Origin of the sequence: Iodobacter violaceini (assembly GCF_011601265.1) — a bacterium.
In the GTDB taxonomy this organism is placed as follows: domain Bacteria; phylum Pseudomonadota; class Gammaproteobacteria; order Burkholderiales; family Chitinibacteraceae; genus Iodobacter; species Iodobacter violaceini.
On record NZ_JAAOLX010000010.1, the window covers coordinates 57,672 to 115,342 of the forward strand.

52 protein-coding genes (2 of these 52 cut by a window edge) are annotated in these 57,671 nt (G+C 50.1%); 41 read left to right on the forward strand and 11 right to left on the reverse strand.

Annotated features, from left to right (window positions below; genetic code table 11):
* Positions 1–720 carry the end of an acetoacetate--CoA ligase gene (locus HA050_RS17510; RefSeq protein ID WP_166829021.1) on the forward strand. 1,239 nt of this gene lie to the left of the window's left edge, so only the last 720 of its 1,959 coding nucleotides appear in the window; its start codon lies beyond the left edge, outside the window; it ends in the stop codon at positions 718–720.
* Positions 721–763: 43 nt separating this feature from the next.
* Here the strand turns inward: HA050_RS17510 and HA050_RS17515 are convergent, their stop codons facing one another.
* A complete protein-coding gene (locus HA050_RS17515) occupies positions 764–1,885 on the reverse strand; it encodes an HAF repeat-containing PEP-CTERM protein (protein ID WP_166829024.1) in 1,122 nt (373 codons plus the stop codon).
* Positions 1,886–2,540: 655 nt separating this feature from the next.
* On the opposite strand from HA050_RS17515, the gene HA050_RS17520 reads away from it, so the two are divergent.
* From HA050_RS17520 to HA050_RS17540, 5 genes are all read left to right on the forward strand, one after another.
* A complete protein-coding gene (locus tag HA050_RS17520) occupies positions 2,541–4,151 on the forward strand; it encodes a methyl-accepting chemotaxis protein (protein WP_205836490.1) in 1,611 nt (536 codons plus the stop codon).
* 237 nt (positions 4,152–4,388) lie between these two features.
* On the forward strand, positions 4,389–4,898 hold the full coding sequence (locus tag HA050_RS17525; RefSeq protein ID WP_166829026.1) for a DUF1993 domain-containing protein: 510 nt from the start codon (positions 4,389–4,391) through the stop codon (positions 4,896–4,898).
* A 360-nt stretch (positions 4,899–5,258) separates the two neighbouring features.
* Complete coding sequence (locus HA050_RS17530) at positions 5,259–5,942, forward strand: iron-containing redox enzyme family protein (RefSeq protein ID WP_166829029.1); 684 nt, start codon at positions 5,259–5,261, stop codon at positions 5,940–5,942.
* Between the two features lie 184 nt (positions 5,943–6,126).
* Positions 6,127–7,512 (forward strand): glutamate--tRNA ligase, encoded by a 1,386-nt coding sequence (gltX, locus tag HA050_RS17535; RefSeq protein ID WP_166829032.1) that lies wholly within the window; start codon positions 6,127–6,129, stop codon positions 7,510–7,512.
* A gap of 698 nt (positions 7,513–8,210) precedes the next feature.
* Entirely contained in the window at positions 8,211–9,131 is a 921-nt protein-coding gene (locus HA050_RS17540) for a LysR family transcriptional regulator (protein ID WP_165928757.1), read from the forward strand.
* Between the two features lie 73 nt (positions 9,132–9,204).
* Here HA050_RS17540 and HA050_RS17545 read toward each other — a convergent pair whose 3' ends face one another.
* Both HA050_RS17545 and HA050_RS17550 read right to left on the reverse strand, forming a co-directional pair.
* Positions 9,205–10,713 carry a class I adenylate-forming enzyme family protein gene (locus tag HA050_RS17545; protein WP_166829035.1) on the reverse strand — a complete coding sequence of 503 codons (1,509 nt, stop codon included), beginning with the start codon at positions 10,711–10,713 and terminating at the stop codon, positions 9,205–9,207.
* 31 nt (positions 10,714–10,744) lie between these two features.
* Positions 10,745–12,145: an aminotransferase class I/II-fold pyridoxal phosphate-dependent enzyme gene (locus tag HA050_RS17550; protein WP_166829038.1), complete on the reverse strand. Its 1,401-nt coding sequence runs from the start codon at positions 12,143–12,145 to the stop codon at positions 10,745–10,747.
* A 414-nt stretch (positions 12,146–12,559) separates the two neighbouring features.
* Between HA050_RS17550 and HA050_RS17555 the strand changes: the two genes are divergently transcribed.
* From HA050_RS17555 to HA050_RS17600, 10 genes are all read left to right on the forward strand, one after another.
* Positions 12,560–13,546 (forward strand): DMT family transporter, encoded by a 987-nt coding sequence (locus HA050_RS17555; RefSeq protein WP_166829041.1) that lies wholly within the window; start codon positions 12,560–12,562, stop codon positions 13,544–13,546.
* Positions 13,547–14,005: 459 nt separating this feature from the next.
* A complete protein-coding gene (locus HA050_RS17560) occupies positions 14,006–14,869 on the forward strand; it encodes an EAL domain-containing protein (protein WP_166829044.1) in 864 nt (287 codons plus the stop codon).
* Between the two features lie 96 nt (positions 14,870–14,965).
* The gene (locus HA050_RS17565; protein WP_166829047.1) at positions 14,966–15,958 is read left to right on the forward strand and encodes a sulfate ABC transporter substrate-binding protein; all 993 of its coding nucleotides are present in this window, start codon (positions 14,966–14,968) and stop codon (positions 15,956–15,958) included.
* Positions 15,959–16,435: 477 nt separating this feature from the next.
* Positions 16,436–17,263: an EAL domain-containing protein gene (locus tag HA050_RS17570; RefSeq protein ID WP_166829050.1), complete on the forward strand. Its 828-nt coding sequence runs from the start codon at positions 16,436–16,438 to the stop codon at positions 17,261–17,263.
* A gap of 79 nt (positions 17,264–17,342) precedes the next feature.
* Positions 17,343–18,344 carry a sulfate ABC transporter substrate-binding protein gene (locus tag HA050_RS17575; protein ID WP_166829053.1) on the forward strand — a complete coding sequence of 334 codons (1,002 nt, stop codon included), beginning with the start codon at positions 17,343–17,345 and terminating at the stop codon, positions 18,342–18,344.
* A gap of 274 nt (positions 18,345–18,618) precedes the next feature.
* Positions 18,619–19,452, forward strand: a complete 834-nt coding sequence (cysT, locus tag HA050_RS17580) for a sulfate ABC transporter permease subunit CysT (RefSeq protein WP_166829056.1) — start codon at positions 18,619–18,621, stop codon at positions 19,450–19,452.
* On the forward strand, positions 19,452–20,321 hold the full coding sequence (gene cysW / locus HA050_RS17585; protein ID WP_166829059.1) for a sulfate ABC transporter permease subunit CysW: 870 nt from the start codon (positions 19,452–19,454) through the stop codon (positions 20,319–20,321). The genes cysT and cysW overlap by 1 nt, the downstream gene beginning before the upstream one ends.
* Positions 20,322–20,454: 133 nt before the next feature.
* Complete coding sequence (locus HA050_RS17590) at positions 20,455–21,504, forward strand: sulfate/molybdate ABC transporter ATP-binding protein (RefSeq protein ID WP_166829062.1); 1,050 nt, start codon at positions 20,455–20,457, stop codon at positions 21,502–21,504.
* 101 nt (positions 21,505–21,605) lie between these two features.
* Positions 21,606–22,601 (forward strand): HDOD domain-containing protein, encoded by a 996-nt coding sequence (locus tag HA050_RS17595; protein WP_166829065.1) that lies wholly within the window; start codon positions 21,606–21,608, stop codon positions 22,599–22,601.
* A complete protein-coding gene (locus HA050_RS17600) occupies positions 22,598–24,628 on the forward strand; it encodes a putative bifunctional diguanylate cyclase/phosphodiesterase (protein ID WP_166829068.1) in 2,031 nt (676 codons plus the stop codon). Before HA050_RS17595 ends, HA050_RS17600 begins: the two co-directional genes overlap by 4 nt.
* A 310-nt stretch (positions 24,629–24,938) precedes the next feature.
* On the opposite strand, the gene rsmD is transcribed toward HA050_RS17600, so the two are convergent.
* Positions 24,939–25,502, reverse strand: a complete 564-nt coding sequence (gene rsmD, locus HA050_RS17605) for a 16S rRNA (guanine(966)-N(2))-methyltransferase RsmD (protein ID WP_166829070.1) — start codon at positions 25,500–25,502, stop codon at positions 24,939–24,941.
* Positions 25,503–25,634: 132 nt separating this feature from the next.
* On the opposite strand from rsmD, the gene ftsY reads away from it, so the two are divergent.
* The 5 genes from ftsY (at position 25,635) to rpoH (ending at position 30,475) form a co-directional block, all read left to right on the forward strand.
* Positions 25,635–26,789 (forward strand): signal recognition particle-docking protein FtsY, encoded by a 1,155-nt coding sequence (gene ftsY / locus HA050_RS17610; RefSeq protein ID WP_166829072.1) that lies wholly within the window; start codon positions 25,635–25,637, stop codon positions 26,787–26,789.
* Between the two features lie 214 nt (positions 26,790–27,003).
* The gene (locus HA050_RS17615) at positions 27,004–27,507 is read left to right on the forward strand and encodes a GNAT family N-acetyltransferase (protein ID WP_166829075.1); all 504 of its coding nucleotides are present in this window, start codon (positions 27,004–27,006) and stop codon (positions 27,505–27,507) included.
* Positions 27,508–27,814: 307 nt separating this feature from the next.
* Positions 27,815–28,468 (forward strand): cell division ATP-binding protein FtsE, encoded by a 654-nt coding sequence (ftsE, locus tag HA050_RS17620; protein ID WP_099397507.1) that lies wholly within the window; start codon positions 27,815–27,817, stop codon positions 28,466–28,468.
* A gap of 6 nt (positions 28,469–28,474) precedes the next feature.
* Positions 28,475–29,377 carry a permease-like cell division protein FtsX gene (gene ftsX / locus HA050_RS17625; protein ID WP_166829078.1) on the forward strand — a complete coding sequence of 301 codons (903 nt, stop codon included), beginning with the start codon at positions 28,475–28,477 and terminating at the stop codon, positions 29,375–29,377.
* 246 nt (positions 29,378–29,623) lie between these two features.
* Positions 29,624–30,475 carry an RNA polymerase sigma factor RpoH gene (gene rpoH / locus HA050_RS17630; RefSeq protein ID WP_099397509.1) on the forward strand — a complete coding sequence of 284 codons (852 nt, stop codon included), beginning with the start codon at positions 29,624–29,626 and terminating at the stop codon, positions 30,473–30,475.
* 204 nt (positions 30,476–30,679) lie between these two features.
* On the opposite strand, the gene msrP is transcribed toward rpoH, so the two are convergent.
* Positions 30,680–31,603, reverse strand: coding sequence for a protein-methionine-sulfoxide reductase catalytic subunit MsrP (gene msrP / locus HA050_RS17635; RefSeq protein ID WP_166829081.1), 924 nt, complete (start codon positions 31,601–31,603; stop codon positions 30,680–30,682).
* Between the two features lie 144 nt (positions 31,604–31,747).
* On the reverse strand, positions 31,748–31,912 hold the full coding sequence (locus HA050_RS22675; RefSeq protein ID WP_439898222.1) for a protein MIGRI: 165 nt from the start codon (positions 31,910–31,912) through the stop codon (positions 31,748–31,750).
* Positions 31,913–32,182: 270 nt separating this feature from the next.
* Here HA050_RS22675 and mraZ point away from each other — a divergent pair, with 270 nt between their 5' ends.
* The 17 genes from mraZ to HA050_RS17720 all read left to right on the forward strand — a co-directional run bounded on the left by mraZ (position 32,183) and on the right by HA050_RS17720 (position 51,031).
* Entirely contained in the window at positions 32,183–32,620 is a 438-nt protein-coding gene (gene mraZ, locus HA050_RS17640) for a division/cell wall cluster transcriptional repressor MraZ (protein WP_166829084.1), read from the forward strand.
* The gene (gene rsmH / locus HA050_RS17645; protein ID WP_099397513.1) at positions 32,617–33,549 is read left to right on the forward strand and encodes a 16S rRNA (cytosine(1402)-N(4))-methyltransferase RsmH; all 933 of its coding nucleotides are present in this window, start codon (positions 32,617–32,619) and stop codon (positions 33,547–33,549) included. The genes mraZ and rsmH overlap by 4 nt, the downstream gene beginning before the upstream one ends.
* On the forward strand, positions 33,546–33,839 hold the full coding sequence (ftsL, locus tag HA050_RS17650; RefSeq protein WP_166829087.1) for a cell division protein FtsL: 294 nt from the start codon (positions 33,546–33,548) through the stop codon (positions 33,837–33,839). Before rsmH ends, ftsL begins: the two co-directional genes overlap by 4 nt.
* The gene (locus tag HA050_RS17655) at positions 33,836–35,707 is read left to right on the forward strand and encodes a peptidoglycan D,D-transpeptidase FtsI family protein (RefSeq protein ID WP_166829090.1); all 1,872 of its coding nucleotides are present in this window, start codon (positions 33,836–33,838) and stop codon (positions 35,705–35,707) included. Before ftsL ends, HA050_RS17655 begins: the two co-directional genes overlap by 4 nt.
* A 90-nt stretch (positions 35,708–35,797) precedes the next feature.
* Positions 35,798–37,279, forward strand: coding sequence for a UDP-N-acetylmuramoyl-L-alanyl-D-glutamate--2,6-diaminopimelate ligase (locus HA050_RS17660; RefSeq protein WP_166829093.1), 1,482 nt, complete (start codon positions 35,798–35,800; stop codon positions 37,277–37,279).
* A complete protein-coding gene (locus tag HA050_RS17665) occupies positions 37,279–38,646 on the forward strand; it encodes a UDP-N-acetylmuramoyl-tripeptide--D-alanyl-D-alanine ligase (protein ID WP_166829096.1) in 1,368 nt (455 codons plus the stop codon). The genes HA050_RS17660 and HA050_RS17665 overlap by 1 nt, the downstream gene beginning before the upstream one ends.
* A complete protein-coding gene (gene mraY, locus HA050_RS17670) occupies positions 38,647–39,735 on the forward strand; it encodes a phospho-N-acetylmuramoyl-pentapeptide-transferase (protein WP_099397517.1) in 1,089 nt (362 codons plus the stop codon).
* A gap of 67 nt (positions 39,736–39,802) precedes the next feature.
* Positions 39,803–41,188: a UDP-N-acetylmuramoyl-L-alanine--D-glutamate ligase gene (gene murD / locus HA050_RS17675; RefSeq protein ID WP_166829099.1), complete on the forward strand. Its 1,386-nt coding sequence runs from the start codon at positions 39,803–39,805 to the stop codon at positions 41,186–41,188.
* 90 nt (positions 41,189–41,278) lie between these two features.
* Complete coding sequence (gene ftsW, locus HA050_RS17680; RefSeq protein WP_099397519.1) at positions 41,279–42,466, forward strand: putative lipid II flippase FtsW; 1,188 nt, start codon at positions 41,279–41,281, stop codon at positions 42,464–42,466.
* Positions 42,463–43,530, forward strand: coding sequence for an undecaprenyldiphospho-muramoylpentapeptide beta-N-acetylglucosaminyltransferase (gene murG / locus HA050_RS17685; protein ID WP_166829102.1), 1,068 nt, complete (start codon positions 42,463–42,465; stop codon positions 43,528–43,530). Before ftsW ends, murG begins: the two co-directional genes overlap by 4 nt.
* An 8-nt stretch (positions 43,531–43,538) precedes the next feature.
* Complete coding sequence (gene murC, locus HA050_RS17690; protein ID WP_166829230.1) at positions 43,539–44,927, forward strand: UDP-N-acetylmuramate--L-alanine ligase; 1,389 nt, start codon at positions 43,539–43,541, stop codon at positions 44,925–44,927.
* A gap of 168 nt (positions 44,928–45,095) precedes the next feature.
* Positions 45,096–46,004, forward strand: a complete 909-nt coding sequence (locus HA050_RS17695) for a D-alanine--D-alanine ligase (protein ID WP_166829105.1) — start codon at positions 45,096–45,098, stop codon at positions 46,002–46,004.
* A 58-nt stretch (positions 46,005–46,062) separates the two neighbouring features.
* On the forward strand, positions 46,063–46,830 hold the full coding sequence (locus tag HA050_RS17700) for a cell division protein FtsQ/DivIB (RefSeq protein WP_166829108.1): 768 nt from the start codon (positions 46,063–46,065) through the stop codon (positions 46,828–46,830).
* A gap of 383 nt (positions 46,831–47,213) precedes the next feature.
* The gene (gene ftsA, locus HA050_RS17705; protein ID WP_166829111.1) at positions 47,214–48,446 is read left to right on the forward strand and encodes a cell division protein FtsA; all 1,233 of its coding nucleotides are present in this window, start codon (positions 47,214–47,216) and stop codon (positions 48,444–48,446) included.
* Positions 48,447–48,588: 142 nt separating this feature from the next.
* Positions 48,589–49,767, forward strand: a complete 1,179-nt coding sequence (ftsZ, locus tag HA050_RS17710; RefSeq protein ID WP_166829114.1) for a cell division protein FtsZ — start codon at positions 48,589–48,591, stop codon at positions 49,765–49,767.
* 164 nt (positions 49,768–49,931) lie between these two features.
* A complete protein-coding gene (gene lpxC, locus HA050_RS17715; protein WP_166829117.1) occupies positions 49,932–50,846 on the forward strand; it encodes a UDP-3-O-acyl-N-acetylglucosamine deacetylase in 915 nt (304 codons plus the stop codon).
* Positions 50,846–51,031: a hypothetical protein gene (locus tag HA050_RS17720; protein WP_166829119.1), complete on the forward strand. Its 186-nt coding sequence runs from the start codon at positions 50,846–50,848 to the stop codon at positions 51,029–51,031. The genes lpxC and HA050_RS17720 overlap by 1 nt, the downstream gene beginning before the upstream one ends.
* A gap of 78 nt (positions 51,032–51,109) precedes the next feature.
* Here HA050_RS17720 and HA050_RS17725 read toward each other — a convergent pair whose 3' ends face one another.
* Positions 51,110–51,610 (reverse strand): MarR family winged helix-turn-helix transcriptional regulator, encoded by a 501-nt coding sequence (locus tag HA050_RS17725; protein ID WP_166829122.1) that lies wholly within the window; start codon positions 51,608–51,610, stop codon positions 51,110–51,112.
* Between the two features lie 206 nt (positions 51,611–51,816).
* Here HA050_RS17725 and HA050_RS17730 point away from each other — a divergent pair, with 206 nt between their 5' ends.
* Positions 51,817–52,728 carry an EamA family transporter gene (locus tag HA050_RS17730; protein WP_166829125.1) on the forward strand — a complete coding sequence of 304 codons (912 nt, stop codon included), beginning with the start codon at positions 51,817–51,819 and terminating at the stop codon, positions 52,726–52,728.
* On the forward strand, positions 52,725–53,342 hold the full coding sequence (locus tag HA050_RS17735) for a nitroreductase family protein (protein ID WP_166829128.1): 618 nt from the start codon (positions 52,725–52,727) through the stop codon (positions 53,340–53,342). Before HA050_RS17730 ends, HA050_RS17735 begins: the two co-directional genes overlap by 4 nt.
* 39 nt (positions 53,343–53,381) lie before the next feature.
* On the opposite strand, the gene HA050_RS17740 is transcribed toward HA050_RS17735, so the two are convergent.
* The gene (locus tag HA050_RS17740; protein ID WP_240929141.1) at positions 53,382–54,035 is read right to left on the reverse strand and encodes an AraC family transcriptional regulator; all 654 of its coding nucleotides are present in this window, start codon (positions 54,033–54,035) and stop codon (positions 53,382–53,384) included.
* Positions 54,036–54,059: 24 nt separating this feature from the next.
* On the opposite strand from HA050_RS17740, the gene HA050_RS17745 reads away from it, so the two are divergent.
* Complete coding sequence (locus HA050_RS17745; RefSeq protein ID WP_240929142.1) at positions 54,060–55,376, forward strand: multidrug effflux MFS transporter; 1,317 nt, start codon at positions 54,060–54,062, stop codon at positions 55,374–55,376.
* A 40-nt stretch (positions 55,377–55,416) separates the two neighbouring features.
* Here HA050_RS17745 and HA050_RS17750 read toward each other — a convergent pair whose 3' ends face one another.
* From HA050_RS17750 to HA050_RS17760, 3 genes are all read right to left on the reverse strand, one after another.
* Positions 55,417–56,580 (reverse strand): ABC transporter permease, encoded by a 1,164-nt coding sequence (locus HA050_RS17750; protein ID WP_166829136.1) that lies wholly within the window; start codon positions 56,578–56,580, stop codon positions 55,417–55,419.
* 181 nt (positions 56,581–56,761) lie between these two features.
* Positions 56,762–57,523, reverse strand: coding sequence for an ABC transporter ATP-binding protein (locus tag HA050_RS17755; RefSeq protein WP_166829139.1), 762 nt, complete (start codon positions 57,521–57,523; stop codon positions 56,762–56,764).
* Between the two features lie 144 nt (positions 57,524–57,667).
* On the reverse strand, positions 57,668–57,671 hold the final stretch of the coding sequence (locus tag HA050_RS17760; RefSeq protein ID WP_205836491.1) for an alpha/beta hydrolase. It continues 1,385 nt past the right edge of the window; 4 of the gene's 1,389 nt are visible here — the last part of the coding sequence; its start codon lies off the right edge, out of view — the gene reads right to left on this strand; its stop codon occupies positions 57,668–57,670.

Sequence of the window (57,671 nt, forward strand, 5' to 3'; positions counted from 1 at the left end):
TGCCTGTCTTCTATTTCAGGCGGCACCGATATTATTTCCTGCTTTGCACTTGGCAACCCGGCCCTGCCAGTCTGGAGCGGCGAGCTGCAATGCAAGGGTTTGGGCATGGCGGTAGAAGTCTGGAATGACGCAGGCCAGGCTGTGGTTGGCGAAAAAGGCGAGCTGGTATGCACCCGCCACTTTACGGCCATGCCAGTCAGCTTTTGGAATGATCCTGATGGTGAGAAGCTGAAAGCCGCTTACTTCAGCCAATACCCCGGCGTATGGGCGCAGGGGGATTATGCAGAAGAAACCATCCACGGCGGCATCATTATTCATGGCCGTTCCGATGCCGTACTTAACCCGGGCGGTGTGCGCATCGGCACGGCAGAGATCTATCGCCAGGTAGAAAAGCTGCCCGAGATTTTAGAATCTATCGCCATCGGCCAGGATTGGGACAACGATGTGCGCGTGGTGCTGTTTGTGCGCTTACGTGAGGGAGCTGAACTGAGTGAGGACTTGCAAAACAGCATCCGCCAGGTGATACGCAGCAACACCACCCCGCGTCATGTACCCGCCAAAATTATTCAGGTGCGGGACATCCCCCGCACCATCAGCGGCAAAATCGTCGAGCTGGCCGTGCGCAATGTGGTGCACGACCGGCCAGTAAAAAACACCGATGCACTGGCTAATCCGGAGGCTTTGGAGGAGTTCAGAAATCGCGTGGAATTAGCCTCTTAAAATAACCGCCGCATGATCAATGCGGCGGCTATTTAATACAGGCTTAAGCCTGCGTGCGGCCTTTAGTTCGGCGCACCGCCAATAAGGCCAATAAACCCATGCCCATCAGTGCATAGGTTTCAGGCTCGGGTACCGGCATCGCAGGCGTGCTCATCATATAAGCGTGCGATTCACCCGTTTTGCTATTTAAAGCATCACCAACAACCCAGCCTGAATTGTTAATACTATTAGCACTTGTTAACTGCCAGCCTGCCGCAATTTCTTCGCTGGATAAATAGCTGTTTAAATCAATGATCTGCTGGCCAGCCCACAATGCCGCGCGATAAGTACCATTGGCCAGGCTGGAAACTCCAACAACCTGACCCGCGTTATTAACTGCACGTGCAAAACTGGTATCTCCGCCAAGACCAGCCAGCTCCAGTAAAGAATCCCCCTGCCATAAAGCCGCACGCGACACTTTATTCATATTATCCAAACCGACAGTACCAGCGATCAAACCATGATCATTTACTGCATTGGCATAACTCATAAAACCATAATCTTTCAATTGTGTGCCCGTTCCTCCATTCCATACTGCAGCATGCCCTATGCCTTTATCTGTTGTATAACCAACCACCTGGCCCGGATTATTAACGCCGATTGCCACGCTGCCCATGGCGCCCAAAATACCCAGGTCTGAGGGCTTTGCTGTATTTTCCCAAACAGCCGCATGAAATAATGAATTAGCAACTAAATCAGAAGAGCCAGCCATTTTCCCTGAATTATTTATGCTGTTAATGGCTCCATTAGGACCGCCTAAGGTCGATAATTCGCTTGCCTGAGTCCCTTGCCACTGTAAAGGGCGAGAAACAGAAAAGCCGCCCCAAGGGCCTGGCAAATTCTTAGACCCCACCACAGTGCCAGAATCGTTGATATCCGTCGCGTAGCTTGGCACATTAAATGCCCCGCCCAGATTAGTAATTTTGTTGTTTTCCCAGAGCGTTGCGCGGCTTAATGTTGAATTTACCTCATAGGAAAAGCCAACCACCTGACCCAGATTATTAATACTGATGGCGCTGCTTTTCGTGCCGCCCAAGGTGCCTAAATCCGTAAATGCCGCCTGTGTTTGAGTACTGGCAATCAGCAAAATAGCCGTAGTTAAAATCCCCTGCCTGAACATCCGCATATAAAATCCTGTTGGGTTAATTAAATGTTACAAAAATGCTGTAACTGCAGACAGTTAACCCAATAAAAATTACTACAAAATTACAATACAAAAAAAATACAAAACTATTTCTTACACAACAATCAATAAACTTCAAATTTAAGTACGCAGCTACGCAAAAATACCAGCCAGCTCTTTATTTCTGAAAAAATATCTGCACAAAAATTAGCAGCACAATATTGAGCAATAAACAGGGTTCTGCGGAATGGCCCGCCACACCATCAGCGGCTAAATCATCGGGCTGGGCCGTGCGCATTGTGCGTGTATGACAAGCCGGTAAAAAACACGGATGCGCTTGCCAGTCCAGAGGTGCAGAAGGAATTCAGAAACCGGGCATAGCTGACGACTTAACCCCCGGTATGCATTTGAAGCGCTGCCAGCGCTGAAGGCGCTTGAAAACCAGGCAGAGCCGGCGAATCATTCAAAGCGGCAGTGTGCCGCCTTTTTCATGCCCCGCAATCCTGTTGATTGCATACAAAATAGCCAGCACCTCAGCCTGACAAATAATGAAAATAAGCATTCAATCAGGCCGTTTAGCAATTTTCTACACTATTACCATCTAATAGCACTAGGCTGACCCGAGCCTAAGCTTCACTGGGTGTTTAAGGTGAATGAAATGTCGCTTAAAAATATGGCGGTTAAACAACAGCTGAGTATTTTACTTGGCAGTGTTTTACTTTGCATTTTGCTGCTGGCCTGCTACTCCTACCAGTCGCTTACCACGGTGATGATAAATGGCCATCTTTATAAGCAAATCACCGAAACAAACAGCTTAACGGCAGATATCCTGCCGCCCCCGCAATATATTATTGAATCATTTCTGATCATCAACCAATTAAGCAACTCGCCGGTTCAGATGCATGATCCGCTGCTCAAACGCTTTAAAGAAACTAAAGAGGCGTTTTACAAAGGACAGGAAAACTGGAAAACCCAAACACTGCCTTCACAGCTGCTGCAAGGGCTTACACAACCCGTTTTTAAACCCGCCCACGCCTTTTATCAGGAAGCAGAAAACCATTTTCTGCCTGCACTGCAAGCAGGCAATACCGATGAAGCCACTCAATCGAAGATAAAACTGGATCAGCTTTACCAAGCTCATCGCCAGGCCGTTGAGGCACTGCTTCCGCTTGCCGGAGCAGAGCAAAAGCGGCTTGAAACAGAAGCGGGCAATGTGGTGAGTCAGGCGCTGACATGGCTCATTGCCGTCACCTCAGTCTTGATTGCCATCATCATTACCCTCGCCTTCTGGATAATACGATCCATATATGCCCGGCTTGGCGGAGAGCCAGTCTATGCGGCCGAAATTGTGCAGCAAATTGCCAATGGAAATTTAACAACAACTATCAAACTCAGCCCTGATGATCACTGCAGCCTGCTCTTTCACATGCAGCAAATGAGTAATAATCTTTCTCAGGTATTAAGCCAGGTCAGCGGCGTTGCCAGCACACTGGCCTCAACATCGGTTGAGCTATCTGCATCTGCACACGCCATCAGCCTGAATGCAGCCGAGCAGGCGGCAAGCGTAGAGGAAACCAGCGCTTCAGTAGAAGAAATCACCTCCATCGTGGCACAAAGCGCAGATAATTCCCGAATCTGCGATGGCATCGCCAGCAAGTCATCGCTGGATACCATTGAAGGCGCAAAGGCCGTCAAACTCACCGCCACAGCCATGTATCAGATTGCTAAAAAAATCAGCATTATTGATGACATCGCTTATCAGACCAATTTATTAGCGCTTAATGCTGCCATCGAAGCTGCCCGCGCTGGGGAGTATGGCAAGGGCTTTGCCGTAGTTGCTGCTGAAGTACGAAAGCTCGCCGAACGCAGCCAGGTTGCCGCACAGGAAATCAGCGAGATTGCCGACAACAGCGTGCTTCTGTCAGAAAGAGCGGGGCAATTACTCGATCAAATGCTGCCCGCAATCACCCAAACCGCCAACCTGGTGCAGGAAATCAGTGCCGCCGGCAATGAACAAACGATAGGCCTTGATCAGATCAATCTGGCAGTCAGCCAGCTGGCCAGATCAACGCAGCTGAATGCAGAATCTTCAGAAGAGCTTTCCTCTGCTTCAGAAGAAATGAGCACCAGGGCCAGCCAGCTTGAAGAAATGATTAGTTTTTTTCAGCTGGATCAGCTGGCTCACAACCTTCAGCCTGCACCACCCCATGACATTAAATTTTCCGCGTTTTCTGAACCATCACATTTGGCGCTGCAGGGAGCCAAATAAGCCCGTTAGGCTGTTTGCCGGTTAAAGTGTGAAATAAATAATTTTTATGCTCAGAGGCAGATGCTGCACATTTTTTTCCAGCCCTGTTTCCCGCCAGAACCTTTGCATCGCAAGCAGATTCGCGGCCTCTGTAAAACAATAATAAAAGGCGAAATAAACCAGCTGCCATTGATTAATATCCCACTGCCCCCATCTATGGCTACGCGGATCTGCCGCTAAAACTGATCAAGGAACATTATGTCCATTTCTATGTACACCGCCAGCGTTCCCGTTTTTAAACAATTACTTACCGCTCTTTCCGATGTTTTAGCCAAGGCAGAAACCCACGCCGAAGCACATAAAATCGACCCGACCGTTTTGCTGCAGACCCGCTTATATCCGGATATGTTTCCGCTGGTACGCCAGGTGCAGATCGCATGTGATTTTGCCAAAAGCGTCCCTGCCCGCTTAGCGAATGTTGAAGTACCGGCATACGAAGACAATGAACAAACCTTTGCCGAGCTACAGGCGCGTATTTCTAAAACCCTGGCCTTTATCAATGGCCTGAGTGCCGCGCAAATTGATGGCAGTGAAGCCTTAGAAATCGTACTGCGCCCCGGAACGCCTAAGGAGAAAAAACTCAGCGGTCAGACCTATCTGCTCTCTTACGGCTTGCCGCAATTTTTCTTCCATGTCACCACCACTTACGCACTGCTGCGCCACAACGGTGTAGAAATTGGTAAACGCGATTTTATGGGCGCATTCTAAGCGGCCAGCCCTGCATCTGAAGATGCAGGGCTTTTAATCAGCGCAATCAATTCCTCATGCCCGCAAAGGGCATTTTTTATATCAGCACACCGCCACTCAATCATGTTCAGCCCCTTTCTGCCGCGCTCAGGCAGCAGCCATCAGGCACGCCATAAATACGCATTAAATATGCTCCCTATTGATCAGCTATCCGCTTTTTCTGATAGCTGACATTTAAAAATGTGAATAGACGATATAAATATTTTTAATTAAAGTTCACTCACTGAATCAGCACACAAAAACCAGCCAATTCATACAACAAAAAAATTATTAAAATAAAACCACACAAACCATTTATTCTTTACCACACCGGAGCAAGCCATGAATCTGCCACAAGATCTGAAGAATTTTGTCGAAAACTCCATTGATGAATTAAATCTGAGAGAACACACTTACTTTAGTAATTTACTAAGTGGCCAATACTCTAAAGAGCAATTTATTCAATCACAGAATCAATTCTCTTATTTAGTTAAACACTTTTCCCGCTCTATGGCATCGGTTATTGCCAATATCCCAAGTGATTTAACACGCACAGCAATTGTGGGCAATTTGTGGGAAGAACATGGCCATGGAGACCCGGCCAAAGTGCACGGCAAAGCTATTCTTACCCTGATTGACCGCTTAGGCGGAGATTCAAATCAATTAAATGAAAAGCACGCATCAGAATCAATCCGAATTTTCAATATTGCCTTACGCGGTATTTCTGTTTTTGAAGACTACAGAATCTCTACCGCCGTATTTGGTGCAATTGAAAGAGTATTCGTCAATATTTCTTCATTAATTTGTGAAGGGATTATTGAGCAAGGCTGGCTGACAGAAGACCGCGTGATTCACTATGCCTTGCATAAAGAAATTGATACCAAACATGCCGAAGAGTTTTTAGAAGTCGTCGTTGACGACTGGAATCATGATGAAGAAAGTAAAGAATTAGTTAAAGTGGGCATACGCCTGGGCCTGCGCTTATTTACCAATGTATACAGCGATTTTGCCCGTGAATTAAATTAAAGGCGAAGGGCGCTCTGATTTTCATTCTGGAATGGATTAAGCGGGAACCGGTACAAAACTGGCTTCCCGCTAATGCATAAATGGAAATAAATCAGAGCATCCCCAACTATTGGGGGATAACGGTGAGGCGCTCTGATGCCTCCCATATATGGCCTTTCAGCCGTCATCTTTCCGGATCGATTTTATGACTGTACGTACTCGTTTTGCCCCTAGTCCTACGGGCTTATTACATATTGGTGGTGTACGCACCGCGCTGTTTTCATGGGCGCATGCCCGCAAAAATGGCGGTGCATTTGTGCTGCGCATTGAAGACACCGATTTAGAGCGCTCCACACCAGAATCTGTGAAAGCCATCATGGATGGCATGCATTGGGCAGGCATCGATTACGATGAAGGCCCGTTTTACCAAATGCAACGCATGGATCGCTACCGCGAAGCCGTTAAGCAACTCTTAGCCAGTGGCCACGCCTACCCTTGTTATATGTCCAAAGAAGAGCTCGATGCCATGCGCGCCGAGCAGGAAGCTTTGGGCTTAAAAGCCAAATACGACCGCCGCTGGAGACCAGAGGAAGGCAAGGTTTTGCCTGAGCCTCCGGCGGGTGTGCAGCCCGTGCTGCGCTTCAGAACGCCACTGGATGGCGTGGTAGCATGGGATGATCTGGTGAAAGGCCGGATCGAGATTGGCAATATCGAGCTGGACGATCTGATCATCGCCCGCCCGGACGGCACACCAACCTATAACTTCTGCGTAGTGGTGGATGACTGGGATATGGGCATCACCCAGGTGATTCGTGGTGATGATCATGTGAATAACACCCCCCGCCAGATTCATATTTTTAACGCGCTGGGTGCGGCGGTGCCGCAATTTGCCCATCTGCCCATGATTCATAACGACCAGGGCCAGAAATTATCCAAGCGCCGCGATGCCGTCAGTGTGGTGGATTACGACCGCGCAGGTTATTTGCCGGAAGCCCTGCTCAACTACCTGGCCCGTTTAGGCTGGGGCCACGGTGACGACGAATGCTTCACCATGGCGCAGTTTGTAGAATGGTTTGATCTGAAAGACGTATCAGCCAGCCCAAGCCGCTTTGATAAAGAAAAACTGCTGTGGCTGAATGCCCAGCATATCAAGGCTGCGGATACGGCCCGCCTGGCTGATCTGGCTAAGCGTTTCCTGGATGAAAAAGGTCTTGATCTGAGCCAGGGGCCTGCCCTTGCTGATGTGGTTGCTCTGTTAAAAGAGCGCGTGCAAACCATCGTTGAGCTGGCTGCCGAAGCAGAATACTTTTACCAACCGCTAACCCCTTCGGACGAGATGGTGGCCAAGCATTTAACGAGCGACGATCTGGCCCGCCTGAGTGCCTTTGCCAGCGAAGCTGCCGCTTTAGAAGTGTGGGATACCGCCAGTATCTCGGCCTTTATTAAAGAATTCTGCAAATCTCAGGGCGTAAAAATGGGCCAGGCAGGCATGCCACTGCGTGCCAAAGTCTGCGGCACCACACATACGCCTTCGGTAGATGCGGTGCTGGCTTTGCTGGGTAAGGAAGAAGTATTAAAACGCCTGGCTTAAACATTGGGCGAATAAAAAAACCGGGCTGCATGGCCCGGTTTTTTTATGCCCGGAACACAAGCAGTAAGGAGCGGCATAGTGCTTTATCTCTTTAAACATCAGCAGCGGCAGGCTTAAACAATGCAAAGTGCTGATGCGCCCGGCATGCAAACTGGCTTTATCGCGTACGCCAAACGCCAGGATCAGCGTGCAAATCGCAACTATTTATCATTTTTTGTACATTCAGACACGCCGAAAGTACAAATTACAAAACAAGCAATTGATTGCTGATCAGCCAAAGAAAACAGACACATCAAAGGCAAAAATAGCGCCTTTCACCTTATAGCGCGCAAAAATGCCAAAGAAGCCGCTGCACACGGCTCTATTCCCCTTAACAAAGCCCTCAAACACTTACATCACTCGCAAATTATTCCAGCAATATATTCTGATATACATGCATTATGCATATAATGCGCTTTCTTGATAATTTTGCTCAACTTGCGAATGTTTGATAAATTTTGTCAGAATAAACAATTCAAGACGATCTGTTCAGATCAGGCTATGCCGGACAGCAGCAGAAAATATGAGCAAAACCAATCCGTTCTATTCAAATAGATCATCACGCTATCTTATGTAATAGTCTTGAACTGCAATGGCTTACTGGCGCAACGCACTGCGTTGTATATTTTCTCTTGCTTATGGACGTTAGCCCAATATTCATGGACCTTACCCAGTTAAAAACATTTGTTACCGTTGCTGAAGAAGCAAGCCTTACACGTGCCTCTGAAGTTTTGTTTTTAAGTCAGCCAGCCGTGAGTGCTCAGATCAAAGCATTAGAAGCCGAACTGGGCGTTACCCTTTTTCAGAGAACCGCGCGTGGCATGACGCTGACCATGGCGGGGAATGTTTTAAAACAAGACGCCATGCGTGCACTTGATGCTGCAAAACATGTCTTTTCCCGCGCACTTTCTTTTCGTGATGGTTTAAGCGGCGAATGCAATATAGGCACCATTTCTGAGCCTGTAATGCTGCGTTTAAGTGAGCTGCTCTCATCACTGATGGATCTGCACCCGGGCTTATCACTCCGCCTTTCACAAAGTATTTCCGGCACGGTCATTGATCAGCTGTTAGAAGGTAAATTGCATGGCGGCTATGTGATTGGCCATATTGATGATGCCCGTATTGCCTCTATTCCGGTACGCCCTATTACCTTACGTATCGTCGCTCCCTTTAACTGGCTGGATAAAATAAGCGGCGCAAAATGGGAAGACATTGCCAGGCTGCCATGGATTTCCATGCCAAAAAAATGCTCATTCCACCAAATTACCGCCAATATGTTTGCAAGGCATGGTTTATCTCCCAGCAGCGTAGTTGCCGTGGATCAGGAAACAACCCTGCGTAAATTAGTGGCCTCAGGAATAGGCCTGGCACTGATGCGGGAAGATGTGGCGCTTGATGCAGAAGCCAAGCAAGAGTTGGTCATCTGGCCTCAGGGCACCGAAACCAGCCAGTTGCATTTTATTTATCTGCGCTCCGAAGCCCAATCCCCCATTGTCCAGGCACTGAGCCAGAGCGTACAAACAGTTTGGCAATTAGCAGAACAGCATGCTGATTCAACGCTTAGCTTAAAAGCATCATAAAAAAACCCCCAAGTCTGGCGAAAATGCCAGCATGGGGGTTACAGGGGTTACTGATAATATTGATGAATCAGGCTTAGCTGTTTGCAATTAATTTCTGCAAATCACTCACCCTCACTTTTCCGCTGGGCGTATAGGGAATATGCGGAATCTGTTTGCATGGCCCGAGCAAAACAGAAGCATCATTAGCCACTTGTTTAATTTTCTCAAGTAAACGCTGCGAATTGCTGCTTTTATTTTTCAGGCTGTAAATACATTGCACTTTATCGCCGGATGAATCATCAACCATCATCATGGCTACATCATCAATGCAGGGCAATTCCCGGATAGCATTTTCTAATTGATATAAATGCGCCACCTGCCGGTTTCCCCCCGAGCGGTTTAATAAAAACAAGCGGCCAAAATCATCCAGATATCCCTGATCAGGGCTGATAAAATACCGGAGGCCGTCATTTAAAATAATAAATTGCCCGCCGCCCTCAACATAATCATCCATGGTCATATAACTGGCAATAGCCACTGTGCCTGTTTGCCCCGCAGGCAATACATCACCATTATTTGAAAGAATAACGATATGATTACCATCATATGCACGGCCAACGCTTTGAGGATGTCTTAACAGATCTTCAGGCTCCGCAATTGCATTAACCCCTGATTCAGTTGTGCCATAATACTCATAAATGACAGGGCCTAAATGATCGAGTGCCCGTTTTTTCTCTACCTCAGTAAAATTACGCCCGCCTACCAAAACCCATTTAAGCGCCTCAGGTTTAGCCCGCTGATTTTGTTGTCTGCAGTTGATTACACTTGCTAACAAAACAGGGCTAAATACGGTTGCCGTAATATTGTAGCGATCCAGATATAAAGCCATCATTTCAGTATCGCTGCTGTCCACTAAATAGAGCGTAGCCCCTAATGACATAAACAATCGGGCCCAGCCATTTCCGGCCGCATGGTACATCGGCATGCTAACCATAAAACGATCACTGCGGTTAAAGCCATAACGCTCTGAGAAATATTGAAAACGCCGCTGATCAAAAGACTTGCTGCGTAATACCGCTTTAGGAAGCCCGGATGTACCCGAGGTAAAACCAATCGCCCGAAAAGCCCGGTCAGAAGGAGGAATCACACAACCCAATTGGTGCTGATTTTCACCAATAGAATCAAGCATAGCCATACTTGGTGAATCTAAATCAAATAATACACTGCCCATTTCATGGCTTTCCCCCATTACGGGCATTTCACCATGCAAATTTAACTGAACGGATGACAGCAATATAATATCAACACCAATTTTTCTGGCCATTTCCTGGATGGTTGTTAATGGCAATGTGTAATCAATCCCCACTACAGGAACAGATAATGTTGCAAATGCGGCTAACCATGGAAATAAATCAATCCGGTTATTACATATATAGCATGCCTGCTTTGGCATACTCCCGCCATAGCGGTTAATTAAATAGGCAACCCGGCGCTCTGTCTGGCTCTTTAGCTGGTTCCAGGTAAGCTGCTCATCATAATGCACAATCGATACCTGATCGCCCTGCTGTTCTGCAATTTCATTAATTTTATTAAGCGTTAACATGATTATTCCTTTAGCAATATGAAGTCAGTTTTTAAATAGTCAGAATGGCAATGCCTGTTTTTTTTATTTCTTCCATCTTTTTAAATATTTCATCTGTAATTTGCTCGCCTGGAACAACTAATGGCACGCCTGGTGGATATGGAATAATGAAACGGTCGGATATTATTTTCTGCACGGATTGAGAAACCTGCTTACGCTGTAAAGCAGCCAGCCCGGCCAGAATGGCAGAAACAGCAGCCGGCTGAATACCGATGTGAAAGTTAAGTAAAATTGAATTCTTGGTAATTCTGTTTACATAAACACCATGTTCATTAAACAAATAGGCCTGAACCTCTGCAGCAGGCATGCCAAGGCCATTAATATCAATGGATACTTTGCAAGGATCTTGCTGGACAAACGCATTCATATCGCCCATATCCGGCATGGCGCACAAATGGTAGCAAGACCATTCAATATTATTTTTCAGCTGCTCTTTAAAGTACTCAGCTAATTGCAGGGCATTGGCCACACATTGCTCACCTTCCCCTTCCATCTGTGCCCGTGCCATATCAAGCGAGGCTAAAATTGGGTAGCTGGGCGAGGTGCTGTGAATGCGGAATTTGGCAATATTTAATCGCTCTCGCAATGCTTCCGGCCCCCGGAAATGAATCATCGAAGCCTGGCGCAAGGTGCTCAGCGATTTATGTGATGACTGGGTGCAAATCACTTCCAGATCAGGATATTCATTCATTAAATCGCTGATATTCATGGCCGTAATTTCTTTTAACTCAGGATTAAAATAATTAGCAGCACCCCATGCCTCATCAATCAGGAACTTGCGGGTACGAATACCGGATTTGAGCAATAAACTCAGAATTTTTGGCACATTGTAAATAACGCCCTCGTAGGACTGAGCGGTTAATACAATCACTTCATAGCTGCGGCCTGATTGCTCCATATTTGCAACTGTTTGCAAGAGTGAATCGATATTCCAGGCGCTGCGCTCACTTTTTTCGCAATGAAACTCTGATCTGATGTAATCAAGAGGCGCGCCCAGCGTATCAAAAATAAAGTGAATAGACTGATGGCAGCTCTTATCAATCAGCACAGGCCCCTGATGCTGATATAAAGCCGTGGCGGCAATTTGATTGCTTGTGGTTGTACCCGTTGTGACATACAGCGTGCCATCCGCACCAAATAAGCGGGCGGCCATATCTTCTGATTCTCTGATCACAGAGCTGGAGAAGAAAAAGCTATCGAACAGTTTTCCTGTTGTTGTCAGCTCACATCCAAGGAAGCGATCGCCATAAATAGATTTATATTTTTCGTTTAATTCACTATTAACAATCGAATTACCATTAAAAACAGGCAGCGCATGAAATGAGTGCTTAGTTTTTTCTCTTAAAGCGAGCAAAGCATCAGCAATCGGTGTTTTGTATTTATCAGCAAACATTTTAAAAATCCCCAGTTAATAAATTATTGTAAGAAAATAGTTACTAATTATTTAACAAGAAAGCAATAAATATTAAGGTGTTAATTGGTTCAGCGCCTGGCGCCGATGTGTGTACTTTATGCCTAAGTGAATTAAAGGACTATTCGTATGTTTTGAGGGCATCTATCAGCTTAACTGATGGGGCAGTAATCAATGATCTGCCCTACTAATCATTAATACAGAGAAAAAAATCATGACGAAAAACAAGCAAGTCATTGTTTTATAAAGACAAACCAAAAACAGACTCAAATGTAAGCAGCTATCAGCACAGGTGATGGCTGCCCTCATAAAATGTGAATAGATTTAAACCAGTTATTTAATTAAAGTTCATCCGTCCTCTGGTGAAACACAAAACAAACTAATTGGAGTTAAATCATGCAAAAGAATAAATACGCAACAGGAATTATGTGCTGCCTGGGTGCAACCCTTTCGTGGGGGGCCATGTTCCCGGTAATGAACGATGCTTTAAAATATATGGATCCATTTACCTTTACGGCATTACGTTATTCAATTGCCGCAATTGCCTTTATTGCCTTGCTTGTTTTTCGTGAAGGGAAACAATCATTATCTTTAAAGGGAGAGCGCTGGGGCTTAGCCTGGTTATTTGGCTCAGCCGGTTTTGCAGGTTTTGGATTTTTAGTCTTTCTGGGGCAGCAGCTGGCGGGTGAAGGCGGTGCACTTACCGCGTCGATTATGATGGCGACCATGCCCATGCTTGGCTTATTTGTAATCTGGGGCTTGCGTAAAGTTCGCCCGCCCTTGTTTTCATTCGGTTTTATTCTGATGTCATTTATTGGCGTACTGCTGGTCATTACCAAGGGTGATATTCATTCGGTATTAGCCGCACCATCCAGCTATAAAGCCAATGTGCCTTTGATCTTGGGTGCTTTATGCTGGGTCTTTTACACTGTTGGCGCTTCTTATTTTCCAAAATGGAGCCCATATCGTTACACCGCAATCACAACCATTCTTGGCCTGACTACTGTTTTTGCTGTGGATATTGTTCTGATGTCGCTGGGTATGATTCCAGCTCCAACCCTTGCCGCAACTTTTAAAGTCGCTCCTCATCTGATCTATATGGCTTTAATTGCTGGTTTTGTAGGCGTGCTGTGCTGGAATATCGGCAACAAGATTATTACCCCGGTAAACGGCGTACTGTTTATGGATGTTGTGCCTATCACCGCATTTACGATCTCTACCATCAGCGGTGTGATTCCTGATTCGATGCAAGTGGCTGGAGCATGCATCACTGCAGTTGCCTTACTCCTGAATAATTTGTATCAGCGCCGGATGTTAAAAAAACAAGCTGCTGCTGCATCATTTACCCCTCAGGCAGGCCTTGCTGCACAAGCTGCACGATAGTTATGTCTGACCATAAAAAAGGCGGCTCCAGCAGGAGCCGCCTTTTTTTATTTTATTTTCAACCATGAAATGGTCCGGCTGTAAGTTTTTATTTTTCAAGCTGATTTTGTAAGAATCTTTTATTTATAAATGGTAAATAAAAGTACAAACCGCACGGAACTTAATCCTCCTTCCCTCCTCAAAACGCAGAGACGCCGATCCTTCTGCCGCGATTTAATTGCTTACTGACAAACAAGACATAAAACATTTAGCAAGGTTACGTTTTGCTTAATATAAAGCACATTTCAATTGAAAAGATGACGTTGTACTTTTAAAAAAACTGAAATAACTATTTTTTTTAAAAATTGTAAGCAAGGCAGCAAAAGCGGTATTAATTTTTACCGCCTTCATATTCAAGAAGTAAATTATTCATAAAATACCACGCCCCCCCCTTGGCTATTTTATTAATGGAGAATTCATATGCCTCCTTTAGTTGCATTAAAACACCGTGATGGCGTAATCAATGTTCCTCAAGGCACATTAAATGACTGGCCAATGGCACAATTTGCCAGCACAAAAGACCGGGGGATCGTTGTTAAAGCCTTGGGTCTGGAGCTGACCAGCGCTTTTCTGGCTGTGTTTGATGCCCACACCCGGCAAATTATTGGTGAAGAGGCATTATTACGGGCCAGTATTCGCCGTAAAGCACTGTCTGCCGCAGATGTATTTAAAAGCGCACAGGGAGGCGATTGCCTGGTTGAATTTGACCGGCTCTGCCGCAGCCTGCACTTAATGAACCACCTGGCAGGCAGCAATACACAGCGCACGCTGTTTTTAAATGTTTACCCGGAGCTGCTGATGTCTTCCGGCACACCGCATATCGAGGCGTTTGAGCGCATTCTGCAAGATCAGGGCTTAAGCCCCGCCGATATTGTGCTGGAGGTATTTGAATCAACGATTCCGCCAGGGCAAACCACCCAGCTGGCGCATGCGATTAAAAACTATCGTGCGCGCGGTTATAAAATTGCGATCGATGACTATGGCTTTTTAAACAGTAATTTAAACCGCCTGCTGACACTCAGCCCGGAAATTGTAAAACTTGATCGCGTGGTGATGGATACCGTCAGTAAAGAAGCCGCTCCCAAAGCACAACAATTGCTATGCCAGTTTGTGGAACGCTTGCACGGTATGGGCAGCCAGGTTGTTATCGAAGGGATTAATAATGCAGAGCAACTGGCACTTGCACAAGATAGCGGAGCCGATATGCTGCAAGGCTATTTTTTAAGCGAACCCCGTTATTTAAATAATGAAAACTTTGTAAATGTTGTGACAGCTCAAAGCTGACAACATAAAAATGGAATATAAAAACAACAAATAATTCTTTTTAAATATATAAAGTCCACCATTAGACTGAGCCTCAACTACTACAGGGGCTCAACCATGAAAATCATCGCCAGCTTAATTCTTAGCCTTGCTGCCAGCAGCGTTTTCGCAGCTTCAGTTGAAATCCTTAATGTTTCCTACGATCCGACCCGAGAGCTTTATCAGGATTACAACAAGGCCTTTGCCAGCTACTGGAAGAAAAAAACTGGCGATGACGTCACTGTACGTCAATCACACGGAGGCTCGGGCAAGCAGGCCCGCTCTGTGATCGATGGTTTACAAGCCGATGTTGTAACTTTGGCCCTGGCTTACGATATTGATGAGCTCAACAGCCAAGGACAATTACTTGCGCCCAACTGGCAGAAAAAATTACCAGACAATGCCTCGCCTTACACTTCAACCATTGTGTTTCTGGTGAAAAAAGGCAACCCAAAGGGCATTAAAGACTGGGCAGATCTGATCAAAGCCGATGTAAAAGTCATCACACCTAACCCTAAAACCAGTGGCGGCGCTCGCTGGAATTACCTGGCCGCATGGGGCTGGGCCAAGAAAACCTACGGCTCGGACGATAAAGCCCGCGACTACGTGCAAAAATTATTCAAAAACGTTCCGGTACTGGATACCGGCGCACGCGGCTCCACCACCACCTTTACCCAGCGCGGTATTGGCGATGTGCTGATTGCATGGGAAAACGAAGCCGAACTCGTTGTAAAAGAAGTGGGCAAAGATAAATTTGAAATCGTAGCCCCAAGCTACTCAATCAAAGCCGAACCACCTGTGGCCGTAGTAGATAAAGTGGTGGATAAAAAAGGCACGCGCAAAGTGGCCGAGGAATATCTGAAATACCTCTACTCCAAAGAGGGGCAGGAAATCATCGCACAAAACTACTACCGTCCTATCGACCCGGCAACCGCAGCCAAATACGCCCATCAGTTCCCGAAAGTAACGCAATTTGATATTGACGATGTATTTGGCGGCTGGACCAAAGCGCAAAAAACCCATTTTAGCGACGGCGGTACGTTTGACCAGATTTATCAGCCGGGTAAGTAAGTACAAGCACGCCAGAGTGGTGCATCTTTTGTCGGGCGGGTGAAACTCCATACCCGCTTAGCAAATTGTTTTTTATTAGCAAATTGCGAAAAGCGCAGTAACCGCGTTCTCTGCATAGGGCTTTTTATACCCCCTTGAAACACGCCGGAGCGAGGAACAAGCGGGGTGGGGTAGTGTCGTCAATTCGTGTTTGAGCGAAGCGAGTCGACACAACGCCGCTGTCCGCAGCGCTGAGGCCTTCGTGTTTCGTGGGGTGGCCTTCTTTCGCTTCCTTTCTTGGCCACACATGAAAGGAAGGTCCAGCGGGACGCCCGCACCTAAATTAATGCGCCGAAGGCACTAACATTGCTTTTAGGTTTGCTTAGCACACACAGGGTTTCACCCGCTCTAAGATGATTCAAAACTTGCAAGCGCACGGTCATTTCCATAACACGCCTCACATTGATATGCATAAGCCCCACTAGAAAAGAGCACACCATGCCAGTCCCAGTCCATCATGCCAGCGGCACTTTGCATGTGCCGGAAGATACCCTCGCCGATTGGCCAAGTGCCCAGTTTGCCTGCACTCAGGAACGCGGCATCGTGGTGAAGGCGCTGGGGCTGGAGCTTACCAGCGTATTTCAGCCTATTTTTTCAGCAGACGCTGAAACCATCATCGGCGAAGAAGGCTTGCTGCGCGCCAGCATTCGCCGCAAAGCCATTTCGCCTGCCGATGTATTTAAAAGCGCCGCCCGTGGCGAATGCTTAGTCGCCTTTGATCGCCTGTGCCGCAGCCTGCATTTAATGAACCACCTGGCAGGGCCGCAAAAAAGCAAAACGTTATTTCTGAATGTTCACCCCGAGCTGCTGATTGCCGTTGAAAAACAGCACGGCGAAGCATTTGAGCGCATTTTGCAGGATCAGGGCTTAAAGCCTGCCGATGTGGTACTGGAAATACTTGAATCAGCCATTCCTGACGCGCAAGAATCCGATCTGACCCACGCAGTACAAAATTACCGCCAGCGTGGCTACCGGATTGCGATTGATGATTACGGCCAGAAAAATGCCAATCTCTGCCGCCTGCTGTCTTTATCGCCAGATATTGTAAAACTGGACAAAGTATTAATTCACGCCACAGATAACAATAGCAAGGCGCAGCGATTGCTTGGCCAGCTGGTTGAAATGCTGCATGGGCTGGATAGTCAGGTTGTAATCGAGGGCATAGAAAGCGCCGGGCAACTGGCCATCGCGCAAGAAAGCGGTGCTGATTTCTTTCAAGGATATTTTCTGGCAGAGCCCAGATATTTACACAGTTTAGTTATTTAAATAACACTCAATAGTCTTTGTGAAACTTAACAAAACCGGTAAAAATCGACGCTATCTGACACACAGCCTGGAAATAGTCATGCGTCTTAAGTCTCTGCTCGCCGCCATTGCCCTCAGCACCACCCTGCCCGCCTTTGCCGACAGCACACTCCTCAATGTGTCTTATGACGTGATGCGGGATTTTTACAAAGATTACAACCCGGCCTTCGCTAAATACTGGAAAGCAAAATCAGGCGAAGACATCACTCTGCAAATGTCACACGGCGGCTCCAGCAAACAAGCCCGCTCAGTGATCGACGGCCTGCAAGCGGATGTGGTGACGATGAATCAGCATAATGATATCGATGCTATCGCGGATAAAGCCAAGCTATTACCCGCCGACTGGGTCAAGCGCCTGCCTGATGACGCCGCACCTTTTACCAGCTTACAAGTGCTGATCGTTCGCAAGGGCAACCCTAAGGGCATTAAAGACTGGAATGATCTGACCAAACCCGGCGTTGGCGTGATCGTGCCTAATCCTAAAACCTCGGGCAATGGCCGCTACACCTATCTGGCCGCATGGGGCTATGCCGCTAAACTGCCGGGTGGAAACGATGCAAAAGCGCGTGAATTTGTAGCCAGCGTATTTAAAAACATTCCTGTACTGGATGCCGGTGGCCGCGCTGCCACCACCACCTTTATGCAGCGCCAGATTGGCGATGTGCTGGTGACCTTTGAAAACGAAGCCGAAATGATTGCCAAAGAGTTTGGCCGTGGCAATTTTGAAGTGGTTTACCCCAGCGTATCCATCGAAGCCGAGCCCCCAGTGGCCATCGTCGATAAAGTGGTGGATAAAAAAGGCACCCGCAAACAGGCAGAGGAATATCTGAAATACCTGTGGAGCCCGGTTGGCCAGGAAATTGCCGCGCAAAATTACCTGCGCCCAAGAGACAAAGCCATCGCCGCCAAATATGCCAAGCAACTCCCGGCCATTAAATTATTCGCCATCGAAGAATTCGGCGGCTGGCAAAAAGCCCAGAAAACTCACTTTGAAGACGGCGCAATTTACGACCAGATCGCAGCAGGCATTGCTAAGCGCTAAGTCATTTTTCAAAAAGATCTGCAGACACAGAGCTAGACGAGCACACAAAGAACACAGAGAAAACATTTTCTAAGGAAACGCTGATCCATTCAGCTTCGTCATTCCCGCTCAGACGGGAATCCGGCATAACCTCTGGATCCCCGATAAAAACATTCGGGGATGACGGTTGAATCAATTTTTTACCTTGGGTTTTCTCTGTGTGCTCTGAGTTCTTACCGCTCTCTGTGTCTGCAGAAGTTTTCTCCCGCTCCTAGCCAACCCCATCGGATTCACCATGCGCTTCAAACAGCCAAGCGTGCTGCCCGGTTTTAATTTAAGCCTTGGCTACACACTATTTTATTTATCGATCATCGTTCTGCTGCCGCTCTCGGCGCTGCTCATCAAAACCAGTGCGCTCAGTTGGGAGCACTTTTGGCAGATTATCAGTGAGCCACGCGTAGTGGCTTCTTATAAACTGACTTTTGGCGCATCCCTGCTGGCAGCACTGATTAATCTGCTTACCGGCCTGCTCGTTGCCTGGGTGCTGGTGCGCTATCATTTTTATGGCAAACGCTTTATTGATGCCATGGTCGATCTGCCTTTTGCCCTGCCAACCGCCGTGGCCGGGATTGCGCTGGCCACCATTTACGCGCCTAACGGCTGGATAGGCCAATATCTGGAGCCATTGGGTTTCAAGATTGCCTTCACCCCCATCGGCATCGTGATTGCGCTGACCTTTGTCACCCTGCCATTTGTGGTGCGCACCGTGCAGCCGGTGCTGCAAGACTTGGAACACGAGCTGGAAGAAGCCGCCTGCAGCCTGGGAGCCACACGCTGGCAGATTTTTTACAAAGTGATCTTTCCTACCATCCTGCCAGCCTTGTTAACCGGCTTTGCGCTGGCCTTTGCCAGGGCAATTGGCGAGTATGGCTCGGTGATTTTTATCGCTGGCAATATGCCTTATGTTTCGGAAATCACCCCGCTGATGATTATTTCCAAGCTGGAACAATACGATTATCTGGGTGCAACCGCGATTGCCGTGGTGATGCTGGTGGTGTCTTTTGCCCTGCTCTTATTAATTAACGGCCTGCAGTGGTGGGCAGCCAAACGACTGGGGAGACGCAAATAATGGCTTCAACAATTCAACGCTCCATTGTCACCACCGAAAGCCGCGCCGTGCGCTATCTGCTCACGGCTCTTGCCCTGCTGTTTATTGGCGTTTTTCTGGTGATTCCGCTGGCTTCGGTTTTTATCGAAGCGTTTCGCCAGGGCTGGCAGCTTTATCTGGCGGCACTTGTAGAGCCTGATGCGGTACAGGCCATTAAGCTCACGCTGATCGTGGCGGCGATTTCTCTGCCGGCCAATCTGATTTTTGGTATTGCGGCCGCATGGTCAATTGCCCGCTTTGATTTTCGCGGTAAAAGCATTTTAACCACGCTGATTGATCTGCCGTTTTCGGTATCCCCTGTTGTAGCTGGGCTAATTTATGTGCTGATGTTTGGAGCACAAGGCTGGTGGGGCCCCTGGCTGATTGAAAACGATTACAAAATTATCTTTGCCGTGCCGGGTATTGTGCTGGCCACGATCTTTGTCACTTTCCCCTTTGTCGCGCGCGAGCTGATTCCTCTGATGGAAGCGCAGGGCTCGGACGAAGAGCAGGCCGCCATCGTGCTGGGCGCATCCAGCTGGCAGATGTTCTGGCGGGTAACGCTGCCTAATATCAAATGGGGCCTGCTCTACGGCGTGATTCTGGCCAATGCCCGCGCCATGGGTGAGTTTGGCGCGGTCTCGGTGGTATCGGGCCATATTCGCGGCATGACCAATACTGTGCCGCTGCATGTAGAGATTCTTTACAACGAATACAACTTTGTCGGCGCATTCGCCTGCGCCTCGATCCTGGCTCTGCTGGCGCTGTTAACCCTTGCGGCAAAAAGCTATGTGGAATGGAAAAGCGAGCAGCAAGCTGCTACAGACCGTCGCCATGCGGTTGAGGAATAAATCGGGGAGTCGGGAGTCGGGAAAGCTTAGCTTCCTGTACCGTCAAGTTAGTCCTTAGGATTTCTCATTGAAACCCCGTGCCCTCAGTGTTTCAAGAGTGGGTTTTGCTACGCAATATCAAAAGGCATTCAATATGAGTATCGAAGTCAAAAACATCGCCAAGCGTTTCGGGGCATTTACCGCGCTGGATAATCTGAATTTAGAAGTGAACTCGGGCGAGCTATTGGCACTGCTTGGGCCTTCGGGCTGCGGTAAAACCACACTGCTGCGGGTGATTGCCGGCTTGGAAACCCCGGATCAGGGGCAGATTTTATTTCATGGTGAAGATGCTACGGATACCCATGTCAGAGAGCGCCAGGTTGGCTTTGTATTCCAGCACTACGCACTGTTCCGACATATGACGGTATTTGAAAATGTCGCCTTTGGCCTGCGTGTTCGCCCGAAGAAAACCCGCCCTTCCGAAGCCGTGATCAAAGAAAAAGTCCATGCCCTGCTCAATATGGTGCAACTGGACTGGCTGGCAGACCGCTTCCCGGCTCAGCTGTCTGGCGGGCAAAGACAACGGATTGCGCTGGCACGCGCGCTGGCGGTAGAGCCTAAAGTATTGCTGCTGGATGAGCCATTTGGCGCGCTGGATACCAAGGTACGCAAAGAGCTGCGCCGCTGGTTACGCCGCCTGCACGATGAGATGCATATCACCAGCGTGTTTGTGACCCACGATCAGGAAGAAGCGCTGGAAGTAGCCGATCGCGTAGTGGTGATGAATAAAGGCCAAATTGAGCAGATTGGCACCCCCGAGCAGGTTTATGACACCCCTGCCACGCCCTTTGTGTATCAGTTCTTAGGCGATGTAAATCTGTTCCACAGCCGTGTGCACGAAGGCTGGGCCGAGGTGGGCGGCGCGCGCTTTGCCGCACCGGATGCCAGCAATTCGGCGGCTACCGTTTATGTGCGCCCGCATGAAATTGATCTTTCCCGGCTGGAAAATTCATCTGCCATCGAAGGCAAAATAATCCATGTGCGCCTGCTGGGGGCAACAGTCAGGCTGGAAGTGGAAGTGGCCAATGCAGATATTGTAGAGGTAGAGCTTACACGGGAGCGGCAGCAAGAAGGACAATGGAAGACAGGTGAAACCGTATTCCTTACACCAAGAGAAGCCAGAGTCTATACACAGGCGGCATAGTTTCACGAGAATAAGCCATTAATTGGCTGACAAAGTAATGACTCCTTGCCCATGGCTTCTGACAGAGCTAGGGTAAAGAGTCATCATGCTTCGTTCAGATCATGCTACTCGAACCTGTTTGGAATACTGAAAATCACTGGGTTGCCCTGCGCGTCCATGCTGATGGCGCGCAGCTTGCTTTGCTGGCCCCTATGCTGGCTGACTCTTCGCTGGCAAAACTACCCTGCTTATGGGAAAGCGCCGATGGCTTACTCCCCCCTGACTTACCCGGGCACCACCCCTATGTGGTGCTCCTCAATAATAATGAGCTGCCACTGCCTTCCCCTCAGACAGGGCGCAGATTACTCACCGCCCCCAGCGAAGACCCAGGCCTGATTTGTGGCATCACCACGTTGCCCAGCCAATTACCCCCCAAAGTATGGCTAACTGGCACCTGGCTGCTTGCGCCACAAAAAACCGATGGTCGCCCCAACCCCAGCAAGCCGGTATTACTTGAATTACTGGGGCTGATCACCAGCGATGCCGATACCCCGGCCATTGAAAAGGTGATTGCCAAAGCACCTCAACTGGTTTTTAGCTTATTAAGGCTGGTAAATTCTGTGGCAGTGGGTGGGGGTGCTCATGCCGAAAGCTTGCGGCAAGCGATTGCTATTTTAGGCAGACGCCAGCTGCAACGCTGGTTGCAGCTTTTGCTCTATGCAGAGCAATTTGGCAGCGACAGCGGCACACCGCCGCTGCTGCTATTGGCCGCCTTGCGCGCCAAGCGGCTGGAAAGCTGGGCGGGCAGCGATGCACTGCCCAATATCAAGCCCGATGCCGCTTTTATGGCGGGAATGCTGTCTTTACTGGACCGCCTGTTTGGCCAGCCGCTTGCTGAGATTCTGAATCCGCTGCCGCTCAGTCCTGAGCTAAGCGCGGGCTTACTCGCTGCAGAAGGCCCCATCGGCAATGCCATTAAAGCCCTTGGCGCTATTGAGGCGGCAGACAACACACTGCTTGCCAGCCTGCTGCCAGATACCCACTCTGCCAACTGGCTGCAATCTGAAACCAACGCCTGCCACTGGGTCAGAAAATTACTGGCGTCAGGTGATGCATGAATAATGAGCTGGACAGCGACTCTGGCATTTATGCGGCGCTTGAAGCGTCGCTGATCACCATGGATCTGGAAGGCTATATCACTGGCTGGAACCATGGAGCCGCCTTGCTGTTTGGCTATAGCGCAGACGAAGTACTCGGTAAGCATATTCTGCTTTTATACGCCGATGCAGAAAGCGAAGGAGAAGAAGACTTCTTTAATGAAGTCATCGCCAATGGCCATGCCGAAATGGATGTGAAGCGGCGGCGCAAAGACGGCAGCGATTTTTGGGCCCATCTGCACCTCACTTTGGTGCGAAATAAAGTTGGCCAGCCAACAAGGCTGATCGGCTATGTGCGGGATATCAGCAGCCAGCTTGCCAATGAAGAACGCAGCCGGCTTTATACCCGCATCATCGAATACGCCCGCGAAGCCATTGTGATTACAGATAGTAATAAGCTGATTGTCAGCGTAAATAACGCTTATTTGAAGATTACCGGCCGCAGCAATGCGGAGGTGATTGGTACCGTTCCCAGCTTTTTAAAAAAGAAATACAGCACAAAAAGCATTGAAGCCACCCTTAAAGCAATGGGGCACTGGGAAGGTGAATTATGGGACAGCCGTGCAGATGGCGAAGTTTTCCCGGCATGGCTCACCATCAGTGCAGTACAAACCAATTACGGCACGGTAAGCCATTATTTTGTGGTTTTTTCTGATCTCACCGAAAAGCGCCTTGCCGAAGAAAAAATCCATAAGCTGGCCTATTACGACACGCTCACAAATCTGCCCAACCGCGCCATGCTGTTTTCCCTGCTCGCGCAATCTTTAGCAGAAGCCAAGCGCAAAAAAAAACACGGCTCTCTGCTCTGCTTTAACATCAATAGCTTTAAACATATTAATGATTCTTTCGGCCATTCTGAAGCCGATACACTGCTTGCAGAGCTGGCCAGAAGAATCAGAACCGCATTACGTGAAGAAGATGTTGTTTCCCGTTTCAGTGGTGATGAGTTTTATATCGCGCTTTTTGAAATAGAACAAAGAGAAGACGCCATCCTGGTGGCAAGGCGTATTTTGCAAGCGACGGCAGCACCTTTTTATTTAAAAAATCAGGAGATTGTTTTATTAAGCCATATTGGTATCAGCATCTATCCGGACGATGGCTATCATGCCGAAACACTCATTAATAATGCCACCGTAGCCATGCAGCGTGCCAAGAAAAGCAATCAGAATTATCTTTTTTATTCCAGTGAAATGAACCGCCGCTCACTGGACAGAATCAAGCTGGAAGCCGAGCTGCACCACGCACTGGATCTCAATCAATTCGAATTATTTTTTCAGCCGCAAATTGATTTACCCAGTAAAAAAATAATGGGAGCGGAAGCACTGATACGCTGGCGTCATCCACAAAAAGGCATGATTCCGCCTTCAAACTTTATTCCTTTTGCCGAGGAAACAGGGCTGATTGTGGGTATTGGCAGCTGGGTGCTGAATGAAGCGATCAGTCAGATCGCCGAATGGAAAAAAATAGGCATTAAATTAAACCGGCTGGCCATTAATTTATCGGCCTTGCAATTTAAACCTCAGCTGCCTGACGAGCTAAGCGCGATTTTAAGCTATCACAAAATACCTGCAGAATTGGTCGAGCTGGAGCTGACAGAAAGCCTGCTGATGGGAAATGGCCAATCCAGCCTGCTTAATCAATTACACAGCACAGGTTTTAGCCTGGCACTGGATGACTTTGGCACGGGCTATTCTAATTTGGCTTATTTGCAACATTACCCCATTGATTATTTAAAAATCGACCAATCCTTTGTTCAGGCCCTGCCAGATAATCAACATTCGGCCGCAATCGTGCGCTCTATCGTTGATATCGCCACCAATCTGGGTTTAAAACTCATTGCCGAAGGCGTAGAAACCCAGGCCCAGGCCGATTACCTGTCCAAACTGGGCTGCCACTTAATTCAGGGCTATTTCTGCTACAAACCCATGAGCGCTTCAGACTTTACCCAATTGCTGATCGAGCAGCAGGGAAAAGAAAACCAAGCTTAGAGCGGCATCACACGAGTGCTAAGCAATTGGGTTTTTCGTTAGCAAACAACGAAAAAAAGCGATACCCACGCTCATGACACAGGGCTTTTTCCTTTCACTAAAAACACGCTTCGCTCCGAACAAGCGGGGTGGCGTCGTCGTCAATTCGTGCTTGAGCGCAGCGAGTTGACACAACGCCACTGTCCGCAACGAGGGGCTTTCGTGTTCTGGGGTTGTGGCTTCGTTTCTTGGCGACGCAAGAAAGGTCCAGCGGGACGCCCTCACCTAAATCAACGTGCCGAAGGCACTAAAAAGATCTTTTTGACTTTGCTTAGCTCGTTTGGGGTTGCACCACCGCACGCAACAAGGCGTATTTCACTTGCCCGGCCCGGCCTTCTTTGACGATTTCCCAACCATCCCGATCCGGCCAGTTGGCTGTTTCGGCATAGATAACGGCACCTTCATTTAAGATGCGTGGTAGTTTTGGTAATACTTGCGCTAAAAAATCCGATGCAAAAGGCGGGTCTAAAAACACCACGTCAAAACGCTCGGCAGTACTGTCTAAAAAACGCAGAGCATCGCCCCAAATCACTTCAATATTGGCCGCGCCCAGCAAAGCCTGGTTATCTTTTAAGCTGGCAGCCACGTTTTTAGCGCGCTCTACCATCACTACACGCTTGGCATTTCTTGATGCAGCCTCAAAACCCAGCGCGCCGCTGCCGGAAAAAAGATCGAGGCAGGTGAGATTGGTGCACTCCTGGCCCAGCCAGTTAAATAACGTTTCACGCACCCGGTCAGGCGTTGGACGCAGGCCTTCTGCGTCAGGAAACTTCAATAAACGGCGTTTATAGTCACCGCCAATAATACGAACCTGGTTTTTGAACTGTGCGGCCATGTTAAAATCCTAGCAATCTGTAATTAAATAGCCCGGCAGCCTTGTTAAAAAAGCCCAATCAGACTTTTTTAACGCAGACTTATCGACAAGCTGCCCGCATTTTCCGCCATCTTTCGGAATACCCGCAAACTCATGTTCAGTTTTTTTCGCAAAAAAAAGCCGGTTGCACCGGTCACCCCAGAAACACCTCTGGTGGCAGAGCCTGTCCAAACCGACACGGCCCCCATTCATCACGCCGCTGCGCCTGTTATTAACGCAGCTGAAATCACCAATGCAGCGGTACACCCTGAGCCGCTGAAAACCGAAGAGGCAGCTGCTCCTGCTCCTGCTCCTGCTCCTGCTCCTACAGCCATTATTGAAGCCGTACAGCCACAAGCCAAGCTTTCATGGGCAGAGCGCCTTAAAGCAGGGCTGGCTAAAACACGTGATCGCCTGGGTAAAAGCCTCGCGGGGCTGTTTGGCGGCGGCCAAATTGATGAAGATCTGTACGAAGAGCTGGAGTCTGTCCTGCTTACCGCCGATATGGGCATCGATGCAACACAACATTTGCTCAGCGATGTACGAAATCGTGTAAGCCTTGCCGGGCTTAAAAATGGCTCTGAGCTGAAAGGTGCATTACAAAGCTCCCTCACCGATCTCATCAGCCCCTTGCAAAAACCGCTGGATGTTAGCACGCATAAGCCCTTTATCCTGATGGTTGCAGGTGTAAATGGTGCGGGTAAAACCACCAGCATCGGCAAGCTGGCTAAATATTTTCAAGGCCAGGGGCTGAGCGTTTTGCTGGCTGCAGGCGACACTTTCCGCGCAGCTGCGCGTGAGCAGCTGGTGGTATGGGGCGAGCGTAATGGCGTGCAAGTAATTGCCCAGGACGGTGGCGACTCTGCGGCTGTTGCCTTTGATGCGGTCAACGCTGCTAAAGCACGCGGCATTGATGTAGTGATTGTGGATACCGCCGGCCGCCTGCCTACACAGCTGCATTTGATGGAAGAAATCAAAAAAGTAAAACGCGTGGTGCAAAAAGCCGACCCAACAGGCCCGCACGAAATCATGCTGGTGCTGGATGCCAATAATGGCCAGAACGCGCTCAGCCAGGTGAAATCATTTGACGACGCACTGGGCCTGACCGGTTTGATTCTCACCAAGCTCGATGGCACGGCCAAGGGCGGGATTATCGCCGCGATTGCCAAACAACGCCCAATCCCGCTGCGCTTTGTGGGCGTTGGGGAGAGCATCGACGATTTACGCCCCTTTATCGCCAAAGATTATGTGGATGCGCTGTTTGATTAAAAAACCATAAATCTTAGGGCACAAAGGGCACGCAGATATAAAAGCGGGAACACCGGGGAAAAACAAATTATTTCTTAGGGTGTGGAACGACAGCTTGTTCCACATCACCCCGCCGCCGAAGCAAACAGTATCGATCAGAAGATATTTTCTCTGTGTGCTCCGTGTGCTCTTCCTGGCTCTGTGTTGCAGATCTTTTTTTTCACCAAGGAAGTTAATGGATCACTCCCTTGTTTTACGCCCTGCCACCGCTGCGGATGCGCAAAACCTGGCGGCGCTGGCGATTCAGGTTTGGCTGCACACCTATGCCACAGCAGGCATTCGGCAGGATATTTCTGCTTATGTGCTCAGCGAATTTACACCAGATAAATTCACCACCTTGATTAATGATCCCCGCTACCAATTACTGATCGCCGAAATTGATCATCATCTGGTGGCTTTTGCACAAATTGATTTTGCTTCTGAGAAACAAACCGCGCCTTGCTCTGTTGAGCTGCAAACGCTGTATGTTCAGGAAATGTTTACTGGTCAGGGACTGGGCAGCAAATTGCTGGCTTACTGCGAAGAGATAATTGGCTCACATCATTACTGGCTGAGCGCCAATATTAACAATCACCGTGCAATTGCGTTTTATGCCCGCCAGGGTTTTGTTCAGCATGGTGTAACATACTTCGAACTTGGCGGTAATCAGTACGAAAACAAAGTATTAGTGAAAGCGTAAATTATTAAAAAAAGAGGCTACTACCGCAGGTTGGGTTAGCTGGTTTCGCAGCTGATTTGGGCTGCGCAAACCAGCGTAATCCAACATGCCTCGCGGAAAAGGAAGTTGGGTTACGCGATATATCGCTGAGCGAGGTAAACCCCGCACGCAGACCGCTAACCCAAGCTACGGCTAGCGGTATTCCGGGCAGTTATTTCGCTATATACCCTAAGTAATATTTGTCATACCTTTCTCCGCATCACTCAATGTTCTCGGTATTCAAGATTTAAGGTTAAGCGTATTCGTGGAAAACAAAGACAGGGCTTCTATGATCCAATTTCAGCAAGTCAGTAAGCGTTATCCTGGCGGCTTTGATGCCGTTAAGAATTTAAGCTTTGAGATTCCAAGTGGCGAGCTGGTTTTTTTGGCTGGCCATTCCGGCGCGGGCAAATCGACGCTGCTCAAGCTGATTGCAGGCATAGAAAAGCCCAGCGGCGGAGCGGTGATCGTTAACGGGCAGAATATGGCGAAAATGAATCGCAGCTCGCTGCCTTATATCCGCCGCCATCTGGGGCTGATTTTTCAGGATCATAAAATTCTGTTTGATCGCAGCGTGATCGATAATGTCAGCCTGCCGCTGGATATTATTGGCTTTGATCACAGAGAAGGCCGCCGCCGTGTTTTGGCCGCACTCGATAAGGTGGGCCTTGCCGGTAAAGAAAAGCTTAATCCCGTCTCGCTGTCGGGTGGTGAGCAGCAGCGGCTGTGTATAGCCCGTGCGGTGGTGCATCGCCCTGCTATCTTGCTGGCAGACGAGCCAACCGCCAATCTGGATCGCGATTACGCTCACGATATTCTGGAGCTGTTTAAGTCTTTTCATCAGGTTGGCGTCACTATTGTGATTTCTGCCCATGATGAAACCCTGATGGCAGATTACGGACGTCGTATTCTGCGCCTGAAAAATGGTCAATTTACTGCTTGAGGCGCTATGAAACACTGGTTCAGACTCCATCTGCAATCCCTGGCGCGCACCTTAGGTGCTTTGTTTCGCCACCCCTTCTCCAGCACACTGAATTTACTGGTGATTGGCATCACGGCCGCTCTGCCTTTAGCCCTGTGGCTGATCATCAGCAGCTTAAGCAGTGTTGCCAGCCAGATTCATGTAGAACCGCAAATCTCTGTATTTATGCGCGATACCGCCACGGCAGAAGACATTGCCATGCTTAAAACGCAATTAAAGAAAGACCCGCGCATCGCCAGCAGCCGTTTTATCAGCAAAGACGATGCACTTAAAGAAATGCAAATCTCTTCTGGCGCGGCCAATCTTTTAGCCGGGCTAAGCGAAAATCCGCTTCCCGATGCCTTTGTACTGAGCAGTAAAGACGGCCAGGCCAGTACCTTAGAAGCCTTGCAAAAAGACATGATCAGCCGTCCCGGCGTAGAAGAAGTCCAGCTTGATTCGGCTTGGGCACATCGCTTAGAAAGACTACTCGCCCTGGGCCAGACATTATTCGAAGTCATTGTCGTACTGCTGGCAACAGCACTCACGCTGATCACAGGTAATGCCATCCGCATGCAAATTCTGACACGCAAAGAAGAAATCGAAGTAGCAAGGCTGATTGGTGCGACCGATGCCTTTATCCGCAGACCATTCGTCTATTTTGCAATGGTGCAGGGCCTGCTTGGCGGGCTGCTTGCATGCGGTATTGTGGGCAGCATGCTGTCTCACCTCAACCCAGCGGTAAGCGATCTGGCAATGGCATACGGGCAAAAATTCAGCCTGCAATCCCCAGACCTGAGTACGATTGCCATTGTCTGCGGCCTGTGTACCCTGCTTACGTTCATCGGCGCGTGGCTTGCCGTTTGGCGGCATTTACGGCAATTTACCTGAGGCCGAAACAGGAAAACAGGCGGGAAGCAATTTCCGCCTTCCTCTGCGGCAAAGCCAGCCTGGCCGCCATTTTTCCCATTTAGTGATTCATGATTAATTCACTCTATTGAGCAGATAGGAAAAATTGCCGTGCTTCATTGCACCATAGTGTGATTGAATCGAAAGTCTGAATATTTGCTTTTTTTTAGCACTCGGCCAAGTCAAGTGCTAGAATCAGCAAGAGTTTTTGCAAGGAGAGATTGAAACATGGCGTCTGCACTTACACTTCCCGTACTGTCCGGTGGCGACAGCATCGAGAGCTATATCCAGCGTGTAAATACTGTCCCCATGCTCTCGCAGGAAGAAGAATACAGCCTTGCCGAGCGCTACCACCAGGACAACGACTTGGAGGCAGCCAAGCAACTGGTTATGTCCCATCTGCGAGTTGTGGTGTCAATTGCACGCGGCTACTCTGGTTACGGCCTGCCTCAGGCAGACTTAATCCAAGAGGGCAATATCGGCCTGATGAAAGCGGTAAAACGCTTTGAACCCGGCCGTGGCGTACGCTTATTTTCCTTTGCTGTGCATTGGATTAAAGCCGAAATCCACGAATACGTACTGCGCAACTGGCGTCTGGTTCGTGTTGCCACAACCAAAGCCCAGCGTAAATTATTTTTTAATCTGCGCTCCATGAAACCCGGCTTTGCCGCACTCACCACTTCCGAAGCACAAAAAATCGCTGACGATCTGGGTGTAAAACGCGAAGAAGTGCTGGAAATGGAAACGCGGATGAGCGGCCAGGATATTTCGCTGATTGCCGACGACAACGATGACGAAGGCTACGCACCGATCGACTGGCTGGCTGATCACGATAGCGCACCGGATGCCACTCTGGCCCGCCGCGCGACGGATAAGCTGCATACTGAAGGCCTGCAAATGGCTCTCGCCAGCCTGGATGAGCGCAGCCGCCGGATTGTGGAAACACGCTGGCTGGCCGACGAAGGCTCAGCCTTAACGCTGCACGATTTGGCAGCAGAGTTTAATGTTTCTGCCGAGCGCATCCGCCAGATCGAGGCCAAAGCCCTCAGCAAAATGAAGCAGGCCTTACTGCCAGCATAAAAAAACGGAGCCAGTGGCTCCGTTTTTTTATGTCTTCATTTTTCGAAATGAAACTCAAAATATAAAATCCAAATCTTGAACCACGGAGATCACTGAGAAAAACAAGAAATAGAAGTTATGTTGTATTTCGGTTTTCTCCGTAGCCCTCTGTGCTCTCCTTTTCCTCCGTGGATAAAGACTTGGGCTTAGATTGTCATCAAACCATCAAAACAGCTTCTTCAAATCCATTCCCTTATACATTCCCGCCACCTGATCGCCGTAGCCGTTAAACATTAAGGTTTTGCGTTTAAAGAAATCGCCAATCCGCCGCTCGGTGGCCTGGCTCCAGCGGGGGTGATCCACTTCCGGGTTTACATTGGAATAAAAACCGTACTCGTTGGGTGCCGCTTTATTCCATGCAGTTTGCGGCTGTTTTTCGGTCAGACGAATTTTTACGATGGATTTAGCGCTTTTAAAACCGTATTTCCATGGCACAACCAAGCGAACCGGCGCGCCGTTTTGATTGGGCAAGACCTTGCCATAAAGGCCCACCGCCATAATCGCCAGAGGGTGCATGGCTTCATCCATACGCAATCCTTCGGTATATGGCCAATCAAGCACCGAGCGGCCAACACCGGGCATCTGCTCTTTATCGGCCAGCGAAATAAACTCAACGTATTTAGCTTTAGAAGTGGGATTAACCCGTTTAATCAGCTCAGAAAGTGGGAAACCCACCCACGGAATCACCATCGACCAGCCTTCCACACAACGCAGGCGATATATCCGCTCTTCCAATGGCGCAATTTTTAATAATTCGTCGATTGAAAAAGTACGCGGTTTTTCACACTCGCCCTCAATCACAATATTCCATGGCCGTGTTTTTAAGGTATGCGCCGTTTTAGCCGGATCATCTTTGCCCGTACCAAATTCATAGAAATTATTGTATTGAGTGATTTGCTCAAAGCTATTTTTATCGTCTTTAGCAGACAAGGAGCTGGCCCGGTAAGCTAATTCACCAGCCGCTTGTGCAGGCAGTGCAGCCGCCAGCCCAAGTGCCGCAGCTCCCGTCATGATTTGACGGCGGTTTAACCAAAGACCTTCAGGTGTAATTTCAGAAGGTAATATTTCTGTCGATGAGCGGATCAGCATGATGTTCTCCAGAGGCAATAGAGCTTAGTCGGACAGAACAACAAGCGCTGACAACGACACTTAAAGTTTATCTGCAATCAGGCATATAGCAAAAAAGTTTCTTTGAACACAGCGTCACAGTTTTGCCTGGTAAAAAACGCAAGCTCAATAGATGTGCAAAAACAATGCAATAGCGGCCGCAAAGAGTAAAACAACTGAAGCAATCCTCATTGAGCGGTCAATTTCGGAGCGAAGTGAGGGGCTGATTCGCCGCCAAAGCGCCCAAACAAGCAAGGCAAACAAACAGATATTCAGTAATTTTTCTGTCACAAGGCGTAATCAATTTATGAAAAGAGGAAAAGACGTATTATTTAACAATTAAGTTAAAGTTTTACTTTAACTTAATTGTTTTAGCGCTTGCTTATGCAAGATAAAACAAGAGAAAAATGTACATTACATAAATTGCAGCTAAGTGATTGTATCAAAAGAATAATTAAAAAACGGGCGCTTGTGCGCTCTTTTTTTTTACTCTATAGTGGGAAGTAGTGGGTGAAAGTGGGTAAAAGTGCAGCACTAACCCTTACAAAAGAGTAAATCATCATGTTTGGCGGTGTGGCTTCTTTAAATCTCGACAGCAAAGGACGATTGGCAATTCCTGCCAGGCATCGTGACGTGCTGGGGACGCACTGCGCCAACCGCTTAGTGATAACTGCCGAGCCTTCGGGCTGCCTGCTGATTTACCCCGAACCCGACTGGTTGCCCGTTCGCGATCAGCTCAATCGTTTATCTGGCGCTCAGATGCCTATTCGCCGTTTTATCGTCGGCCATGCCGAAGAGATCGAACCCGATAGCGCTGGGCGTATTTTGATTCCGCCACGCTTACGCCAGCTGGCGGGGCTCGATAAAGAAGTCGCCCTTGTTGGCATGGGCAATAAATTCGAACTTTGGGATGAAGCCCGCTGGGCCGCTCAGGTTCAAGCCGTTATGGATATCAGTCCAGACGATTTGGCAAAACAAATGCAGGACATCGTGCTTTGACGCTTATACACACCACCGTTTTACTTGAAGAAGCCGTGCACGCACTGGCGATCAAGCCAAATGGCATTTATGTCGATTGCACTTTTGGCCGGGGCGGTCACTCGCGCCTCATCCTATCCAAACTGGGCCCTGAAGGCCGTTTGATTGCTTTTGATAAAGACCCGATGGCGATTGCTGAGGCAGCCACCATCACCGATCCGCGCTTCACCATCGTTCACGAAGGCTTCGTTAATCTGCAAAAAGAATTAAATCTGCGTGGCATTGCAAGCGTGGACGGTGTGCTGATGGATTTAGGCGTGTCATCTCCTCAGCTTGATGACGCCAGCCGGGGATTTAGTTTTCGCTTTGATGCCCCGCTCGATATGCGCATGGATACCACGCGCGGTATGACGGCGGCCGAATGGCTGAATTTAGCTGATGAGAAAGAAATTGCAGAGGTGGTAAAAGACTATGGCGAAGAGCGGTTTGCTAAACAGGTTGCAGCAGCGATTGTTACGAGTCGAACGGGAGAACCGATTCTCACCACCGGCCAGCTTTCCCAGATCGTGGCAACGGCAGTCCGTAGCCGCGAGCCGGGGCAGAATCCGGCGACACGTACCTTCCAGGCTATACGGATTTACATCAATCGCGAACTTGAGGAGCTTGCGCTGACGCTGCCGCAAGCTTTAGAGATGCTGAATCAGGGCGGCCGCTTCTCAGTGATTGCTTTTCATTCGCTGGAAGACCGTATCGTAAAACGTTTCCTGCAAGATGCAGCCCAGGGCGACAAGCTGCCTTCCCGCCTGCCTGTGCGCGCTGCTGATATTGCCGAGCCACCTGTCAAAATCATTGGCAAGCCGATTCGCGCCAGTGAAAAAGAAGTGGATGAAAACCCGCGCGCCCGCAGCGCTATCTTGCGCACAGCAGAAAGAACAGGAATCGCCCTGTGACACGTTTAAACCTTTTTTTGCTTGTCATTTTAATTGCGTGCGCGCTGGCCTTAATTACCAGCCAGCATAAGGCGCGCAAATTTTATGGCGAACTGCAAAAGGAAGAAGTCTTAAGCCGTAAGCTCGAAGTTGAGTGGGGACAGCTGCAGCTGGAGCAAAGCACCTGGGCCATGCATTCACGCATTGAAGCTGAAGCAACACAAAAATTAGGCATGCAAGTGCCAGGACCAAACCGTACGCAAGTGATCCTGCCGCACGGTGAACGCGTAGCAAAACCGGTGACCGAATGAAATTAGCAAGGCCCCCCCGCCAGGTTGGCGGGCAATCACGTCATCAGCGTTTTGCCGCACCACAGCCAAAGCTGGAGCGCTGGCGGGTATGGGTTGTAGTTGGCTTTTTACTCTCGCTTTTTGCGGTACTGCTTGGCCGTGGCCTGTATTTGCAAGCGTGGAACGAAGGCTTTTTGCAAGAGCAGGGTGATGCGCGCTATATGCGCACCCTTAAGCAAGCTTCGAATCGCGGCATGATTACCGATAGAAATGGCGAACCATTAGCGATTTCTACCCCGGTGCAATCCATCTGGGCCAGCCCGCGTGGAATGACATTACTGCCGGCAGGGCAGGAGCGCCCGGCAGATTGGGAGCCAAAATCAGAGAAAGACCCGGTACCCGTGTCGCGTAGTGAGTTAAAAAAACTGGCGGCAGCATTGCAGTTGCCGGAAGAAGAGTTAAACAAGAAATTAAGTAACTCCAGAAAAAACTCGAAAGGCGAAGAAATCCGCCCCGATTTTCTGTGGTTACGCCGGCATATGTCGCCAAACGATGCCAAGGCCGTGATGGCACTCAATGTACCGGGTGTGTACACGCAAACCGAATACCGCCGCTATTACCCGGCGGGCGATGTGATGGCGCATATCGTGGGCTTTACCGACATTGATGGCAAAGGACAGGAAGGTTTTGAATTAACCCGTGAAGCAATGCTGGCAGGCAAGCCTGGCAGCCGTACTGTGATTCGTGACCGGCGCGGTTATATCGTTGAAGACGTTTCAACCATTGTTCCCGCTAAAGATGGCGAAACCCTGCAGCTGTCGATCGACCGCAAGATCCAGTATCTGGCGTACCGGGAGCTGAAAAAAGGGATTGAAGCGGCAGGTGCTGTAGCAGGTGCTGCCGTTGTACTGGATGCAAAAACGGGCGAAGTACTGGCACTGGCCAATTTGCCCTCATACAACCCCAATAGCCGTGAGCGCGTTGATTTAGCCCGAAAACGTAACCGGGTACTGACTGATACTTACGAGCCTGGCTCAACGATGAAACCATTTGTTGTTGCTGCCGGTTTAGAACAAGGCCTCATTAAGCCATCGACCATTATCCAAACCTCGCCAGGGCGAATGACGATAGGCCCGGCGACTTTTAAAGATACAAGAGATTACGGCGCGCTGAACCCGGAAGGCGTGCTCAAACACTCCAGCAATGTGGGCGCGGCCAAGATTGGCCTGATGCTGAGCCGCGAAGAATTATGGGGATATTTTAATAATTATGGTTTTGGTGCATCAACGCACAGTGGTTTCCCGGGAGAGGCATTTGGCCGGGTTCGCCCATGGAAAACCTGGCGGCCGATTGAACAAGCCACGATGTCATTCGGGCACGGTTTATCGGTCAGCCTGATGCAAATGGCCCGTGGCTACTCGGTGTTTACCAACCACGGCGAAATGAAGCCGATCACCTTTACCAAGATGGTGGCACCAAGCCCGGGTAAACAAGTGATCTCAGCCCAGACGGCTGATTTAGTAAAAAACATGCTGGAAGCCGTAACCCAGGCAGGCGGGACAGCAGTCAGGGCACAGATTGTGGGCTTTCGGGTTGGCGGTAAAACGGGGACGGCACGCAAGATTGTAAATGGCCAATATTCCCGTGAAAAATATGAAGTGTCGTTTATTGGCTTTGCACCGGTTTCCAACCCGCGCTTGATTGTGGCGGTTTTGATTGATGAGCCGTCCACGGTAGGAAATCGTTATTACGGCGGTACAGTTTCCGCCCCCGTGTTTCAGGAAATTATGTCAGGCAGCTTGCGGATGTTAGGTGTTCCGCCCGATGCCCCGATTACTAATATCTTGTTGCCAGGGCTGGATGCACCAGAGTTGAAAGAAGAAACATAAGCGATACTCCGGGCGGCATAGCGCCAGAGAGTCCCGACCCAAAACCACCCTTGTTCCGTGCCTTAAACCAGCCGGACTAAAGGAAGAAATATGAAAGCTGTGAGCTGGAACCTCCCTACTCCCGACCTTCCTGCGATCGATGCCATCGCTGCGGGCGCGCGTCTTGTAGCCGATAGCCGCAGCGTTCAGGCGGGTGACGTCTTCCTTGCCTTTCAGGGTGAATACGCCGATGGCCGCAGCTATATCGCGGAAGCGATCGCAGCTGGCGCAGCAGCCGTGCTGTGGGAAGCGGAAGACTTTGTATGGAATCCAGCGTGGAAAACGCCCAATCTGGCCATTCCGCAACTGCGCGCCCAAGCCGGGATTGTAGCGGCTCATTTATTAGGCAACCCGTCGCAATCGATGTTTGTAACCGGTATTACCGGCACCAATGGCAAAACGTCTATTGCCAACTGGCTGGCACAGGCTTTTAATTTGCTGGGCCATAAAACTGGCGTGCTTGGTACGCTGGGCAACGGTTTTATTGATCGCCTTGAAAGCTCCACCCATACCACTCTTGACCCTGTGACCCTGCAAGGCTGGCTGGCCCGCCTGCAAACAGAGGGCGCAAGCCATATTGCGATGGAAGTCTCATCGCATGGACTGGATCAGGGCCGCGTGCACGGCACCCATTTTGATGTAGCGGTATTTACCAACCTTACCCGCGATCACCTGGATTACCACGGCGATATGGGCAGCTATGGCGCAGCAAAAGCCCGGCTGTTTAACTGGGAAGGCTTAAAGACCGCCGTCATCAATACCGACGATGCTTTTGGCCGCGAGCTGGCCTCTCAATGCAAAGCCCCCCGCGTACTGACCTATGGTCTGGAAAACGGCGGTATTCGCGCCACAAAAATCACCTTAACACTGGCAGGTCTGGAGCTGGAAGTCGCCACGCCTTACGGCCTGTGCAATATCAACTCCCCTATGCTGGGCCGTTTTAACGCCAGCAATTTGCTTGCATGCCTGTCTGTTTTACTCGCTGCCGATGTACCACTGGCGCAAGCCGCCGATGTGCTCAGCAGGATTCAGCCCGCAGCTGGCCGGATGCAAAAGCTGGGCGGCGATGAACGCCCCCTGATTGTGGTGGATTACGCACACACCCCGGATGCGCTGGAAAAAGCGCTGACCACGCTGCGCGAATCCATGCCGGAAAAAAGCCGCCTTTATTGCATCTTTGGCTGCGGTGGTGACCGGGACAAAGGCAAGCGCCCGCTGATGGGCGAAATTGCCTGCCGCCTTGCCGATGCGGTGATTATCACCTCAGACAATCCGCGCAGCGAAACCCCGCAAGCCATTATTCAGGACATCGTCCGGGGCGTTTCCGGCGTGCCTGGCAGCGGTCATGCCAACTACAGCATCGATTCAGACCGCTCTTCAGCCATTAGCGACGCCATTGATGTGGCCACGGCCAAAGACGTTGTGCTGATCGCAGGCAAAGGGCACGAAACTTATCAGGAAATCGCAGGAATTCGTCATCCGTTTGATGATGTCGCCATTGCAAACCGTGCTTTAGCAAGGAAGAAAAAATAATGTTGTCCCTGCAAGAAACCGCACAGGCTCTGAAAGCCTCCTTCACTGGCGCTGGCGAGGCTCGCTTTGCGCGTGTCACCACAGACAGCCGTGATATTCGTGCGGGTGATTTATTTATTGCTTTGCGTGGTGAAAAATTTAACGCAAATGAGTTTGCCGATGCCGCCATTGCCGCTGGTGCTGTTGCCGCCATCGTCGATACACCGATTGCCGGGCCGCATATTTTAGTCAGCGACACCCTGGCTGCCCTTGGGCAACTTGCAGCCTGCTGGCGCGAGCTGCTTAAAAACACAGCGGGCCAGATCGTGATTGGTGTGACTGGCAGCAACGGCAAAACCACGGTGAAAGAAATGATTTCTGCCGTGCTGACTCAGCACCAGGGCCAGGATTCGGTGCATGCCACCCGGGGTAATTTAAACAACCATATTGGCCTGCCGCTTACCCTGCTGGCTGCCCGTGCACAGCACCGCTATGTTGTGGCTGAAATGGGCATGAATCATTTTGATGAGATCAGCTATCTCACCCATATCGCCAAACCCGATATCGCCATCATTACCAATGCGGGCCGCTGTCACCTTGAAGCACTGGGCAGCGTAGCGGGCGTGGCACAGGCCAAGGGTGAAATTTTTGCAGGCCTGGTTGCTGGTGGCTACGCCATTATCAATAACGATGACGACTATGCTCCGCTCTGGCGCGAGCTGGCCAAAGAGCATCCGCAAGTCAGCTTCAGCCTCAGTAATGCCGATGTATATGCACGCAATTTGTGTGCACATATTCATGGCGCGCAATTTACGCTCTGCACCCCTGATGATTCAGCTCAGGTCGATTTACAGATTCCTGGCTTACACAATGTACTCAATGCGCTGGGCGCAGCAGCCGTAGGGCATGCGCTCAAGATTGGCGCGGAAGACATTGCCAGCGGGCTGGCCAGTTATGAAGGCACCAAAGGCCGTTTGCAAAGCAAAAATGCATTTAACGGCGCAAAAGTATTTGATGACACTTACAACGCCAACCCCGATTCAATGAAAGCCGCCATCGATGTTCTGGCAGGCTTTGGCCCTGAAACCCTGCTGGTTTTAGGCGATATGGGTGAAATTGGCAGCGATACAGCAGAGCGGCATCAGGAAATTGGTGCTTACGCCCGCAGCAAAGGCATACGCGCGCTTTACACCCTGGGCGAGCAAATGCAGCTGGCCAGTACGGCCTTTGGCGGAACGGCACAACATTTTGCCGACGTTGCAACATTAATCGCAGCGGTTCGCACTGATTTAACGCCAACGGCCACGCTTTTGGTCAAAGGCTCGCGTTTTATGCGCATGGAACGCGTCGTTGATGGCGTAGTGATGAACACTCTGGAGAAGATGTAAATGTTGTTGCTGTTAACCCAATGGCTGGGCGAATCGATTCGCGCCTTTAATGTTTTTAACTACATCACCCTCAGGGCGGTGCTGGCGACCATGACGGCGCTGGGTATCTCCTGGACGATGGGCCCATGGGTCATTAAAAAATTAACCGATTTAAAAGTAGGCCAGGTTGTCCGTACTGACGGTGTACAGGCTCATTTAATTAAAGCTGGCACCCCAACCATGGGAGGCACGCTGATTTTGCTGGCGATTGGCTTAACCACCCTGCTCTGGGGCGACTTACGCAACAAGTATGTATGGCTGGCGCTGATTGTCACCATGGCAACGGGTGTGATTGGTTTTGTGGATGACTACCGCAAAATTGCGCTGAAAGACCCTAAGGGTTTATCGGCCAAAGCCAAGCTTTTCTGGCAATCGCTGATTGCGATTGGTGCTGGGGTATTTCTGGTCCACGCCGGCGGCAGCCTGCCCGCCAATACCGGCTTTGTGATTCCATTTTTTAAGCAGATTCTCTACCCCTTTGGCGCGATTGGCTTTTGCGTACTGACTTACTTTGTGATTGTGGGCACCAGTAATGCGGTCAACCTCACGGATGGTCTGGACGGGCTGGCGATTATGCCAACGGTGCTGATTTCTTTTGCTTTTTGCATTTTTGCCTATGTTGCGGGCAATGTGGTGTTTTCCAAATATCTGGGCGTGCCACATGTACCCGGCGCAGGCGAGCTGGTGATTTTCTGTGCGGCCATGGCCGGTGCAGGGCTGGGATTTTTATGGTTTAACGCCTATCCAGCCGAAGTCTTTATGGGTGACGTGGGCGCACTGGCCCTTGGCGCAGGCCTCGGTATTGTGGCGGTGATTGTTCGCCAGGAAATCGTCCTGCTGATTATGGGCGGCGTGTTTGTGATGGAAGCGTTGTCGGTAATGATTCAGGTGGCCAGCTTTAAACTGCGCGGCAAACGCGTATTCAGAATGGCACCGATTCACCACCATTACGAATTAAAAGGCTGGAAAGAAACCCAGGTTGTCGTGCGTTTCTGGATTATCACTATGCTGCTGGTTTTGGCTGGCTTAGCCACGCTGAAGCTGCGGTAAGAAGCTTAGGTGGGTGCTTCTTAGTACCCACCTAAGCGTGTTTTTAAGCATTTCACTGAGATAGAAAATGAATTACCAAGGCAAACATTGCATCGTTGTAGGTTTAGGCGAATCAGGCTTTTCTGCTGCTAAATGGCTGGCCGCTCAGGGCGCGCGCGTCACGGTGGCAGACAGCCGCAGCACGCCTCCAAACCTGGAACAGCTGCATGCTGCCCATCCTGATATTGAACTGCGCTTAGGTGCGTTCAGCGATGCCACGTTTGCAGATGCCGGTGCGCTGATTGTCAGCCCGGGTGTGCCACTTGCCACCCCGGCCATTGCGGCAGCGGTGGCCCGTGGCGTGCCTGCTCTGGGCGATGTGGAATTATTTGCTCAGGCCATTGCCGGCACTGCCGTTAAAGTCATTGCCATCACTGGCTCCAACGGTAAATCCACCGTCACCAGCATGGTTGGGCAGATGTGCGAAGCCGCCGGTTTAAAAGCCGTGATGGCTGGCAATATCGGCCTGCCAGTGCTGGATGCGCTCACCGCCAGACCGGATGCCGATGTGTTTGTGCTGGAGCTTTCCAGCTTTCAGCTCGAAACCACCACCTCGCTGAATGCCGATGCCGCCACAGTACTGAATATCAGCGAAGACCATTTAGACCGTTATAAAAATCTGGCGCATTACGCCGCCACCAAGGCTGCTATTTTTGCCGGTACTGGCGTTGTGGTACTCAACCGCGAAGACGCACATTGCCAGGCCATGGCAGCAGCACTGCCATCCCGCCAGATTGTCTGGTTTGGTGCCGATGCGCCGCGTGCCGCTGATGAGTACGGCCTGAAAGGGGCCGAATTCACCTTAAGCCTTGGCGATGAAGCGCTGCTCAATGCGGCAGAGCTGCCCGTGGCAGGCTTACACAATGCAGTGAACGCGCTTTCTGCTATCGCGCTATGCCGCGCCATTGGCTTGGAAACAGCCCCGCTGCTGGCCGCTTTGAAATCATTCAAGGGCCTCGCACATCGGGTGGAATTTGTCGCCACCGTCAATGGCGTGGATTACTTCGATGATTCCAAAGGCACCAATGTAGGCGCAACAGAAGCTGCACTCAAAGGCATGACCCGCCCTGTTGTGCTGATCGCTGGCGGCGATGGCAAGGGGCAGGATTTCCGCCCGCTTAAAGCCGCATGCGAGCGCATTTGCCGCGCGGTGATTCTGATTGGCCGCGACGCCCCCATTCTGGCCGAAGCGCTCAATGAAGCCCAATCACAATTTGTTGATTTTGATAACGAACATCTGCTGCCCATCCTGCAACTGCCCAATATGGAAATGGCCGTGCAGTTTGCCAGCAACTTTGCAGAAAGCGGCGATGTTGTGCTGCTTTCCCCTGCATGCGCCAGCCTCGATATGTACCGCAACTATCACCACCGCGCCGAAGTATTTATCGCTGCGGTTAAAGGTTTAGGGAGCTGATATGCCCCAGCTATTTTCTCAAACCGCCATTCGGGTATGCCCGGCGATGAGTGGGTCTAAAGATACGCTCCCAAAAGGTTTGGAGGCCTGATGCGCCAGCTATTTTCACAAGCTATCAAACGGCTGCGCCCCAATATGGCAGCCTATGATCAGGCGCTGTTCTGGTGCATTACCCTGCTGCTGACGATTGGTTTAGTGATGGTGTATTCCTCATCAATTGCGATGGCCGAAGTGGATAAAGACACTGGCTTTCGCTCTAACTATTTTTTGATTCGCCATGTGATTTTCCTGGTCGTCGGCATTGCAGGTGCATTTATTGCCTTCTCTGTTTCTACCAAAACCTGGCAGCAGTATTCATCCACCCTGTTTTTAATTGGCATGATTTTGCTGCTCCTGGTGCTGATTCCAGGCGTAGGGCGTGAAGTAAACGGCAGCCGCCGCTGGCTGTCTTTGGTGGTGATTAACTTGCAGCCATCCGAGCTGATGAAGCTGTTTGTTGTGCTTTATGCCGCGGATTACACCGTACGCAAAGCCATCAGCATGACAGGCTCATTTATGCAAAGCGTAAGCAAAGTGCTGTTCCCCATGTTTATGGTGATGGCGCTGGTGGGCGCACTTTTACTGCTGGAGCCTGACTTCGGTGCTTTTGCCGTAATTACAGCAATCGCCATGGGCGCACTCTTTTTAGGCGGCTTTAACTGGAAGCTCTTTGCCGGCCTGTTTATGTTCCTGGGCGTGGCCTTTGTGGGGCTGGTGGTCAGCTCGCCATACCGTATGCAACGCGTGCTGGGGTTTTTAGATCCGTGGAAAGATCCGTACGGCAAGGGCTATCAGCTTAGCCATTCACTGATTGCTTTTGGCCGGGGCGAATGGAGCGGCGTGGGCCTTGGGGCCAGCGTAGAAAAACTCTCCTACCTGCCCGAAGCGCATACCGACTTTTTAATGGCGATTATTGCCGAAGAGTTTGGCTTTATCGGTGTAGCCCTTGTGATTTTGCTGTTTGCTTTTCTGATTTTTCGCTCTTTTATGATCGGCGTGCAAGCCGCAAAGCTGGAGCGCCACTGGCAAGCTTTAGCCGCGCAAGGCGTAGGAATCTGGATGGGCGTGCAGTCATTTATCAATATTGGCGTAAATATGGGCCTGATGCCCACCAAGGGTTTAACCCTGCCGCTGCTGTCTTTTGGTGGCTCTGGCGTGGTTGCAAATTTAATTGCTTTAGGCGTTCTGATGCGGATTGATTACGAAAACCGCCAGCTGATCAGGGGATACCGTGCATGAGTAAACGTACCCTTCTCGTGATGGCAGGCGGCACAGGCGGGCATATTTTCCCCGCCCTTGCGGTGGCTGAAGAGCTAAAAACACGCGGCTGGAAGATTATCTGGCTGGGCGCTGCCGGCCGCATGGAAACACGCATCGTGCCGGAACATGGCATTGATCTGATCACCCTCAAAATTGATGGCGTACGCGGCAAAGGGCTGCTGAAAAAACTCAGCCAGCCCTGGGTACAGCTCAAGGCCCTTTGCGGTGCATTTAAAGCCATTTTTGAGCACAGGCCTGATGTGGCCATTGGCTTTGGCGGCTTTACCGGCTTCCCAGGCGGCGTAGCGATGCGCATGCTGTGGCTGCCACTGGTGATCCATGAACAAAACTCGGTTGCAGGGCTCACGAATAAGGTGCTGTCTAAAATTGCCAACCGCGTGCTGTTTGCTTTTCCAAGTGCTTTTCCAGGGATTGAAGGCTGCATTGGCAACCCGGTAAGAGCTGAAATCCAAAATCTGGCGCTGCCAGAAGCCCGCTTTGCAGGGCGCACTGGCCCGCTCAGGCTGCTGGTTGTTGGTGGCAGCTTAGGCGCACAGGTCTTTAACGAAGAAGTACCCAAGGCACTGGCCTTAATGCCTGCTGATCAGCGCCCGGTGGTGATTCATCAGGCAGGCGAAAAACATATCGAAGCCTTGCGGGCCAATTATGCCGCCGCCGGTGTCAGCGCAGATTGCGTGGCTTTTATCAGCGATATGGCAGAGGCCTACGCCAATGCCGACCTTATTTTATGCCGTGCCGGTGCCCTGACCGTGGCCGAGCTGGCCTGTGTAGGCGCCGCATCGGTGCTGGTGCCTTTTCCGCACGCCGTTGATGATCACCAAACCGGCAATGCACGCTATTTAAGTGAGAACGGTGCAGGCCTTTTAATTTCACAAAAAGAATTTAACGCCGCCGCGTTTGCCCAATTACTGACCCAAACCAGCCGCGGGCAATGCTTAAGCATCGCCAAGCTAGCACGCGGTCTGGCAAAACCGGATGCCACGATGCAAGTGGTATCGGTGATTGAAGAATTAGCCAAGTAGAAACGATGATGAAACACAAAGTTAAACGTATCCATTTTGTAGGCATAGGCGGCGTCGGCATGAGCGGTATCGCTGAAGTTTTGCTCAACCTTGGGTTTGAGATCAGTGGCTCAGACCTCGGCAGCAATGCCACCAGCCAGCGCCTTGCTGCAAACGGCGCGCACGTCCATTTGGGCCATGCGGCCGAATATGTGGCCAATGCAGATGTGGTGGTGATTTCCAGCGCGGTAAAAGACGACAACCCGGAAGTGATCGAAGCACGTAATCGTAAAATACCGGTGGTGCCACGGGCACAAATGCTGGCCGAGCTGATGCGCTTAAAGCAAGGCATCGCCATTGCCGGCACGCACGGCAAAACCACTACCACCAGCCTGACTGCCTCGATTTTAGAAGCAGCGGGGCTTGATCCTACCTTTGTAATTGGCGGCAAATTACACGCGGCAGGCAGCAATGCACGCCTTGGCCATGGCGACTTTTTAGTGGCCGAAGCCGATGAAAGCGATGCGTCTTTCCTGCTGCTCACCCCGGTGATCTCGGTAGTGACCAATATCGATCAGGACCATATGGATACCTATGGTCACGACTTTAATAATCTGAAGAAGGCGTTTATTACCTTCTTGCAGCACCTGCCCTTCTATGGCCGCGCCGTACTGTGCATTGATGATCCTTATGTGCGCGAGATCCTGCCGCAGGTCACCAGCCCGATTACCAGCTACGGCATCAGCCCGGATGCCATGCTGCGCGCAGAAAACATTGTGGCGCTCGATGGCCGTATGCAATTTGATGCAGTTTGGGAAAACGGCGAATCACGCCGCCTGCCCATCACACTGAATATGCCAGGCATGCACAATGTGCTCAACGCTCTGGCCGCGATTGCGGTAGGGATTGAAATTGGCGCAGATGAAGCCGCCATTCAGTCAGCATTAGCAAGCTTCCAGGGAGTAGGACGCCGCTTCCAGCGCTATGGCGAAATAGCGCTTGAAACAGGCGGCAGCTTTACGCTGGTGGATGACTACGGCCACCACCCGGTTGAGATGGCCGCCACCATTGCCGCTGCACGGGGTGCGTTTCCGGGCCGCCGCTTAGTGCTGGCATTTCAGCCTCACCGCTACACCCGCACCCGCGATTGCTTTGAAGATTTTGTACAAGTGTTATCCACGGTTGATGGCTTATTGCTTGGCGAAGTGTATGCCGCCGGCGAAACCCCGATTGTGGCCGCAGACAGCCGCAGCCTGGCCCGCGCCGTGCGTGTAGTTGGCAAGGTAGAGCCGCAATTTGTGGCCGATATCCAGGAAATGCCCGCCGCCATTATGGCCGCAGCCAAAGATGGCGATGTGATTATCACCATGGGCGCAGGCACGATAGGCGGCGTTCCGGGCAAGGTTGCTGCATTGTAAAAACAAAAGATCTGCAGACACAAAGGAAGAACACAGAGCGCACAAACCATTACGAATCAAACGATGTTGAACTCGTTTTCTCGCTTGTTTTAATCTCAGTGTTCTCTGTGTCTGCAGAATGTTTTAGTGATGTTTAATTGCCTCTTGATTGAGGGTTGAGTACGCAAAATGAATAAATACGGAAAAGTAGCGGTCGTGATGGGTGGCACTTCAGCAGAGCGTGAAGTGTCATTAATGAGCGGCAAAGGTGTTTTGGAAGCCCTGCAGGCACGCGGCGTGGATGCGCACGCTTTTGATCCGGCAACAACGCCTCTTGAAGCGTTAAAAACAGAAGGTTTTGACCGCGCATTTCTGATTTTGCACGGCCCGTTTGGTGAAGACGGCACTTTGCAGGGCGCGCTTGAAGTGATGGGCATCCCTTACACGGGTTGTGGTGTATTGGCCTCAGCGCTGGGTATGGATAAGCTGCGAAGCAAGTTAATCTGGCAAGCGCTTGGCCTGCCGATTCCAGCTTTTGAAATTTTGAATGCAAACAGCGATTTTGCTGCGATTGAACAAAAACTTGGCCTGCCATTATTTGTAAAACCAGCCTGCGAAGGCTCCAGTATTGGCGTGAGCAAAGTAAAGAATACCGGGGAACTTGCCGCCGCGTTCGAAGAAGCTTACAAGTATGACAAGATTGTGATTGCAGAACAGTTCATTGGTGGGGGAGAATACACCGCCGCTGTACTGGGCGAACAAGTGCTGTCGTTTGTAAAAATCGAACCTGCTACAGAATTCTACGATTACGAAGCCAAATATATCCGCGATGACACGGTTTACCGTTGTCCTGCGGGTTTGTCTGCACAGCTCAACGAGCAAATTACCGCTTACGTGAAACAAGCCTTTTGGGCGCTTGGCGGCCGGGGTTGGGCACGTATTGATTTCTTAATGGATGAAGCGGGCAAACCTTATTTATTAGAAGCCAATACCGCGCCAGGCATGACTTCACATAGTTTATTTCCTATGGCAGCAAGAGAAGCCGGCTTAAGTTATGAGGATTTAGTTTTGCAAGTATTAAACAGCACGCTGGAATAATAAGCGGTGATTTTATTATGCCATTTCAGCCCACAAACCATTGCAGCGAGGTTCGCCCATGTGGGATAAACCTCAGCTTTTAATGTGGTTTGCCAATTTGCTGACTGCATTAGCTTTATTGCTTTTGTTTTACGCCTTGCTGTTTTTAACTGTGCATTCGCCTTTGTTTCCAATTAAAAGAATCAAAGTGGATGGTGATTTAGTTCACGTTACACGCGAGCAATTGCAATACGTTATTAAGCACGAACTGACAGGGACGTTTTTTACCCTGGACTTGGATAAGACACGGCAGGCCTTTGAAAAGCTGCCGTGGGTAAGGCAAGTGACGGTACGCAGGCACTGGCCAGACCGGGTAGAAGTCAGGGTAGAAGAGCACAAGGCAGTTGCACGCTGGGGCTCGGTGGCCCTGCTCAATAGCTATGGTGAGCGTTTTGATGCGGCATCTAACGATCAGCTGCCCATTCTGGAAGGCCCGGAAGGCACAGAAAAGGTCATGATTGATGGCTTTGCAGAGCTGCATAAAACCTTGCAGCCACTGGGGAAAAAAGCCACCCACGTCTGGCTTTCCGAACGAAGAGCATGGCGCTTTGAGCTGGATCACCAGCTGATTATTGAAGTAGGCAGAGATGAACCAGTCGCCAGAACTGCACGGTTTGTAACGGCCTACCCCAATTCGCTGGCTTTGCTGAAACAGCCTTTTGAATATGTAGATTTGCGTTATCCCAATGGCTTTGCAGTCAGATTGCCAGAGTACAAGCCAGCAGAAAGTAAGCCCGTGGTAAAGCCAGCTGTACCGGCCAGGCCTGCAGCAGCAAAACCGGCATAACCATGTCGTTTTTGAAAAATAGTAAGGCGGGTAAAACCTGTCGCAAACAGAAAATTCAGCGATGCGATTTTTTTATCAAATCGTTTTTAAAAAGTAAGCCATTGAGTAAAGAGATTGTCAGGTGACCAGAGATAGCAAAAACATCGTTGTCGGGCTCTGCCATCGCACAAGCTTTAAGCCACTAAATTCAGCGACATGACCGTTATTTCATGTTGTTTTTTAAAGTAATACGCATTGTAAAGAGGTTGTCAGGTGACCAGAGATAGCAAAAACATCATTGTCGGGCTCTGTCATCGCACAAGCTTCAAGCCACTAAATTCAGCGACATGACCGTTATTTCATGTTGTTTTTTAAAGTAATACGCATTGTAAAGAGGTTGTCAGGTGACCAGAGATAGCAAAAACATCATTGTCGGGCTGGACATTGGCACATCCAAGGTGGTGGCTGTTGTCGCCGAAATCAAAGAAGACGGCGCACTCAATGTAATTGGTCTGGGCTCGGCTGCATCACGCGGTTTGAAACGCGGTGTGGTCGTTGATATTGAAAAAACCGTCGCGGCCATCCAGTCCGCACTGGGCGAAGCCGAGCTGATGGCCGATTGTAAAATCAGCCAGGTCTTTACCGGTATTGCAGGCAGCCACATCAAGAGTATTAACTCTGATGGCATGGTGGCGATCAAGGATAAGGAAGTCACCTCGGCCGATGTAGACCGTGTGATTGAAACCGCCAGCGCGGTTAATATCCCCACCGACCATCAGGTTCTGCACATTCTGGCGCAGGAATACATGATAGACGGCCAGGAAGGCGTAAAAGAGCCGATGGGCATGTCGGGTGTGCGTTTGCATGTAAACGTGCATATCGTCAGCGGAGCAGTCAGCGCAGTGCAAAACATCACAAAATGTGTGCGTCGCTGCGGGCTGGAGATCGAAGAAGTGGTATTGCAGCCACTGGCATCCTCGTATTCGGTACTCACCGAAGATGAAAAAGACCTTGGTGTTTGCCTCGTTGATATTGGTGGCGGCACTACCGATCTGGCCATCTTTATTGGCGGCGCAATCCGCCATACCGCCGTCATTCCAATTGCAGGCGATCAGGTGACCAACGATATCGCCATGGCACTGCGTACACCCACCTCAGAAGCCGAAACCATTAAGTTGCAGCATGGTGTGGCGCTGCGTCATATGAGCGATCCGGCACAGATGATTGAAGTGCCGGGCGTAGGCGAGCGCGGTGCACGGCAAATGAGCCGCCATACTCTGGCGGAAGTGATTGAGCCGCGTGTTGAAGAGCTGTATGGCCTGGTTCAGCAGGAATTACGCCGCTCCGGTTTTGAAGGACGCCTGTCCAGCGGCATTGTGATTACCGGCGGCGCCGCAATGATGCCTGGCATGGTTGAGCTTGGCGAAGAGATTTTCCATATGCCACTGCGTATGGGCATGCCGAAATATGTAGGCGGCCTTGCCGAAGTGGTAAAAAACCCGCGTTATTCCACAGCGGTGGGTTTGCTGTTAATTGCACGTGAACAATTACTAAAGAACCCCGTAAACCGGGGCAAAGACGGCGGTGTAGGGGATATTTTTGGCCGTATGAAATCTTGGTTTCAAAACACATTTTAATCATGAAAAAAGTAACGGCTCAGGGGATATTTTGGCTGTTATTACGTTGTGGTTTCAAAACACCTTTTAAATTCGGGTAAGGATCAGCGATAAGGGGAAACATCCCCGCGCTGTTTAAATCGGGCAACGCAAGGAGAGCAACATGGCATTAACTTTTGAAGTGCAAGAAGTTGCACATCACGTCAATATTAAAGTGATCGGCGTGGGCGGCGCAGGCTGCAACGCGATCAACAATATGATCGAGCACGCATTGAGCGGGGTGCAGTTTATTGCTGCCAACACCGATGCTCAGGTACTTAAACTCTCTAAAGCTACGGATGTTGTGCAATTGGGCACGACGGGCTTTGGTGCTGGCTGCGATCCTGAAGTCGCCCGCGAAGCGGCCGAAGCCGATCGTGAGCGCATTGGTGAGCTGATCAATGGCGCCAACCTCTTGTTTATCACGGCAGGTATGGGCGGCGGCACAGGCACGGGCGCATCCCCTGTGATTGCACAAATTGCCCGTGAAAAAGGCATTTTCACCGTTGGGGTTGTAACCAAGCCTGGTCTTGACGAAGGCTCGCGCCAAAAAGTGGCTCAGGCAGGTATTGATGAGCTTTCACGCTCGGTAGATTCACTGATTATTGTTTCCAACCAAAAACTGGAAGAAGTACTTGGTGAAGACGTTACCGTAGACGAAGCCTTCCGCGCTGCTGATGATGTACTGCGTAATGCCGTGGCATCTATCGTAGAAATTATCCAGTATCCTGGCCTGATCAACGTTGACTTTGCCGACGTTAAGACCGTGATGCAGGAAAAAGGGATGGCGATGATGGGTTCGGCTTTTGCTGCTGGCGAAAACCGCGCTATCCGCGCCACCGAAGAAGCGATCAGCTGCCCGCTTCTGGATAACATTAACTTCAAGGGTGCGCGTGGTGTGCTGCTGAATATCAGCGCCAGCCGTGCCAGCCTGAAGAAAAGCGAAATCACCCGCGCCCGTGAAATCATTCAGTCGCATGTTGCTGAAGATGCCATGGTTAAACACGGTGTGGTTTACGACGAAAGCCTGGGTGAACAAATCCGCATTACCATTATTGCTACCGGTATGGGCAATAACGCCAACAAGCCACAGCTGTCTGTCGTACAAACACCGCAGCTTAAAACGGGCACAGACAATCACTCCGGTGAGCCAGACTGGGGCGCTTACGATTTACCACCGGGCTTCCGCCCAAATAACCGCAGCGCTCGTGGCTCTGCAGGCGATGTAGCTACCGTCAGCCGCAGCACAACATCTAATGTGGATATGGATATTCCTGCTTTCTTGCGCCGTCAGGCAGATTAATCATGAATGCAGAGCAGGTCAGGCACAGCAGCACAGCCTGATCTGCCCGCATGGAGTGTTTCAGACGGAGATAAAGGCATTGCCTATTGGCAAGATTGCAAAGATCAATCCAGCACACTACCCGGTGCTGGTAAGATTGAGGTCTGTTGATTAAAGAGACCAATATGTTTCAGCAACGCACTCTGAAGACGACTATCCGCGCCGTTGGCGTGGGCCTGCATTCTGGCGAGCGGGTTACCCTCGTCCTAAAACCGGCCCCGGTTAACAGCGGGATCGTTTTCCAACGCGTCGATTTGCCCGAGTCGACGCCATTCAGAGTTACGCCTGCTCTGGTCAACGACACACGGCTCTCCTCCACGCTCGTCAAAGACGGCGTACGTGTCGGTACGATCGAGCACATCATGTCTGCATTTGCGGGGCTGGGCATCGACAATGTGATTGTCGAAGTCGACGCCCCGGAAATGCCGATTATGGATGGATCGGCAGCGCCTTTTATCTATCTGTTGCAATCAGCAGGCATTGTGGACCAACACGCGGCCAAGCAATTTGTCCGCGTGCTCAAACCCATCGAAGTCTCAGAAGGCGATAAATGGGTGCGGCTCTTGCCGCACGATGGCTATAAAGTGGCGCTGACCATCGACTTTGCCCACCCCGCATTTAAAAAATCAGCCCAAACCATCACTCTTGATTTTGCTGACACCAATTATGTCAGCGAGATCGCCCGCGCCCGCACCTTTGGCTTTATCCATGAAGTGGAATACCTGCGCATGAACGGCCTGGCCCGTGGCGGCAGTATGGATAACGCGATTGTGATTGACGAATACCGCGTACTGAACGACGGTGGCCTGCGTTTTGAAGACGAATTTGTCCGCCATAAAGTGCTCGATCTGGTTGGCGATTTATACATCCTTGGCCGCCCTTTGATTGCCGCTTTTGAAGGCTATAAATCAGGCCACGCCATGAATAACAAGCTGCTGCGCGCCCTGCTGGAAGATGAATCCTCCTACGAGATTGTCAGCTTCGAAAACCGCGACGATGTACCCAGCTCATTCCACGATCTGCCTGCCTTAGGAATCTGATGTTTATTGTCCTGCGCCTGTTATTTGTACTTACCGTACTTGGCATCGCTTACTGCGCATTCAAATACCAGCGCAGCCAGGACCCGGGCTGGCTGCGCATCATCAAATGGATTCTCTATTCCACGCTGGGCTTGCTGGTGATTTTTTTTGTAGGGCTGGTGATAGAGCGCTTTGGGGTGAGTTAGCAAAAAAAGGCTGGGCTAAAGCCCAACATTTTTGGGCACATCCCCAATCCACCGCGCTGAGCTTTTCCCCGCCCGGCATCACGCCTCCAAAGCCCTCAGCAGCTCTGCCATTCTGGCATCTAATTCTTTAAGCTGATCCGCATCTATCGCCGCCAAAATTCTGTGCTCGTTAGCGACGTGCGCCGTTACGGCCTGATCGATCAAAGTAAAACCCGCCTCACTAAGCTTCACCAGCATGCTGCGGGCATCGCTGCTGCTGGGCAAGCGCTCTATCCAGCCATTTGCCTCTAAACCCTTCAGCCTGTGCGTCATCGTGCCGGACGTAATCATCAGCGATGAAAACAAGGCCGTAGGTGCCAGGCAATAGGGAGCGCCGGATCGCCTTAGCGTAGCCAGCACATCAAACTCCCAGCTTGTCATGCCAAATTCTGCAAATGTGGTATCCATCTTGCGCTGCAGCAGGGTGGCACAGCGCCGGATACGCCCAATCGGCCCCATCGGGCTTACATCCAGATCAGGGCGCTCTTTGTGCCATTGCCCAAGAATAATATCTACCGCATCGGCCTGTTGCGTACTCATATACAACTCCATCTGTCTTTAACTCAAGATTAATTGTCTTGAGTTGAAGATATATGTTATCTTTAATTCAAGACATATTGCTAAGCCTGCAGTTTGCCAGATTTCAGCAAAGGCAGCTTGGGCAAAAGCTGTACCTGCCCAACAATCACCAGCAGCAATATTTTGGCCACAGCAGCCCTAACCCTCATTCAATTGAAGGTATCTCAATGCACAGATCCGCTAAAACCTGGATTGACAGCCTGATCACCGCCCTTGCTCCGGCAATTTGGGGCTCGACTTATATCGTCACCACCCAGCTTCTTCCGCCTGACCGCCCTTTTACCGCCGCATTAATACGCACCCTGCCTGCAGGTTTACTTTTGATTCTGTTCAGCCGTGTATTGCCCCCCAAAGCCATGTGGGGTCGCTTGCTCATTTTGTCTGCGCTTAATATTGGAGCATTTCAGGCCTTGCTTTTTATTGCTGCATACCGGCTGCCGGGAGGACTGGCCGCTGTTGTCGGGGCAACACAACCCCTCATAATTATGGGACTGGTATGGATGCTGGAGCGCCGCCCGCCAGTACACCTTGCACTTTGGGCCAGCCTGGCTGGCATTCTGGGCATGGCCGCCCTGCTCTTAGCGCCGGGAGCAAAATGGGATTCAACCGGTATGGCTGCAGCCCTGGCAGGCGCTGTTTGCATGGCACTGGGCACTTATCTGGCCAGGCAGTGGAAATCACAAATCCCTTTACTGGCTTTTACAGGCTGGCAGCTATTGCTGGGCGGTCTGCTCTTGCTGCCTGTGGCGTTTATGTTTGATGCACCTTTGCCAAGCCTCAATACCACGCAAATCCTTGGCTACGCCTATTTATCTGTCTTTGGGGCGCTGATCGCATATGTGCTGTGGTTTCGTGGCATTGCCCGCCTATCCCCTGTGGCCGCCTCGTCTTTAGGCTTACTCAGCCCCATCACTGCAGTGGCACTGGGCTGGATTTTACTCGGCCAAAACATGACGCCATTGTCCATGGCGGGTTTTGTCACCGTACTGGCCAGCGTTCTGGCCGTGCAATGGAGCGTACTGAGTAAACCCGATACTTCACGTTTTCAGCCATTTCCCACAAAGAAGAGCCCAGCATGAATACCTCACTCCATACCCTGATCGAAAAACGCAGCACCACCAGCCACTTCGATGCCAGCAAGCCATTGAACAACAGCCAGATTACCGAGCTGATGCGCTTAGCCACCCTTGCCCCATCGGCTTATCATTTTCAAAACTGGAAGCTGATCGCCGTATGCTCAAGCAGCGCCAAGGCTCGCTTAAAAGATATCGCCATGGGCCAGGCACAGGTAGAAGAAGCTGCGGTTACTTTTATTATTTGCGGCACCTTAATGCCGCATCAGCAGTTAGCCGCAGCACTGCGCCCATCGCTGGATGCGGGGACTTTACCCCAGGAGATTGCAGATAGCTGGGTGGCCTCTGCCCATGCATCCTATGCAGACAACCCACAATTACAGCGTGACGAAGCCATACGCTCAGCCTCCCTTGCGGCCATGACACTGATTCTTGCTGCCGAAGGCATGGGTTTATCCACAGGAACAATAGGCGGCTTCGATACACCAGCCCTGATTGAAGCGTTTTCTCTTAAAGCCGATGAAATTCCGGTTATCTTAGTCACCGCAGGCTATGCCTCAGCAGAGAAAAGGCCTCAGAAACCACGCCGGCCACTGAGCGAGGTGGCTGAGCTGGTATAAGCTGGCAAGGGCCAGTAGTAGCCCGGCTGGCCCGTGCAATTAGCTCAAATAAACCCTTGGGGTCTTGCCGGTGCGGCTTTTAAAAAAGGCAATAAACGCACTATCACTCGCAAAACCCAAGGCGCTGGCGGTCTCTGATAGTTTCCCATTTTCTGCCAGCATTTCTACGGCACGTAATAAGCGCCATTGCTGCCGCCATTCTTGATAACTCATCCCTGTTTCGCGTTGAAATATGCGGCTTATGGTTTTTTCACTGGCCGCAATTTGCTGTGCGAATAAATGAAGCGCTAAAGGTAATTGTTCTAAGTTTTCCTGCAAACAAGATACGCGCCGATCTAGCGGAAAAACCAGTAATAAAGGCTCTTGCTTAGCCTGATTAATCTCTTCAATACATACCGAAAGCAAATTGGCATGCCGTGCCTGCTGCCAGTCTGTATCAAAATCTGCCATAGCCAGCCGCTCCAGTACGGCTCTTAATAAGGGGTTAACCTCAATCACCTGCACCTTGCCCGGCAAGACAGGGAACTGGCCAAGATCAAAATAGAGCGAGCGGTAATCCACAACCTGCCGCATTTCTGCCCGGTGCTTTACTCCTGGCGGTATCCACGCCGCCCTCGATGAGGGCAATAAGCAAAGTAAGCCATCTAAAGAGATACGAATACAGCCCTTCTTCGCAAAGAGTAATTGCCCCATTTGATGCTGGTGTAGGCCCGAATCATGATTACCCAGCAAAGAAGCAATCCCCACTACGGCAGCCCCAAATTGATCGGGATTAAATTTATCATTCGCGCCCAAGTACGCCATGCTTGTCCGATTTTAGATATTTATTGTCCTTATCATTGTAATACGCCGTTTATGTTTTTTATAAAATCGCAGCAAGTTATAAGAACAAGGAATAAAAAAATGGCTCGTACATTTAGTTTAATACTCGCCACCCTGCTGATGATGTTTCCGCAAATTGCAGAAACCATCTATAGCCCAGCCTTATCGGATATCAGCCACCATTTTGCCGTGAGCCCTGAGCTGGCGGCGCAAACACTCTCACTCTATTTTTTAGCATTTGCTGTAGGTGTGGTTGTTTGGGGAAGAATGTGTGACGTCTATGGCAGACGCCCTACCATGATGGCTGGCCTGTTGATTTATGCCATCGCCTCTTTGATCGCGCTTTGCGTAAACAACTTTAACGCTATTTTATTAGCAAGGATGCTGGCCGCCTTTGGCGCGGCAGTGGGATCTGTGGTGACACAAACCATGCTTAGAGATCTTTTTAAAGGTCTGCAACTTGCTCAGGTGTTTTCATTAATGGGCATTGCATTGGCCATTAGCCCTGCTATTGGGATGTATAGCGGCTCACTACTCAGTAGCCATTTTGGATACCAAGGCGTATTTACCGGTTTATTCGTTTTAGCGCTGGTTTTGCTTATCTGGGCTTTTCTAGCGTTACCAGAGACAAAACAGGCGAAAGAAGCTGCCGCTGCTCCACTGCTAGCCACAGCAAAGATCATGCTTAAAGATCTGCAAATTTGGCAAGTTGCATTCTTAGTAGCTTCATTCAATATCTGCCTGTTTGCTTATTACAGCTTAGCGCCATTTATGTTTGAGCAACTTGGCCTCAGTACGCGCTTATTTGGCTATACGGGGCTAATCTTGGCCATGGGCGCGGGTGTTGGGTCAATCTTGAATAAGCATTTACTCAAGCATGGCGCTCATTCGCATCAGTTGGTGCTATTGGCATCTGTGCTAACAATTTTAGGCGGCATCGGGGTCTCGCTATTACAACACAGCTCCCTATTTGTCTTGCCGATGCTCTTAGTAGTTACAGGATTTGGAATCGCCATTCCAAACATTCTTAGCTCAGCACTACATGCTTATCAAGACCGAACCGGCACAGCAGGGGCACTCTTAGGGCTGCTGTATTACCTACTCATTGGCAGTGGTTTAACGCTAGCAGGATGGAGCCAGAGCCTAGGTAGCGTTATTTTGATCTGCGGATCACTTGCTACGCTGATATCCATGCAAAGAAGTTCAACGTAGATTTTAATTGACGGGCAGCAGGAGCAACCTTGCTGCCCTCTTACTGCATCACCACCCGCCGCATTTTCTGCGCGGTATAGCTCAGGCTTGCCAGCAGTATCAGCACGCAAACCCATACGGGGATGAGCACTTCTGCAAGGCTCAGGGCTTCGCCATTCAGGATTTTGATAATCAGCTGGTTTTGCGCCAGAAGCGGCACCCAGGAAAACCAAGCGGGATCGGCCCCCTGTTTTAACATACCAATCACCAGGGCCAGCGGTGCAAGCAGCATCAGCATGGAGTTTCTGGCCTGCGCTTCCTTATGGCTTTTACCATTAATCGCCACGGCAATTTGCAGGGCGGCAATGGCCAGCGCCAGCGGGCACAGCACGGCCAAAAATACAAAAGCGTCTTTGATTGAGAATTGAAAAGCGATTTTTAATACTTCGTTTTTAATTAAAAATAGCGATGGAAAAATACTCATCACATTAAAAAACAATACGCAAACCGTGAGCGTTCCAACTGCCGCCCATTTACCCAAAGCAAAATGCCAGCTCGATACCGGGTTCATCATTAAAGGCTCTAAAGAGCCACGCTCACGCTCCCCCGCCGAGGTATCAATCGCCGCATACATGCCCACACCTAATAGCGTCATGATAAACATAAAGGGCAGCATTTCTTTTAGGCCCGCACTCTGCTGATTTTTTGCGCGGCTTAAATGGCGCTCTTCTACTTTTAACACCGTTAATATTTCGGCAGAAATGCCACGCAAGCTTAGATTTAAACCGGCCTGCTCCTGCATAAAGCCCTGCAACAGCAGCTTAATTGGCCGCACGCCCATTTGGGTGTCTTTATTAGCTAAATCACTGACAATCTCTACCCTGGGTGCAATTCCTGCGGCATATTGGCTGGCAAAGTTTTGCGGCAACAGCAGCACCGGCTCGGTATATTCTTTGCTGTGTAATTTATTTGCATAATCTGGCCCTGCGGTTTTAATTTCAAAACCTTGCCGGGCAATATAATTGATTAACTCCGGTGCATATTGCGCCCCGACTACGCGAATAAAGCGTTTCTCATTTTGCTCATCCATCCTGGAATAGGCTTCAGAGCTGATAAATAAAAAGAAGGGCATGCCCATTAAAGAAGACAAAATCACCACCAGCATGGTGCGCTTGTCTCTTAATGAATCAACCCATTCTTTTTTAAATATTTCCCAAATCATCATGCGCTCATTTCCAGTTTAATTTGTATTTAAAACCCAAGCCTTAAACCACGGCATTTTGAAGAAAACAGAGAATCACTGAGCAAAACAAAACATAAAATGATTTTCTCCGTGTAACTCTGAGTCCTCTGTGGTTCAAGATTTGGGTTTTGTTCATGCACCTGAGTAGTCAGTATTGAATGTTTCAAGCAAAAGCCAGCTTCACAAAAGCGTCTTCAAAATTGCTTTCTGCGGCCTGATCTAATAGCTGTGCTACCGTGCCCTGTGCAACGGTTGCGCCGCCAGCCACGATCACCACATGATCGCAAAGCCGCTCTACTTCTTGCATGATGTGCGTCGAAAACAGAATGCATTTGCTGCCGCCAGATGGCGATTTCAGCCATGCCAGAAACTCGCGCAGCGCCCTTGTAGCCAGCACATCTAGCCCATTGGTAGGCTCGTCCAGAATAATATTCTGCGGATCATGCACCAGCGCCCTTGCCAGTGCCGTTTTCATTTTTTCACCCTGGCTAAAGCCTTCGCAGCGCCGCTCCATCAAGGCGCGCATATCCAGCGCATCGGCCAGTGCCGTGGCCCGCTCGTTGGCTTCGTCATGGCTCATGCCGTGCAACACCCCGTAGTAAGCAATGTTTTCGCGGGCGCTCAGCCTTGGATACAAGCCCCGTGCATCAGACAACACGCCCATCCGCGCTTGCGTAGCCTGCTTGCCTGCCTCCACCTGCACTCCATCAACCAGCACCCGCCCGGAATCCGCAGGCAGCAGCGCGGCAATCATGCGCAAAGTGGTGGTCTTGCCCGCGCCATTCGCGCCCAACAAGCCCGTTACCACGCCATCTGCCGCGCTAAAGTGAATATCCTTCACGGCCTGAACCACGCTCTTAGAACGCCGCCAGCCCAGGCCCGCTTCACGGACAAATTGCTTAGATAATTGCTCGACAATAATCATGCTGTTTGCACAAACATTGAATCATTCCTTTGAAAACCCAAATCTTGAACCACAGAGAACACAGAATTACACGGAGAAAAGCATTTCAGGCGTTCTCCGTGCCCTCCTTTACTCCGTGTTTCAAGGTTTGGATTTGCACTTGAGTTAC

Bases quoted from the DNA above. Each gene is read 5' to 3' on its own strand.
- mraY (WP_099397517.1), top strand. From the start codon at position 38,647: ATGTTGTTGCTGTTAACCCAATGGCTGGGCGAATCGATTCGCGCCTTT.
- gltX (WP_166829032.1), top strand. From the start codon at position 6,127: ATGACTGTACGTACTCGTTTTGCCCCTAGTCCTACGGGCTTATTACAT.
- HA050_RS17550 (WP_166829038.1), bottom strand. From the start codon at position 12,145: ATGTTTGCTGATAAATACAAAACACCGATTGCTGATGCTTTGCTCGCT.
- msrP (WP_166829081.1), bottom strand. From the start codon at position 31,603: ATGCTGATCCGCTCATCGACAGAAATATTACCTTCTGAAATTACACCT.
- ftsY (WP_166829072.1), top strand. From the start codon at position 25,635: ATGTTCAGTTTTTTTCGCAAAAAAAAGCCGGTTGCACCGGTCACCCCA.
- rpoH (WP_099397509.1), top strand. From the start codon at position 29,624: ATGGCGTCTGCACTTACACTTCCCGTACTGTCCGGTGGCGACAGCATC.
- murG (WP_166829102.1), top strand. From the start codon at position 42,463: ATGAGTAAACGTACCCTTCTCGTGATGGCAGGCGGCACAGGCGGGCAT.
- HA050_RS17700 (WP_166829108.1), top strand. From the start codon at position 46,063: ATGTGGGATAAACCTCAGCTTTTAATGTGGTTTGCCAATTTGCTGACT.
- HA050_RS17575 (WP_166829053.1), top strand. From the start codon at position 17,343: ATGCGTCTTAAGTCTCTGCTCGCCGCCATTGCCCTCAGCACCACCCTG.
- lpxC (WP_166829117.1), top strand. From the start codon at position 49,932: ATGTTTCAGCAACGCACTCTGAAGACGACTATCCGCGCCGTTGGCGTG.
- HA050_RS17520 (WP_205836490.1), top strand. From the start codon at position 2,541: ATGTCGCTTAAAAATATGGCGGTTAAACAACAGCTGAGTATTTTACTT.
- HA050_RS17595 (WP_166829065.1), top strand. From the start codon at position 21,606: ATGCTACTCGAACCTGTTTGGAATACTGAAAATCACTGGGTTGCCCTG.
- HA050_RS17735 (WP_166829128.1), top strand. From the start codon at position 52,725: ATGAATACCTCACTCCATACCCTGATCGAAAAACGCAGCACCACCAGC.
- HA050_RS17695 (WP_166829105.1), top strand. From the start codon at position 45,096: ATGAATAAATACGGAAAAGTAGCGGTCGTGATGGGTGGCACTTCAGCA.
- ftsE (WP_099397507.1), top strand. From the start codon at position 27,815: ATGATCCAATTTCAGCAAGTCAGTAAGCGTTATCCTGGCGGCTTTGAT.
- HA050_RS17615 (WP_166829075.1), top strand. From the start codon at position 27,004: ATGGATCACTCCCTTGTTTTACGCCCTGCCACCGCTGCGGATGCGCAA.
- cysT (WP_166829056.1), top strand. From the start codon at position 18,619: ATGCGCTTCAAACAGCCAAGCGTGCTGCCCGGTTTTAATTTAAGCCTT.
- HA050_RS17655 (WP_166829090.1), top strand. From the start codon at position 33,836: ATGAAATTAGCAAGGCCCCCCCGCCAGGTTGGCGGGCAATCACGTCAT.
- HA050_RS17545 (WP_166829035.1), bottom strand. From the start codon at position 10,713: ATGTTAACGCTTAATAAAATTAATGAAATTGCAGAACAGCAGGGCGAT.
- HA050_RS17540 (WP_165928757.1), top strand. From the start codon at position 8,211: ATGGACCTTACCCAGTTAAAAACATTTGTTACCGTTGCTGAAGAAGCA.
- murD (WP_166829099.1), top strand. From the start codon at position 39,803: ATGAATTACCAAGGCAAACATTGCATCGTTGTAGGTTTAGGCGAATCA.
- murC (WP_166829230.1), top strand. From the start codon at position 43,539: ATGAAACACAAAGTTAAACGTATCCATTTTGTAGGCATAGGCGGCGTC.
- HA050_RS17750 (WP_166829136.1), bottom strand. From the start codon at position 56,580: ATGATGATTTGGGAAATATTTAAAAAAGAATGGGTTGATTCATTAAGA.
- ftsW (WP_099397519.1), top strand. From the start codon at position 41,279: ATGCGCCAGCTATTTTCACAAGCTATCAAACGGCTGCGCCCCAATATG.
- HA050_RS17560 (WP_166829044.1), top strand. From the start codon at position 14,006: ATGCCTCCTTTAGTTGCATTAAAACACCGTGATGGCGTAATCAATGTT.
- HA050_RS17755 (WP_166829139.1), bottom strand. From the start codon at position 57,523: ATGATTATTGTCGAGCAATTATCTAAGCAATTTGTCCGTGAAGCGGGC.
- HA050_RS17530 (WP_166829029.1), top strand. From the start codon at position 5,259: ATGAATCTGCCACAAGATCTGAAGAATTTTGTCGAAAACTCCATTGAT.
- HA050_RS17720 (WP_166829119.1), top strand. From the start codon at position 50,846: ATGTTTATTGTCCTGCGCCTGTTATTTGTACTTACCGTACTTGGCATC.
- mraZ (WP_166829084.1), top strand. From the start codon at position 32,183: ATGTTTGGCGGTGTGGCTTCTTTAAATCTCGACAGCAAAGGACGATTG.
- HA050_RS17665 (WP_166829096.1), top strand. From the start codon at position 37,279: ATGTTGTCCCTGCAAGAAACCGCACAGGCTCTGAAAGCCTCCTTCACT.
- HA050_RS17740 (WP_240929141.1), bottom strand. From the start codon at position 54,035: ATGGGGCAATTACTCTTTGCGAAGAAGGGCTGTATTCGTATCTCTTTA.
- HA050_RS17725 (WP_166829122.1), bottom strand. From the start codon at position 51,610: ATGAGTACGCAACAGGCCGATGCGGTAGATATTATTCTTGGGCAATGG.
- HA050_RS17730 (WP_166829125.1), top strand. From the start codon at position 51,817: ATGCACAGATCCGCTAAAACCTGGATTGACAGCCTGATCACCGCCCTT.
- cysW (WP_166829059.1), top strand. From the start codon at position 19,452: ATGGCTTCAACAATTCAACGCTCCATTGTCACCACCGAAAGCCGCGCC.
- HA050_RS17515 (WP_166829024.1), bottom strand. From the start codon at position 1,885: ATGCGGATGTTCAGGCAGGGGATTTTAACTACGGCTATTTTGCTGATT.
- HA050_RS17660 (WP_166829093.1), top strand. From the start codon at position 35,798: ATGAAAGCTGTGAGCTGGAACCTCCCTACTCCCGACCTTCCTGCGATC.
- rsmD (WP_166829070.1), bottom strand. From the start codon at position 25,502: ATGGCCGCACAGTTCAAAAACCAGGTTCGTATTATTGGCGGTGACTAT.
- HA050_RS17565 (WP_166829047.1), top strand. From the start codon at position 14,966: ATGAAAATCATCGCCAGCTTAATTCTTAGCCTTGCTGCCAGCAGCGTT.
- HA050_RS17555 (WP_166829041.1), top strand. From the start codon at position 12,560: ATGCAAAAGAATAAATACGCAACAGGAATTATGTGCTGCCTGGGTGCA.
- ftsX (WP_166829078.1), top strand. From the start codon at position 28,475: ATGAAACACTGGTTCAGACTCCATCTGCAATCCCTGGCGCGCACCTTA.
- HA050_RS17525 (WP_166829026.1), top strand. From the start codon at position 4,389: ATGTCCATTTCTATGTACACCGCCAGCGTTCCCGTTTTTAAACAATTA.
- HA050_RS17590 (WP_166829062.1), top strand. From the start codon at position 20,455: ATGAGTATCGAAGTCAAAAACATCGCCAAGCGTTTCGGGGCATTTACC.
- HA050_RS17570 (WP_166829050.1), top strand. From the start codon at position 16,436: ATGCCAGTCCCAGTCCATCATGCCAGCGGCACTTTGCATGTGCCGGAA.
- HA050_RS17745 (WP_240929142.1), top strand. From the start codon at position 54,060: ATGATTACCCAGCAAAGAAGCAATCCCCACTACGGCAGCCCCAAATTG.
- HA050_RS17600 (WP_166829068.1), top strand. From the start codon at position 22,598: ATGAATAATGAGCTGGACAGCGACTCTGGCATTTATGCGGCGCTTGAA.
- ftsZ (WP_166829114.1), top strand. From the start codon at position 48,589: ATGGCATTAACTTTTGAAGTGCAAGAAGTTGCACATCACGTCAATATT.